This window comes from Nonomuraea sp. NPDC001699 (assembly GCF_053596455.1).
Genome location: NZ_JBSFGF010000025.1, coordinates 1 through 55384, shown reverse-complemented (window position 1 = coordinate 55384; position 55384 = coordinate 1). Strand labels below are relative to the sequence as shown.

56 protein-coding genes (1 of these 56 cut by a window edge) are annotated in these 55384 nt (G+C 74.2%); 37 read left to right on the top strand and 19 right to left on the bottom strand.

From position 1 onward, the window contains the following. A protein-coding gene (locus tag ACWCSU_RS43490; RefSeq protein ID WP_449942394.1) for a DinB family protein crosses the window boundary here: on the bottom strand, positions 1 to 467 show its 5' portion. It extends 22 nt beyond the left edge of the window; only the first 467 of its 489 coding nucleotides appear in the window; it begins with the start codon at positions 465 to 467; its stop codon lies beyond the left edge, outside the window. A gap of 67 nt (positions 468 to 534) precedes the next feature. Between ACWCSU_RS43490 and ACWCSU_RS43485 the strand changes: the two genes are divergently transcribed. The 8 genes from ACWCSU_RS43485 (at position 535) to egtE (ending at position 7573) form a co-directional block, all read left to right on the top strand. After that, entirely contained in the window at positions 535 to 933 is a 399-nt protein-coding gene (locus tag ACWCSU_RS43485; RefSeq protein ID WP_449942393.1) for a VOC family protein, read from the top strand. Positions 934 to 1162: 229 nt separating this feature from the next. Next, positions 1163 to 1756, top strand: a complete 594-nt coding sequence (locus ACWCSU_RS43480) for an RNA polymerase sigma factor (RefSeq protein ID WP_357705487.1) — start codon at positions 1163 to 1165, stop codon at positions 1754 to 1756. Between the two features lie 40 nt (positions 1757 to 1796). Next, positions 1797 to 2042 (top strand): anti-sigma factor family protein, encoded by a 246-nt coding sequence (locus ACWCSU_RS43475; RefSeq protein WP_357705486.1) that lies wholly within the window; start codon positions 1797 to 1799, stop codon positions 2040 to 2042. Positions 2043 to 2132: 90 nt separating this feature from the next. Then, positions 2133 to 3398, top strand: coding sequence for an ergothioneine biosynthesis glutamate--cysteine ligase EgtA (gene egtA, locus ACWCSU_RS43470; protein WP_449942392.1), 1266 nt, complete (start codon positions 2133 to 2135; stop codon positions 3396 to 3398). Beyond that, positions 3395 to 4690, top strand: coding sequence for an ergothioneine biosynthesis protein EgtB (gene egtB / locus ACWCSU_RS43465; protein ID WP_357705484.1), 1296 nt, complete (start codon positions 3395 to 3397; stop codon positions 4688 to 4690). The genes egtA and egtB overlap by 4 nt, the downstream gene beginning before the upstream one ends. Further along, positions 4691 to 5401 carry an ergothioneine biosynthesis protein EgtC gene (gene egtC / locus ACWCSU_RS43460; protein ID WP_357705483.1) on the top strand — a complete coding sequence of 237 codons (711 nt, stop codon included), beginning with the start codon at positions 4691 to 4693 and terminating at the stop codon, positions 5399 to 5401. 19 nt (positions 5402 to 5420) lie between these two features. After that, the gene (gene egtD / locus ACWCSU_RS43455; RefSeq protein ID WP_449942391.1) at positions 5421 to 6401 is read left to right on the top strand and encodes an L-histidine N(alpha)-methyltransferase; all 981 of its coding nucleotides are present in this window, start codon (positions 5421 to 5423) and stop codon (positions 6399 to 6401) included. After that, positions 6401 to 7573, top strand: coding sequence for an ergothioneine biosynthesis PLP-dependent enzyme EgtE (gene egtE, locus ACWCSU_RS43450; protein WP_449942390.1), 1173 nt, complete (start codon positions 6401 to 6403; stop codon positions 7571 to 7573). Before egtD ends, egtE begins: the two co-directional genes overlap by 1 nt. Here egtE and ACWCSU_RS43445 read toward each other — a convergent pair. Genes ACWCSU_RS43445 through ACWCSU_RS43435 form a run of 3 tightly spaced genes read right to left on the bottom strand, consistent with a single transcriptional unit; the run spans position 7570 to position 10412 of the window. Next, the gene (locus ACWCSU_RS43445; protein WP_449942389.1) at positions 7570 to 8826 is read right to left on the bottom strand and encodes a cytochrome P450; all 1257 of its coding nucleotides are present in this window, start codon (positions 8824 to 8826) and stop codon (positions 7570 to 7572) included. The two genes, egtE and ACWCSU_RS43445, sit on opposite strands and share 4 nt — an antisense overlap. Before the next feature lie 16 nt (positions 8827 to 8842). Beyond that, positions 8843 to 10219, bottom strand: a complete 1377-nt coding sequence (locus ACWCSU_RS43440) for an NAD(P)/FAD-dependent oxidoreductase (protein WP_449942388.1) — start codon at positions 10217 to 10219, stop codon at positions 8843 to 8845. After that, positions 10212 to 10412, bottom strand: coding sequence for a ferredoxin (locus ACWCSU_RS43435; protein ID WP_357705478.1), 201 nt, complete (start codon positions 10410 to 10412; stop codon positions 10212 to 10214). Before ACWCSU_RS43435 ends, ACWCSU_RS43440 begins: the two co-directional genes overlap by 8 nt. 131 nt (positions 10413 to 10543) lie before the next feature. Between ACWCSU_RS43435 and ACWCSU_RS43430 the strand changes: the two genes are divergently transcribed. The 10 genes from ACWCSU_RS43430 (at position 10544) to ACWCSU_RS43385 (ending at position 18658) form a co-directional block, all read left to right on the top strand. Beyond that, positions 10544 to 11116, top strand: a complete 573-nt coding sequence (locus ACWCSU_RS43430) for a TetR/AcrR family transcriptional regulator (protein ID WP_449942448.1) — start codon at positions 10544 to 10546, stop codon at positions 11114 to 11116. Next, on the top strand, positions 11113 to 12492 hold the full coding sequence (locus tag ACWCSU_RS43425; RefSeq protein ID WP_449942387.1) for a DHA2 family efflux MFS transporter permease subunit: 1380 nt from the start codon (positions 11113 to 11115) through the stop codon (positions 12490 to 12492). Before ACWCSU_RS43430 ends, ACWCSU_RS43425 begins: the two co-directional genes overlap by 4 nt. Beyond that, complete coding sequence (locus ACWCSU_RS43420; RefSeq protein ID WP_357705476.1) at positions 12489 to 12995, top strand: FBP domain-containing protein; 507 nt, start codon at positions 12489 to 12491, stop codon at positions 12993 to 12995. The genes ACWCSU_RS43425 and ACWCSU_RS43420 overlap by 4 nt, the downstream gene beginning before the upstream one ends. Before the next feature lie 232 nt (positions 12996 to 13227). Next, the gene (locus tag ACWCSU_RS43415; RefSeq protein ID WP_364098076.1) at positions 13228 to 13617 is read left to right on the top strand and encodes a YunG family protein; all 390 of its coding nucleotides are present in this window, start codon (positions 13228 to 13230) and stop codon (positions 13615 to 13617) included. 67 nt (positions 13618 to 13684) lie between these two features. Next, a complete protein-coding gene (locus ACWCSU_RS43410; protein WP_449942386.1) occupies positions 13685 to 14251 on the top strand; it encodes a toxin-antitoxin system HicB family antitoxin in 567 nt (188 codons plus the stop codon). After that, positions 14251 to 15189 (top strand): DUF4097 family beta strand repeat-containing protein, encoded by a 939-nt coding sequence (locus tag ACWCSU_RS43405; RefSeq protein ID WP_449942385.1) that lies wholly within the window; start codon positions 14251 to 14253, stop codon positions 15187 to 15189. Before ACWCSU_RS43410 ends, ACWCSU_RS43405 begins: the two co-directional genes overlap by 1 nt. A gap of 17 nt (positions 15190 to 15206) precedes the next feature. After that, positions 15207 to 16172, top strand: a complete 966-nt coding sequence (locus ACWCSU_RS43400; RefSeq protein WP_449942384.1) for an ATP-binding cassette domain-containing protein — start codon at positions 15207 to 15209, stop codon at positions 16170 to 16172. After that, complete coding sequence (locus tag ACWCSU_RS43395) at positions 16169 to 16972, top strand: ABC transporter permease (RefSeq protein ID WP_357705471.1); 804 nt, start codon at positions 16169 to 16171, stop codon at positions 16970 to 16972. Before ACWCSU_RS43400 ends, ACWCSU_RS43395 begins: the two co-directional genes overlap by 4 nt. Beyond that, complete coding sequence (locus ACWCSU_RS43390) at positions 16969 to 17475, top strand: DUF1707 SHOCT-like domain-containing protein (protein WP_449942383.1); 507 nt, start codon at positions 16969 to 16971, stop codon at positions 17473 to 17475. The genes ACWCSU_RS43395 and ACWCSU_RS43390 overlap by 4 nt, the downstream gene beginning before the upstream one ends. Before the next feature lie 184 nt (positions 17476 to 17659). Continuing rightward, positions 17660 to 18658: an ArsR/SmtB family transcription factor gene (locus ACWCSU_RS43385; RefSeq protein ID WP_449942382.1), complete on the top strand. Its 999-nt coding sequence runs from the start codon at positions 17660 to 17662 to the stop codon at positions 18656 to 18658. A gap of 37 nt (positions 18659 to 18695) precedes the next feature. Here ACWCSU_RS43385 and ACWCSU_RS43380 read toward each other — a convergent pair whose 3' ends face one another. After that, on the bottom strand, positions 18696 to 20771 hold the full coding sequence (locus ACWCSU_RS43380; protein WP_449942381.1) for a prolyl oligopeptidase family serine peptidase: 2076 nt from the start codon (positions 20769 to 20771) through the stop codon (positions 18696 to 18698). Between the two features lie 427 nt (positions 20772 to 21198). Between ACWCSU_RS43380 and ACWCSU_RS43375 the strand changes: the two genes are divergently transcribed. Beyond that, on the top strand, positions 21199 to 21966 hold the full coding sequence (locus ACWCSU_RS43375) for a putative protein N(5)-glutamine methyltransferase (protein ID WP_449942380.1): 768 nt from the start codon (positions 21199 to 21201) through the stop codon (positions 21964 to 21966). Between the two features lie 131 nt (positions 21967 to 22097). Here ACWCSU_RS43375 and ACWCSU_RS43370 read toward each other — a convergent pair whose 3' ends face one another. The 3 genes from ACWCSU_RS43370 to ACWCSU_RS43360 form a co-directional block, all read right to left on the bottom strand. Further along, positions 22098 to 22445 (bottom strand): WGxxGxxG family protein, encoded by a 348-nt coding sequence (locus ACWCSU_RS43370; RefSeq protein WP_357705467.1) that lies wholly within the window; start codon positions 22443 to 22445, stop codon positions 22098 to 22100. A 184-nt stretch (positions 22446 to 22629) separates the two neighbouring features. Next, positions 22630 to 24000, bottom strand: coding sequence for a diaminopimelate decarboxylase (locus ACWCSU_RS43365; RefSeq protein WP_449942379.1), 1371 nt, complete (start codon positions 23998 to 24000; stop codon positions 22630 to 22632). A 151-nt stretch (positions 24001 to 24151) separates the two neighbouring features. Continuing rightward, positions 24152 to 25756, bottom strand: a complete 1605-nt coding sequence (locus ACWCSU_RS43360; RefSeq protein WP_449942378.1) for a PucR family transcriptional regulator — start codon at positions 25754 to 25756, stop codon at positions 24152 to 24154. A 45-nt stretch (positions 25757 to 25801) separates the two neighbouring features. On the opposite strand from ACWCSU_RS43360, the gene ACWCSU_RS43355 reads away from it, so the two are divergent. Then, a complete protein-coding gene (locus ACWCSU_RS43355; protein WP_449942377.1) occupies positions 25802 to 26335 on the top strand; it encodes a hypothetical protein in 534 nt (177 codons plus the stop codon). A gap of 61 nt (positions 26336 to 26396) precedes the next feature. Here the strand turns inward: ACWCSU_RS43355 and ACWCSU_RS43350 are convergent, their stop codons facing one another. Then, entirely contained in the window at positions 26397 to 27161 is a 765-nt protein-coding gene (locus ACWCSU_RS43350) for a PP2C family protein-serine/threonine phosphatase (RefSeq protein WP_449942376.1), read from the bottom strand. 284 nt (positions 27162 to 27445) lie between these two features. Between ACWCSU_RS43350 and ACWCSU_RS43345 the strand changes: the two genes are divergently transcribed. The 7 genes from ACWCSU_RS43345 to ACWCSU_RS43315 all read left to right on the top strand — a co-directional run bounded on the left by ACWCSU_RS43345 (position 27446) and on the right by ACWCSU_RS43315 (position 34360). Beyond that, the gene (locus ACWCSU_RS43345; protein WP_449942375.1) at positions 27446 to 28648 is read left to right on the top strand and encodes a sensor histidine kinase; all 1203 of its coding nucleotides are present in this window, start codon (positions 27446 to 27448) and stop codon (positions 28646 to 28648) included. Beyond that, positions 28645 to 29763 (top strand): hypothetical protein, encoded by a 1119-nt coding sequence (locus ACWCSU_RS43340; protein WP_449942374.1) that lies wholly within the window; start codon positions 28645 to 28647, stop codon positions 29761 to 29763. Before ACWCSU_RS43345 ends, ACWCSU_RS43340 begins: the two co-directional genes overlap by 4 nt. Then, positions 29733 to 30425, top strand: coding sequence for a sigma factor-like helix-turn-helix DNA-binding protein (locus ACWCSU_RS43335; RefSeq protein ID WP_357705460.1), 693 nt, complete (start codon positions 29733 to 29735; stop codon positions 30423 to 30425). Before ACWCSU_RS43340 ends, ACWCSU_RS43335 begins: the two co-directional genes overlap by 31 nt. A gap of 43 nt (positions 30426 to 30468) precedes the next feature. Next, entirely contained in the window at positions 30469 to 30897 is a 429-nt protein-coding gene (locus ACWCSU_RS43330) for a pyridoxamine 5'-phosphate oxidase family protein (protein ID WP_364098042.1), read from the top strand. Between the two features lie 111 nt (positions 30898 to 31008). Next, positions 31009 to 32319 carry a hemolysin family protein gene (locus ACWCSU_RS43325; RefSeq protein ID WP_449942373.1) on the top strand — a complete coding sequence of 437 codons (1311 nt, stop codon included), beginning with the start codon at positions 31009 to 31011 and terminating at the stop codon, positions 32317 to 32319. Continuing rightward, positions 32316 to 33317 (top strand): hemolysin family protein, encoded by a 1002-nt coding sequence (locus ACWCSU_RS43320; RefSeq protein WP_449942372.1) that lies wholly within the window; start codon positions 32316 to 32318, stop codon positions 33315 to 33317. The genes ACWCSU_RS43325 and ACWCSU_RS43320 overlap by 4 nt, the downstream gene beginning before the upstream one ends. A gap of 71 nt (positions 33318 to 33388) precedes the next feature. After that, entirely contained in the window at positions 33389 to 34360 is a 972-nt protein-coding gene (locus ACWCSU_RS43315) for a glycosyltransferase family 2 protein (RefSeq protein ID WP_449942371.1), read from the top strand. A gap of 3 nt (positions 34361 to 34363) precedes the next feature. On the opposite strand, the gene ACWCSU_RS43310 is transcribed toward ACWCSU_RS43315, so the two are convergent. From ACWCSU_RS43310 to ACWCSU_RS43270, 9 genes are all read right to left on the bottom strand, one after another. Beyond that, positions 34364 to 35602, bottom strand: a complete 1239-nt coding sequence (locus tag ACWCSU_RS43310; RefSeq protein ID WP_449942370.1) for a glycosyltransferase family 4 protein — start codon at positions 35600 to 35602, stop codon at positions 34364 to 34366. Continuing rightward, on the bottom strand, positions 35599 to 36852 hold the full coding sequence (locus ACWCSU_RS43305) for a lipopolysaccharide biosynthesis protein (protein ID WP_449942369.1): 1254 nt from the start codon (positions 36850 to 36852) through the stop codon (positions 35599 to 35601). The genes ACWCSU_RS43310 and ACWCSU_RS43305 overlap by 4 nt, the downstream gene beginning before the upstream one ends. Then, positions 36840 to 37586 (bottom strand): NTP transferase domain-containing protein, encoded by a 747-nt coding sequence (locus ACWCSU_RS43300; protein ID WP_449942368.1) that lies wholly within the window; start codon positions 37584 to 37586, stop codon positions 36840 to 36842. The genes ACWCSU_RS43305 and ACWCSU_RS43300 overlap by 13 nt, the downstream gene beginning before the upstream one ends. After that, a complete protein-coding gene (locus tag ACWCSU_RS43295) occupies positions 37583 to 38218 on the bottom strand; it encodes an HAD family hydrolase (RefSeq protein ID WP_449942367.1) in 636 nt (211 codons plus the stop codon). The genes ACWCSU_RS43300 and ACWCSU_RS43295 overlap by 4 nt, the downstream gene beginning before the upstream one ends. A 5-nt stretch (positions 38219 to 38223) precedes the next feature. After that, positions 38224 to 39387, bottom strand: coding sequence for a 2-phospho-L-lactate transferase CofD family protein (locus tag ACWCSU_RS43290; RefSeq protein WP_449942366.1), 1164 nt, complete (start codon positions 39385 to 39387; stop codon positions 38224 to 38226). Further along, on the bottom strand, positions 39384 to 40172 hold the full coding sequence (locus ACWCSU_RS43285; RefSeq protein WP_449942365.1) for a glycosyltransferase family 2 protein: 789 nt from the start codon (positions 40170 to 40172) through the stop codon (positions 39384 to 39386). The genes ACWCSU_RS43290 and ACWCSU_RS43285 overlap by 4 nt, the downstream gene beginning before the upstream one ends. 5 nt (positions 40173 to 40177) lie before the next feature. Further along, positions 40178 to 40861 (bottom strand): hypothetical protein, encoded by a 684-nt coding sequence (locus ACWCSU_RS43280; protein ID WP_449942364.1) that lies wholly within the window; start codon positions 40859 to 40861, stop codon positions 40178 to 40180. A gap of 403 nt (positions 40862 to 41264) precedes the next feature. Then, positions 41265 to 42470 carry a CoA transferase gene (locus ACWCSU_RS43275; protein WP_357705448.1) on the bottom strand — a complete coding sequence of 402 codons (1206 nt, stop codon included), beginning with the start codon at positions 42468 to 42470 and terminating at the stop codon, positions 41265 to 41267. 168 nt (positions 42471 to 42638) lie between these two features. Further along, a complete protein-coding gene (locus ACWCSU_RS43270) occupies positions 42639 to 42815 on the bottom strand; it encodes a hypothetical protein (protein WP_357705571.1) in 177 nt (58 codons plus the stop codon). Here ACWCSU_RS43270 and ACWCSU_RS43265 point away from each other — a divergent pair. The 8 genes from ACWCSU_RS43265 to ACWCSU_RS43230 all read left to right on the top strand — a co-directional run bounded on the left by ACWCSU_RS43265 (position 42735) and on the right by ACWCSU_RS43230 (position 51779). After that, the gene (locus ACWCSU_RS43265; RefSeq protein WP_449942447.1) at positions 42735 to 43514 is read left to right on the top strand and encodes an SAM-dependent methyltransferase; all 780 of its coding nucleotides are present in this window, start codon (positions 42735 to 42737) and stop codon (positions 43512 to 43514) included. The two genes, ACWCSU_RS43270 and ACWCSU_RS43265, sit on opposite strands and share 81 nt — an antisense overlap. A gap of 347 nt (positions 43515 to 43861) precedes the next feature. Continuing rightward, positions 43862 to 44278 (top strand): MarR family winged helix-turn-helix transcriptional regulator, encoded by a 417-nt coding sequence (locus tag ACWCSU_RS43260; protein WP_357705447.1) that lies wholly within the window; start codon positions 43862 to 43864, stop codon positions 44276 to 44278. Between the two features lie 274 nt (positions 44279 to 44552). Continuing rightward, entirely contained in the window at positions 44553 to 48230 is a 3678-nt protein-coding gene (locus ACWCSU_RS43255; protein WP_449942363.1) for a nitrate reductase subunit alpha, read from the top strand. Then, positions 48230 to 49810: a nitrate reductase subunit beta gene (gene narH, locus ACWCSU_RS43250; RefSeq protein WP_449942362.1), complete on the top strand. Its 1581-nt coding sequence runs from the start codon at positions 48230 to 48232 to the stop codon at positions 49808 to 49810. Before ACWCSU_RS43255 ends, narH begins: the two co-directional genes overlap by 1 nt. Continuing rightward, positions 49807 to 50421, top strand: coding sequence for a nitrate reductase molybdenum cofactor assembly chaperone (gene narJ / locus ACWCSU_RS43245; protein ID WP_449942361.1), 615 nt, complete (start codon positions 49807 to 49809; stop codon positions 50419 to 50421). The genes narH and narJ overlap by 4 nt, the downstream gene beginning before the upstream one ends. Further along, a complete protein-coding gene (narI, locus tag ACWCSU_RS43240) occupies positions 50421 to 51110 on the top strand; it encodes a respiratory nitrate reductase subunit gamma (RefSeq protein WP_449942360.1) in 690 nt (229 codons plus the stop codon). The genes narJ and narI overlap by 1 nt, the downstream gene beginning before the upstream one ends. Next, entirely contained in the window at positions 51107 to 51316 is a 210-nt protein-coding gene (locus ACWCSU_RS43235) for a hypothetical protein (protein WP_449942359.1), read from the top strand. Before narI ends, ACWCSU_RS43235 begins: the two co-directional genes overlap by 4 nt. Before the next feature lie 7 nt (positions 51317 to 51323). Further along, positions 51324 to 51779: a MarR family winged helix-turn-helix transcriptional regulator gene (locus tag ACWCSU_RS43230; protein ID WP_357705441.1), complete on the top strand. Its 456-nt coding sequence runs from the start codon at positions 51324 to 51326 to the stop codon at positions 51777 to 51779. A gap of 25 nt (positions 51780 to 51804) precedes the next feature. Here the strand turns inward: ACWCSU_RS43230 and ACWCSU_RS43225 are convergent, their stop codons facing one another. Beyond that, positions 51805 to 52881: a hypothetical protein gene (locus tag ACWCSU_RS43225; RefSeq protein WP_449942358.1), complete on the bottom strand. Its 1077-nt coding sequence runs from the start codon at positions 52879 to 52881 to the stop codon at positions 51805 to 51807. 309 nt (positions 52882 to 53190) lie between these two features. Here ACWCSU_RS43225 and ACWCSU_RS43220 point away from each other — a divergent pair, with 309 nt between their 5' ends. Next, positions 53191 to 54303 carry a methyltransferase gene (locus ACWCSU_RS43220; RefSeq protein ID WP_449942357.1) on the top strand — a complete coding sequence of 371 codons (1113 nt, stop codon included), beginning with the start codon at positions 53191 to 53193 and terminating at the stop codon, positions 54301 to 54303. 145 nt (positions 54304 to 54448) lie between these two features. Further along, positions 54449 to 55222, top strand: coding sequence for a methyltransferase domain-containing protein (locus ACWCSU_RS43215; protein WP_449942356.1), 774 nt, complete (start codon positions 54449 to 54451; stop codon positions 55220 to 55222). Positions 55223 to 55384: the final 162 nt, after the last annotated feature.

Here is a 55384-nt window from a genome sequence, read left to right as displayed (position 1 = left end):
GCGCCGTCGATCAGCTCCCGCAGGATGTCCATGTGGCCCGCGTGCCGCACGGTGTCCTCGATCATGTGGATGAGCACCCAGCGCAGCGTCACCGGCTCGCCCGCCCACGAGGTGCCGGGCGCGTCGAGGGGGAGGTCGGAGATCGCCTTGTCGGCGGCCGCGCGGGCCCGGCCGTAGAAGGCGGCGATCTGCTCGGTGGTCTCCCGCTCGCCGATCTCGAAGTCGTCCTCGGGGGCGAACCACAGCGGCTCGGCCTCGCGGCCGAACGTCGAGCAGAACCAGCCGTACTCGACGGCGGCCAGGTGTTTGACGATGCCGAGCAGCGACGTGCCGGACGGCGTCATCGGCCGCCTGACCTGCTCCTCGCCGAGCCCCTGGAGCTTCCACACGACGACGTCGCGGTGCCGGTCGAGGCTGGCGTGCAGGCTCTCCTTCTCGCCACCGGACGGAGGCACTCTTCTTCCCATGCCCGCGACCGTAACAGCGTGGTCCGACACGTTGCCGCCGCGGGCCGGGGGCCGCGATACTCCGTGCATGATCGGTCATATCGGCATCAACGTCCCCGACATGCGGGCGGCCAAGGAATACTACGACGCCCTCCTGCCCCTCCTCGGCTACAAGGAGTTCTTCGACAGCGAGGAGGAGATCGGCTACATGCCGGCGAACGACAAGCCGGGCACGTACCTGTTCCTCTACCCCTCGCAGGAGCCCGGCGGCTACTCGCGGCACCGCACCGGGCTGCAACATCTGGCGTTCATGGTGCCCAGCCGGTCAGCGGTGGCGGAGGCGCACGCCCGGGCCGTGGAGCTCGGCTCGGAGGTGCTGCACGAGCCCAAGGAGTTCCCGGAGTACCCGCCGCCCTACCACGCCGCGTTCTGGCTCGACCCGCACGGCGTCATGCTGGAGGCCGTCTGCCACCACGACCGCGACTGACCTGCGGCGATCCCGGTCCCGCGCGGCTGGACGGCCTCCGCCGGGGAAGGTTCCCTGTCGGTGCCGCCGTACGACGTGCGGGCGCGGACCGGTGTGCGATCTTCAGGTACGAGGGGGCGAGGGCTAGCCTGGAGCGTGAGTCCCGCACGTGCCCGGCGGCCGGCCGGGCGTGGACGACGCGCGGCCCGATGTCATGATGTCCCCGACGCTCGACCGGGAGGAAACGATCGTGGGGCCTTTCGCGGGCGGTGGGCTGCCCCCGGACGACGTCGTCGTGGCGGCGTTGCGCGCCGGGGACGAGTCGATGTTCGCCGCGCTCCTCGACACCTGGTCACGGGGGATGTTGCGGGCGGCCAGGTCCTACGTGTCCACCGACGACTCGGCCGAGGAGGTCGTGCAGGACACGTGGCTGGCGGTCATCGGCGCCATCGACGGGTTCGAGGGGCGCTCCTCGGTCAAGACGTGGGTCTACCGCATCCTGGTCAACACCGCCAAGAAGCGCGGCCTGCGGGAGAGCCGCACGCTGCCGTGGAGCGCGTTCGAGCCGCCGGCCGGGCCGGCCCAGAAGGAGCACGGCCCCACGCCGGAGGGCGCGGTGCTGGCCTCGGAGGCCCGCGGCCTCATCGGGGAGGCGCTGGCCGGGCTGCCGCCCCGGCAGCGGGTCGTGATCACGCTGCGTGACCTGGAGGGATGCACGTCCGAGGAGGTTTGCGAGATCCTGGAGATCTCGGCCGCCAACCAACGAGTGCTCCTGCACCGGGCAAGGGCCACGGTCCGGGACCGGCTCGAAGGCTACTACCAGTCCGTGAAGCGGTCAGAATAGGTTAAACGGTTCAACGTTCAGAGGTGAGGCGGTCAACGTCGTGAAGCGGTTCACGTGCGACGAGCTGGTGGAACTCATCACCGCCTATCTTGACGACGCTCTTGACCGGCCCGAACGTGAGGGGTTCGAGGCGCATGCGGCGTCCTGCGCCGACTGCGGGCGGCAGCTCGACCAGTTCCGCGAGACCATCCGGGCCCTCGGCCAGTTCCCGCCGGAGCGCAAGCTGTCCGACGGCACCCGCGACCGCCTGATGTCCGCCTTCAGGGCCCGCCGCCATCGAGGGTGACGCTCCCTCGCGAAGGGTGCGAAAGGGGCAAATTTAGGCGGATCATCAGATTTCGCGTAACGCTGGCGGGCCTCGCGGGTCTGTATCCACATGCGCCACGCGATGACCGGCCCGGTGGCCGGCGGGTCCGGCGCCTCGGAAGCGGCCGGCCGGCCGCTGCGGGGCGTGCCGGAGGTCGAGGAGTTCGCACGCAGGTGCTTCGCCCCCGCCCCGGGCGACCGGGTGGGGGCCGAGCTGGAGTTCCTGGTCTTCGACCGGGCGGACCCGGCGCGGCAGGTGCCGATGGGCCGGGTCGAGCGGGCCGTCCCGGCACTGGCCGGCGGGAGCCGGGTGACGTACGAGCCGGGCGGCCAGATCGAGCTGTCGGGCCCGGCCGGGCCGCTCGCCGAGGCCGTCGGGCGGCTGGCCGCCGACGTCGCCACCGTACGCGCGGCGCTCGGGCGGGAGGGGCTGGTGCTGGCCGGGGTGGGGCTCGACCCGCTGCGCCCGGCCCGGCGGCAGCTCCGCCAGCCGCGCTACGACGCCATGGCCGAGTTCCTGGGCCGCCCGTACGGGCCGCTGATGATGTGCTCGACCGCGTCCGTCCAGGTCAACGTGGACCTGGGGGAACGGCCGGCGGCCCGGTGGGAGCGCGCCCGGCTGCTCGCGCCCGTCCTGACCGCGGCCTTCGCCAACTCGCCGCTGAGCCACGGACGCCCCTGCGGCTGGATGTCGGGCCGCCAGGCCGTTTGGGAGAACCTGGACCCGACCCGCACCGCCCCCGTCGACGGCTCCGGCGACCCGGCGGCGGCCTGGGCGGCGTACCTGCTCGACGCCCGGCTCATGCTCGTCCGCGAGGACGAGCGCCGCTACCGCGCGGTCGGTGACGGCTCGACCTTCCGCGACTGGCTCGACGGTGCGGGCGAGCGCCCGCCCACCCCCGACGACCTGGCCTACCACGCCACCACGCTCTTCCCGCCGGTCCGGCCGCGCGGCTGGCTGGAGATCCGCTACCTCGACGCCCAGCACCCCGACGACTGGCCGGTGTGCGTCGCGGTCACCCACGCGCTGATCACCGACGACCGCGCCGCCGACGCCGCCCTGGCGGCCGCCGAGCCCGTCGCGGACCTGGCGGAGGTGGCCGCCAGGTGCGGCCTGACCGACCCGCGGCTCGCCCGCGCCGCCGAGGCCGCCTTCCGCGCCGCCGTCGAGGCGCTGCCCCGGCTCGGCGTGCCCCCCGGCCTGGCCGCCGAGGTGTCCGGCTTCGCCGCCCGGTACGTGAGCGCGGGCCGCTCCCCGGCGGCCGACCTGATGGACCTGATGACGGACCCGGTACGGCGGCTGCCGGCCTGGCTGAGCGGAGAAGGACGGGCATGAACGACATCAAGCAGCGCATCGCCGCCGAGCTGACCGCGGTACGCGACCGTTCGCTGACCTACACCGAGGCCGAGGACGACCTGCTGCTGCGCCAGCACTCCCCGCTGATGTCGCCGCTGGTGTGGGACCTCGCGCACGTCGGCAACTACGAGGAGCTGTGGGTGCTGCGCGAGGCCGCCGGGATCACGCCGCTGCGCCCCGAGATCGACGACATCTACGACGCCTTCAAACACCCCCGCAAGGACCGTCCCACCCTGCCGATCCTCGGCCCGGAGGAGGCCAGGAAGTACATCGGCGGCGTACGCGGCCGGGTGCTCGACGTCCTGGACGCGATCGACCTGGAGTCCGCCGCGCCGCTGCACCGCGACGGGTTCGTGTTCGGCCTGGTCATCCAGCACGAGCACCAGCACGACGAGACGATGCTGGCCACCTGGCAGCTGTCCGGGCAGCCCGGCCTGATCCGCGACGGCGACCTGCCGCCGGGCCGCGCCGCCGGCTCCGACGAGGTGCACGTCCCCGCCGGACCCTTCCAGATGGGCACCGGCACCCTGCCCTGGGCCTACGACAACGAACGCCCCGCCCACCAGGTCGACCTGCCCGCCTACTGGATCGACCGGCTGCCGGTCGGCAACGCCGCCTACGCCGCGTTCGTCGACTCCGGCGGCTACGACGACCCGCGCTGGTGGCACCCGGACGGCTGGCGCTGGCGGCAGCGGAGCGGAGTGGCCGCGCCGCTGTTCTGGACCCGCGACGGCGGCACCTGGTGGCGCACCCGATTCGGCCGCGCCGAGCCGGTCCCGATGGACGAGCCGGTCCAGCACGTGAGCTGGTACGAGGCCGACGCCTACGCCCGGTGGGCGGGCCGGCGGCTGCCGACCGAGGCCGAGTGGGAGAAGGCCTGCGGCTGGGACCCGGCGGCCGGACGGGCCCGCAAGTACCCGTGGGGCGACGAGGATCCCCGTCCGGACCTGGCCAACCTCGGTCACCGCGCGGCCCGGCCGGCCCCGCTGGGCGCCTATCCGGCCGGGGCGAGCGCGTACGGGGCCGAGCAGATGGTCGGCGACGTGTGGGAGTGGACGGGGTCGTGGTTCCAGCCCTATCCCGGATTCCGCAGCTTCCCGTACAAGGAGTACAGCGAGGTCTTCTTCGGGCAGGAGTACCGGGTGCTGCGCGGCGGCTCGTGGGCGGCCGACCCGGCGGCGGTGCGGACGACGTTCCGGAACTGGGACTACCCGATCAGGCGGCAGATCTTCACCGGTTTCCGCTGCGCCCGTGACGCCGAGCGGGCCTAGATGTGCCGGCACGCCGCCTGGCTGGGCGCCCCGCGCGCGCTGACCACGCTGATCCACGAGCCGGAGCACGGCCTGCTCGCCCAGTCGTACGCGCCCCGGCGGCAGCGCCACGGCACGGTCAACGCCGACGGCTACGGCATGGCCTGGTACGACCCGGCCAGGACCGAGCCCGTGCGCTACCGCCGCGCGATCCCCATCTGGGCCGACGCCAACCTGCCCGCGCTCGCCGAGATCGCCCGCTCCCACTGCCTGCTGGCGGCCGTGCGGTGCGCCACGACCGGCATGCCGGTCGAGGAGAGCGCCACCGCGCCGTTCGCCGGGGGCGGCTGGCTGCTCAGCCACAACGGCCGGGTCGAGCGCGACGCGGTCATGGACCTGGCCGACGACCTGCCCGAGAGCCCCTGCGACTCGGCCTGGCTGGCCGCCGCCGTGTTCGCCCGCGGGAGCGCGGGGCTCGGCCTGGCCGCGGCGCTGGCCGACGTCGTCGTGCGCGCGGGGGAGAAGGACCCCGCCGCCCGCCTGAACCTGCTCGCCTGCGACGGCACCGCGCTCGCCGCGACCGTCTGGGGCGACACCCTCTTCTTCCATGCCGACCAGGACGGCGTGTACGTGGCCAGCGAGCCGCTGGACGACCGGCCGGGCTGGCAGGCGGTGCCCGATCGCAGCCTGTTGACCGCCACGCCGGGCGACGTACGCGTCCAGCCGTTGTGACCTTCTGAAGGAGGATCTCGTGCCCGTCACCCAGCCGACCGTCCGTGTGATCAACCATCTTGACCCCGGCTACCTGCGCCAGGCGCTCGAACACGACGTCAGGACCGGGCTGACGGCCACGCCGAAGTGGCTGCCGCCCAAGTGGTTCTACGACGAGGCGGGCAGCGACCTGTTCTCGCGCATCACCCGGTTGCCCGAGTACTACCCGACCCGCCGCGAACTGACGATCCTGCGCGCGCGGGCGGGCGAGATCGCCGCGGCGAGCGGCGCCGACACGCTGGTCGAGCTGGGGTCGGGCACGAGCGAGAAGACCGTGATCCTGCTGGACGCGCTCACCGCGGCGGGCACGCTGCGCGCCTACACGCCGGTGGACGTGGACGCCGTCACGCTGGAGGCGGCCGCGCGCCGGCTGGGCGGCCGTTACTCCGGGCTGGAGGTGCGGCCGGTGTGCGCCGACTTCGAGCGGCACCTGCGGCTGCTGCCGCGCTCGGGCAGGCGCATGGTGGCCTTCCTCGGCGGCACGATCGGCAACCTCGAACCGGCCGCCCGCCAGGTGTTCCTCAAGGAACTGCGCGCCACCCTGCGGTCCGGCGACACGTTCCTGCTCGGCGCCGACCTGGTCAAGGACACCGCGCGGCTGGTCGCCGCCTACGACGACGCCGCCGGGGTGACGGCCGCGTTCAACAGGAACGTCCTGCGCGTGGTGAACCGGGAGCTGGCGGCCGGGTTCGAGCCGGAGGCGTTCGAGCACGTCGCCCTGTACGACGAGCGCAACGAGTGGATCGAGATGCGGCTGCGGGCCACCCGGGACATGCGGGTGCCGGTCGGCGCGCTCGGGCTGACGGTGGACTTCACCGCGGGGGAGGAGATGCGGACCGAGATCAGCGCCAAGTTCCGGCTGGAGCCGCTGGGGGAGGAGCTGGCCGCGGCCGGGTTCACCGTCCTGCGCTCGTGGACCGACCCCGACGGCGACTTCGGGCTGCTGCTGGCCGGTACGTGATGGCCGAACACCGGCGGGCCGCTGCCGGCCGGTACGTGATCGCCGAACGCTGGCGGGCCGCGCGCTCGGCCGGGCCGCCCGGCCACCTCGACGCGGCCGGCTGCAACGTGCCCAGCGACCGCGTGCTGGCCGCGACGGTCGAGCACCTGGAACGGGAACGCGAGCGCGGCGGGTACGCCGCCGTGCCCGGCCTCACCGCGCCCAGGTCCGCGCTGGCCGCCCTGACCGGCGCGGCCGCCGCCGACGTCGCCTTCCTGGAGAGCGGCACGGCCGCGATGGCGGCGCTGCTCGGCGGCTGGCGCCTGCCGCCGGGCGCCCGGGTCGGCTTCACCCGCTCGGAGTACGGCAGCACGCTCATGCTGTTGCGCCGCCTGGCCGCCGAGCGCGGCTGGACCCTCGCCGAGCTGCCCGCCGACGACGACGCCCGCCTCGACCTCGACGCCCTGTCCGCCGCCCTGCGCCGCGGCCTGGACCTGGTCACCCTTCCGCACCTGCCCTCCCACCGGGGGACCGCGCAGCCGGTCAGGGAGATCGGCCGCCTGTGCCGGGAGGCCGGCGTGCCCCTCGTCCTGGACGTGTGCCAGTCGCTCGGCCACCTGGACGTCACCGGCGCGCGGGCCACCGCCTACGTCGGCACCTCCCGCAAGTGGCTGGCCGGGCCGCGCGGCGTCGGCTTCCTCATCGTGCCCGGCCTCACCGAGGAGATGGACGCGGCGGCCCCCACGCTCGGCGGTCACGTATGGCTGGACGACCCGCCGCGCACCGGGCCGCTGCCCGGGGCCGCGCGCTACGAGAGCGCCGAGTCGGCGGTCGCGGCGCGGGTCGGCCTCGGCGTCGCCGTCCTGGAGCACCACGACCTGGGGCCGGACGCGGTCCGCGGCCACCTCGCCGACCTGGGCGCGACGGCCCGGCACACGCTCGACGGCCGGGGCGGCTGGCGGGTGGTGGAGCCGTACGACGAGCCGACGGCCGTCGTCACCCTGCGCCCGCCCGACGGCGGCGACGCCGCCAGGACCGCGGCGGCGGCGGCCGGGGCGGGCCTGCTGGTGGGCGTCGCGCCGGTCGCCCGCGCCCCGCTCGACCTGCGCGAGCCGGTACTGCGCGTCTCCCCGCCCCCGGGCACCCGGCAGGAGACGTTGGACGCCCTGGCCCGCCTCCTTGAGGGGCACTAGAGCAGGCGGGCGAAGCCCACCGTCAGGTGCGCGGGGCCGCGCAGTGACGCGCTGTGCCGGTACGGCGGCGGGTCGGCGGCCAGTTCCGGCCCGACCAGCCGGGTCACCAGCGCCCCCAGCGCGGCCCGCGCCTCGATCCGGGCCAGCGGCGCCCCCACGCAGTAGTGGACGCCTCCGCCGAACCCCAGGTGCTGGTTGTCCCGGCGCGCCGGGTCGAAGCGGTCGGCGCCGGGGAAGCGGGCCTGGTCCCGGCTGCCCGAGGCCAGCAGCAGCGCCACGTCCGCGCCCTGGGGGATGGTGACCCCGGCGATCTCGATGTCGGCCAGCGTCGTGCGGGTGCGGAACTGCACCGGCGGGTCGTAGCGCAGCACCTCCTCGACGGCCGGCACGATCAGCGCGGGGTCGGCGCGCAGCCGCGCCAGCGCCTCCGGGTTGCGCAGGAACGTCAGCATGCCGTTGGTGATCAGGTTGACGGTCGTCTCGTGACCGGCGATGAGCAGCAGGGCCATCGTCGCGATGATCTCCTGAGGATCCATCCGCTCGGCCTCGCCGTCGGTGAGCAGCGCCGACAGCAGGTCGTCCGACGGGCGGGCGTGCCGCTCGCCGGCCAGGCCGACCAGGTACGCGCGCAGCTCCGGCGCGGCAGCCTCCGCCTGCCGCACCTCCTCCTCCGACAGCCCCTCGGGCGGGTCCAGCGTACGGGCCAGCGCCGAGGCCCAGCCATGGAAGCGCGGCTCGTCCTCCTTGGGCACGCCGAGCAGCTCGCAGATCACCGTGACCGGCAGCGGGTAGGCCAAATCGTCCACCACGTCCATGGAGTCGGAGCCGGCGCGGCGGTCGAGCAGTTCGGCCACCAGCGACACCACGTCCTCACCGAGCCGGTTGATCCGCTCGGGGGTGAAGTGCCGCATGACGATCCGCCGCAGCCGGTCGTGGTCGGGTGGGTCGAGGAAGATGAACGCCGGTTTCCGCGAGTCCTGCCCGTCCTGCCCGTCCTCGGCGTTCCGGGCGGCCATGAGCCTGCCGGAGGCGCCGAACGAGCCGGAGCCGCTCCTGCTCTTGCGCTCGTCGGAGCTGATCCGCGGGTCGTGCAGCAGCGAGACGATCTCGGCGTACGTGCTCACCGCGTACAGGTCGTCCCCCTGGCGGGCGACGGGCGTCTCGCGCAGCCGGGCGTACAGCGGGTACGGGTCCGGGCGGCTCGCCTCGTCCAGGACCTGCGCGAACAGGCTCTGCGTCACCTGGTGGGCCATGGTCGTCCTCCGGCTCTCATTCCAGCGGCGGCGCGGTCAGCGGCGAGCGGGGGTCGCGCTCGCGCGGCACCTCGCGCGCGGTCGGGCCGGGCCCGGTCACCGCGGCCGTCGGGCTGTGGGTGGACTGGCCGTCCACGGCGAGGCCGGCGGGCACCGGGAGCAGCGTGCGCGGCCCGTCGGCGGCCCGCAGGTCGGGCGGGAAGGGCGCGGCCGCCTCGATGAGGTCGGCGTAGGCGGGCAGCGCGCGTGGCGCGTCCACCGCGACCGCCGCCACGCACCGGCCCTGGCGGCCGAAACAGGCCACGAAGCGGCGCTCGGCCACCGAACCCTGCGTGACCACCACCTCGTCGGCGATCGTCGGCAGCCCGACGGACTTGATGCTGACGCCGAACTGGTAGGACCAGAACGCGGGCAGCCCCCGGTGCGGGCGCGGCCGGTCGGCGACCATGTTGTGCGCGGCCGTGGACGCCTGGCGCACCGCGTTGTCCCAGTGCTCCACGGCCAGCAGCAGGCCGTCGTAGTGCGGGTGCGGCCAGCGGGCCACGTCCCCGGCCACGAAGACGTCGGACGTGACGATCGCGTCGGCGTCGAAGGCCCGGCAGGCGGCGTCGCACACCACCCCGCGCGGGTCGGCCGCCAGGCCCGATCCGGCCAGCCACTCGGTGTTGCGGACGGCCCCGAGCGCCACCACCGCGACCTCGACCGGCAGCACGTCGCCGTCGGACAGGTGGGCGGCGCGCAGCCGGCCGTCCGCGTCGCCCTCCAGGGCCATGACCGTGGTGTTCACCCGCAGGTCCACGCCGTGCTCGCGGTGCAGCCGGGCGGCCACGCTCCCGGCCGCCGCGCCCAGGGCGCCGGCCAGCGGGGCCGGGCCGCGTTCCGCGACCGTCACGGCCAGGCCCATCTCGCGGCAGACGGAGGCGATCTCCGAGCCGGTGAACCCGCCGCCGATGACCAGCACCCGGCTCGGCCCGGCGGCGAGCGCGGCCTGAAGGCTCGCCGCGTCGTCGCGTCCGCGCAGCGTGAAGACGCCGTCCAGGGCCGCCTCGGCGGGGTCCGGCCAGGGCCGCGCCCGGGTGCCGGTGGCGATCAGCACCCGGTCGAAGCCGATCTCCCGCCCGCCGGACAGGCGTACCTGGCGGGTGCGCAGGTCCAGGCCGGTGGCGGGCTCGCCGAGCAGCCAGCGCGCCCGCAGGTCCTCGGCCATGACGAGCGCGGTGTGCGCGGGCGAGGCCCGTCCGGCCAGCACCTGCTTGGACAGCGGCGGCCGGTCGTAGGGCTCGTACGGCTCGTCGCCGATCAGGGTGAGCTCCCCGGTGAAGCCCTTGGCGCGCAGCGTCTCGGCGGCCCGCAGCCCGGCCAGCGAGGCGCCGACGATCACCGCGCTACGCACGGTCGTCCGGCGAGTAGCTGATCGCCTGCACCGGGCAGGCCGCGGCGGCCTCCCGTACCTGCTCGCGCATCGCGTCGGCGGGGGCGTAGTCGTACTCGAGTGACTCGGCGCCGTGGAAGCGGAAGACCGCCGGCGCCGCGAACACGCACTGCCCGTAGCTCAGGCAGCGGTTCAGATCGACGAGCACTCTCATGTCCGCCACGTTACGAACGGCTGCTCCAGCCACGTTCCAACCTGATCCCAAGTTTTCCTGATTTGCGAAACCTAGGATCCCTAGGGTAAAACCTAGGAAGGTTAGGTTTGCTGCTGCGGAGGTGGAACATGATGGCTCGGGCGGGTCTGACGGCGGACCGCGTGACGGAGGCGGCCGGGGAACTGGCCGACGAGGCCGGGTTCGACAACCTGACGCTCTCGGCGCTGGCGCGCCGCTTCGGCGTCGCGGACGCGAGCCTCTACTCCCACGTCAGGAACCTCCAGGACCTGCGCGTACGCGTGGCGCTGCGGGCCGCCCGCATCCAGGCCGACGCCCTGACCGCGGCGGTCGCCGGCAAGGCGGGCAAGGACGCGCTGGCCGCCTTCGCCGCCGCCTACCGCGACTTCGCCCTGGCCCACCCGGGCCTGTACGAGGCCACCCAGCTCCGGCTCGACCCCGAGATCGTCGCCGCGTGCGCCGACGTGCAGCGCATCTTCACCACCACCAACGCCGTCGTGGCCGCGTACGGGCTGCCCGAACCGGCCCACACCGACGCCATCCGGCTGCTCCGCAGCACCTTCCACGGCTTCACCAACCTGGAGGCCCGCGGCGGCTTCCAGGCCTCCCGCGACGTCCGGCAGTCGTGGGACGCGATCATCGACGCGCTCGACAGCGCCCTCAGGCATTGGCAGGTGTCCCCATGACCGGCACAGGCGCGCACGCGCACACCGCAGGGCCTCCGCCCGGCCTCGACCGGCGGCTGGTGACGGTCGCCGGGGTGCTCACCCTCGGCGCGTTCACCGCGCTGCTCGACGGCACCGTCGTCGGAGTCGCCACGCACACCCTGGCCCGCACGTTCTCCGCCGACCTGGCGGCCACCCAATGGGTGACCACCGCCTACCTGCTCGCCCTGGCCGCGGTCATCCCGGCGACCGGGTGGGCCGCCCGGCGGTTCGGCGCGGGAACGGCCTGGACCGTCTCGCTCGGCGTGTTCCTGGCCGGCTCGATCCTGTGCGGGTCGGCCTGGTCGCTCGGCAGCCTCGTCGCCTTCCGCGTCGTGCAGGGGGCGGGGGCGGGCATGTTGTTCCCGCTCAGCCGGATCATCGTCGTCGAGCTGGCCGGGCGCGACCGGCTCGGGCGGATGATGGCGCTGATGGCCGTACCCGCCGTGTTCGCGCCCGTCCTCGGGCCGGTCGTCGGCGGCGTGCTGCTGGAGGCGTTGTCGTGGCGGTGGGTGTTCCTGGTCAACGTCCCGTTCGTGGCGGCCGGCGTCGTCCTCTCCGCCCTGTACGTCCGCACCGCCCGGCCTGACGGCCCGGCCGAACGCCTCGACCTGGCCGGCCTGCTCGGCGTGAGCGGCGGCCTGACCCTGCTGCTCCACGGGCTGAGCGGGGCCGGTGAGCCCGTCGCCGCGCTGACCGCGGCGGCCGGCGCGCTGCTGCTGGCCGGCTGCCTGTGGCGGGCCGCCCGCACCTCCGGGCCGCGGATCATCGAGCCCGGCCTGTTCCGCGACCGGGCCTTCGCCGCCTCCGCCGCGCTGGCCTTCCTGGCGAACTTCTCCCTGTTCGCCGCCGTGTTCCTGGTGCCGCTGTTCTTCCAGACGGCCGAAGGCTCCGGGGCGCTCGGCGCCGGGCTGGTCCTCGCGCCGCAGGGGCTCGGCATGCTCGTCGCGGTGCTCGCCGCCGGCCGGCTCATCGACCTCAACGGCAACCCGCGCCGGATCGTCGTCACGGGCCTGGTCCTGCTGGCGGCCGGGACGCTGCCGTTCGCGCTGGCCGACCCGGGCACGGGCACGGCGCTGCTGCCGGTGGCGCTGTTCGTGCGCGGGGTGGGGGCGGCTCTCGCCGTCTCACCCACCATGATCACCCTCTACCACTCGCTGCCGCCGGCCAAGGTGCCCGCCGCGACCACCGCCAACGCCATCGGCCAGCAGGTCGGCGCGGCGGCCGGCACCGCCTGTGTGGCCGTGCTGCTCCAGCACGGCGGCTACCGGCCCGCCTTCTGGGTCGCGCTGGCCGCCGTCGCGCTCTGCCTCCTGCCCGCCCTGTTCCTCCCGTCCTCGAAAGCAGGCACGTCATGAACCCCGTCACCGAGAACGAGATCCGCTCGTCCTTCGTCAACTGCTCCAAGGGCGAGGCCCGCAGGCTCGCCGTCCCCCGGGGGCTGTCCGAGCTGCCCTGGCCCGACCTCGACTTCCTGGGCTGGCGCGATCCGGGGGCGCCCGAGCGCGCGTACCTGGTGGCTGAGCGCGGCGGCGCGGCGGTCGGCGTCGCGCTGCGGCTCGGCCAGGAGGTGCGCAGGAGCTTCACCAAGAGCACGCTGTGCTCGATCTGCGTGACCCCGCACGCCGGGACCGGGGTCGCGCTGTTCACCGCGCCCCGGGTCGGCGCGGCGGGACGGCAGGGCAACACGGTGGGCGCGTACATGTGCTCCGACCTGGCCTGCTCCCTGTACGTGCGGGAGCTGAAGCAGACCGAGCTGGGCGTCCGGTTCGAGTCGCTGACCGTGCCCGAACGCGTCGCCCGCGCCGCGGTCAACCTGGACGCCTTCCTCGACAAGGTGCTCGACGGCGCCCTCGCCTGAAGGGGGAGCTGGAGGGGCGGCGTCCAGCTCGCGTCGCAGGGCGGGAAGGGCCACCCGCGGCGTCGGCCGACACGTCTGCGCCCTCAGGCGCCCGACGCCGGCGCGGAACGCCGCCCTCGACTTGGACCCCTGCGACGGCCGCCCGGTTCCCCGGTTCCGGAACCGGTGTCCTTCCCGATCGGCGCCCGCCGGAGAACGGTGGACTGTCGGACCCGCCTGCGACACTGCCCCGATGTTGATACTGGAATTGTTGCGTCCGGTGATACGGGCCGCGTGGGGGCCCGACACCTGCGACACCGCCGCGCGGGAGGAATGGCGGCCCGCCAACCCCGCCAGAGGGCAGTGCGGCACGACCGCCCTGGTGGTCCATGACCTGCTCGGGGGAGACCTGATCCTGGCCGAGGTGCAAGCCGATGGCGTCAAGGTCGGTCACCACTACTGGAACCGCCTGCCCGACGGCACCGAGATCGACTTCGCCGGGGACCAGTTCCACCCGGGTGAGGTCGTCGTGAACCCCCAGGTCCAGCAGCGTCCCCCCGACGCGCCGCGCCGCTGCCGGGAGGAGTACGAGCTGCTGCGTCACCGCGTCGTCACCGCGCTGTCCCCGTCCCTGCCCGGCTGAGGTGTGACGCCATAGTGACGTCATAGCGCGGTTGCGATGGCGTCACTCTGCATGTCATGATGGCGTCATGGACCTTGCGCCGTATGTGGACCAACTCCGGCGCGAGCTCATGCTCGCCGCCGGCACGGGCGGCGAGGAAGCTCGTGCGCTGGCCGAACACTTCTCCGCGACGCTGGCGTCGGCCGCCCGCCTCGCCCTGCTGGAGGCCCTGTCGGCCGCCGCGGACGAGATCACCCAGGACCTCGCGCCCGGGTCGGTCGAGGTGCGCCTGCGCGGGCGCGACCCCGCCTTCGTCGTGACGCCACCGCCCGCCGCCCATCCGTTCGCGGAGGAGGGCGAAGCCGCCACGGGTGGTGCCATGGGTGCGGCAGGGCCGGGCGCGCACCCGCCACCGCAACCGCCCGCGCCGCCGCCCTCCGACGCCGACGAGGGTGGTACGTCCCGGATCTCGCTCCGGGTCCCCGAGGCGCTCAAGCCGCGCATCGAGGAGGCCGCCGCGCGCGAAGGGCTGTCGGTCAACGCCTGGCTGGTCCGCGCCGTCTCGGCGGCCCTCGACCCCGGCGACGCCGCCCGCCGCACCCCCCGCGGCCCCGCCCGGCAGACCGGCAACCGCTACAGCGGCTGGGTGCGCTGATGACCATGCCGACCGACGAGAAGGAGTCCGGAATGCCGGTCTTCGACACGCCCCGACCCATCGTCGTCCTCCTCGACCTGGGGACCGCCGCCGTCCGCGTCGTCGCGGGCGACCGTGCCGACACCGTGGTCGAGGTCCGCCCGAGCGACGAGCACAACGACGCCGACGTGCAGGCGGCCCGGCACGTCCAGGTCCATCACGCCGACGGCAGGCTCACGGTGGCCGCCGACAAGGAGCAGGGAGCGCCGGTCCTCGGCTGGGGGCTCTCGCTCGGAAAGCTCGTCGAGTCGCCCGCCGACTGGGCGCGTTCGCTGCTGCTCGGCACGGGCTCGGTGGACGTCACGATCGAGCTGCCGGCCGGATCCCGCCTCGACGCCAAGACGCCCGGCGGCGTCTCCTGCCGCGGCCTGCTCGGCGAGGTGACCGTCACCACCACGTACGGCGACATCCGCGTCGAGGAGGCGGGCCGGCTGCGCCTGAAGAGCGCCCACGGCAACATCTCCGTCACCCGCGCCCGCGGGCACGCCGAGATCACCACGAACCACGGCGACATCCGGGTCGGCGAGATCGACGGCGCCGCCGCGGTCAAGACCGCCCACGGCGAGGTGCGCCTCGGCGTGGTGACCGGCGAGCTGCGGCTCAACAGCGCCCACGGCGACATCACCGTCGACCGCCCGCTGGCCGGCGTCGTCGCCAAGACCGCCTACGCCGGCGTGCAGATCCACGAGATGTCCTCCGGCGCGGTCGTCATGGAGACCACCGGTGGCGGCCTCGACCTCGGCGTCCGGGCGGGCACCGCCGCCTGGCTGGACGTCAGCTCCAGGTACGGCACGGTCGACGTCACCCTAGACCCGGGCGACGACCCCGGCGACGGGGCGGCGATCGTCGAGGTCCGCGCCCACACCACCCATGGGGACATCGTCATCCACCGTTCCTGACGAGCTAGGAGACCGACATGCCTGACGCGATCGTGGCCGAAGGACTGACCAAGAGATACGGCGACGTGGCCGCCCTCGACGGGATGGACCTGACCGTCCCCGAAGGGACGGTGCTGGGCCTGCTGGGCCCCAACGGCGCCGGCAAGACCACCACGGTGAGGATCCTCACCACGCTCCTGCGGCCGGACGCCGGCCACGCCACCGTGGCCGGGCTCGACGTCGTGCGCGACGCCCACCGGCTGCGCGCCCGCATCGGCGCCTCCGGCCAGTACGCCGCCGTCGACGACCACTTGACCGGCGCCGAGAACCTGGAGATGGTCGGCCGCCTCTACCACCTGGGCACCAGGCCCAGCCGCGAGCGCGCCCGCGAGCTGCTGGAGCGCTTCGACCTCGCCGACGCCGCCGACCGCCCGGTGCGCGGCTACTCCGGCGGCATGCGCCGCCGCCTCGACCTGGCCGGCGCGCTGGTCGCCAACCCGCCCGTGCTCTTCCTGGACGAGCCCACCACCGGCCTCGACCCGCGCGCCCGGATCAGCCTGTGGGACGTCATCGCCGAGCTCGTCCGGGAGGGCACCACCGTCCTGCTGACCACCCAGTACCTGGAGGAGGCCGACCGGCTGGCCGACCGCATCGCGGTGGTCGACCAGGGGCGGGTGATCGCGCGAGGCACGGCCGAGGAGCTGAAGGACCAGGTCGGCGGCGACCGCATCCAGGTCTCGGTGACCAGCGCGGCGAACCTGGAGACCGCCGCCCGCGCCCTGGCGCCGCTGGCCCTGGGGGACGTGCAGATCGACGCCGCCGCGCTGCGGATGACGATCCCGGTGACCGGCGGCGCGGCCGCGCTGACCCAGGCGCTCGGCCACCTGGCCGCCGAGCGGATCGCCGTCCGCGACGCCGGGCTGCGCCGGCCCACCCTCGACGACGTGTTCCTCACCCTCACGGGACGCCAGGCCGACGAGAAGACCAAGGAGACCGTCCGATGAACGCCCTCCAGCTGGCCGCCGCCGACGGCCTGACCATCGCCAAGCGCAACGCGCTGAAGATCCGCAGAGCCCCCGACCTGCTGGGTGGCGTGATCATGCTGCCCATCGTGTTCGTGGTGCTGTTCACCTACGTCTTCGGCAGCATGATCGAGCTGCCCGGCATGTCCTACGGCGAGTACCTGCTCCCCGGGATCTTCGTCATGACGATCGTCACCAGCGCGCAGATCACCGGCTACACGCTGACCCAGGACCTGCAGAAGGGCATCTTCGACCGGTTCCGCACCCTGCCGATGTCCCCGACGGCGGTGCTCACCGGCCAGACCCTCAGCGACGTCATCATGAACGTCACCAGCATCGCCACCATGGCGCTCGTCGGCCTGCTGGTCGGCTGGCGCGTCCACAGCTCACCGGCGCAGGCGGCCCTCGGGTTCGCGATGCTGCTGCTGTTCGCCTACGCCTTCTCCTGGGTGACGGCCACGGTCGCGCTGGCCCTGCGCACGCCCGAGGTGTTCAACAACATCGCCACGCTGACGTCGTTGCCGCTGGTCTTCCTGTCCAACGCGTTCGCCGACAGCTCGCGCCTGCCCGGCCCGCTGCGGCCGATCGCCGAATGGAACCCGGTCTCCACGCTCGTCCAGGCCGCGCGTGAGCTGTTCGGCAACACCAGCGCCGCCCTGCCCCAGCCCGGCGCCTGGCCGCTGCGGCACGCCGTGCCGGTGTCGCTGCTGTGGTCGGTCCTGCTCCTGGTCGTGTTCGTGCCGCTGGCGACGCGGCTGTACAAGAGGGCCGTCAGCCGATGAACACAGTCTCGGGCGCTGACCGCGAGCGGGCGGTCGAGCTGGTCCAACAGGCGTACGCGGACGGCCGGCTCGACCCCGCCGAGCTGGAACGCCGGCTCGAACTGGCGCTCACCGCCACCTCCTCCCACGAGCTGGCGCCGATCGTCGGCGACCTGCCGGACGAGGCGGTCCATCTGTCCTCCACCGGCGGCAGCGTCACACGCACCGGCGACTGGGAGGTCCCGCGACGGCTGCGCGTCGACTCCAAGTACGGCAAGGTGCGGCTCGACCTGTCGCGGGCCCACGTCCCGTACGCGCGGATCGACCTCGAACTCCAGCTGGCCTACGGCAGCGCCACGATCATCCTGCCGGTGGGCGCCACGGCGAACACCGACGGGGTGCGTTCCGAATGGGGGCGCGTGACCTGCAAGGTCCCCGGCCGCCCGAACCCCGGTCATCCGCACGTCCAGGTGACCGGCGACCTTCCCCACGGCCGCCTCGTCATCCGCCCCGCCCGCCGATGACCCAGGCCGGGCGTCCGCCATGCCCGTCGCGGTGAGCATGGCGGACCGGCCGTGCCCGCCTCGGCCGTGGAAGCCGGCCGGGCCGGTCCGCCCGCCAGGGATGGGGCCGGGCCGGAACACGCGGGTCGTGGCCCGTCAATCGGATGGTGATCGTGCTGCCAGCCGGTCGGGTGAGGATGCCGGCATGACCAGGGGAACGTTGAAGATCATCTTCACCGGGGAGGACCTGGCCCGGGTGCGCATCGCCTCCCGCGTCGACGAGCTGTGGGAGATGGCCATGAGCCTGCACGTGCTGCAGCGGCCCGGCGGCGGCCAGGACATGGCGGCCTGGCGGCGGCGGGCGCGTGCCGACCTGTCCGGATCGGGGCTGCTGCGGCCGGTGCGCGAGACGCTGGTCCCGCTGATGCCGATCAAGGCCTACTTCCCCGACTTCCTGACCCCGTACGAGGCCCAGGCGGGGTTGCGGAACGGCGTCGAGGTGCTGGCCGACACCCCGGCCGTCCGGGTGCGCCACGAGATCGACCGGTTGCGCCGGCACGTCAGCCTGCCCGCCGCCCTCGACGGCCTGGCCCGCGGCCACCGGCGTGCGCTCCGCCACCTGGCCCACCTGGCCGGCCGCTACTGCGAGGTCGCCTTCGACCCCCACCGCGCCACGATGGAACGCGCGCTCGGCCGCGAACGCGCCAGGCTCACCCGGCTGCTCACCGACCAGGGCGTGGACGCCATGCTCTCCGCCCTCACGCCGAGCACCCGCTGGCGGCCGCCCGTCCTGGAGACCGACTACGCCCCCGGACGCTACGAGATCCACCTCGGCGGCCGGGGACTGACCCTGATCCCGTCCTACTTCTGCCGTTGCACCCCGGTCGCGCTGGCCGACCCCAGCCTGCCTCCCGTCCTGATCTTCCCGGCCCCGCGCCGCGCCCCCGAACCCGGCCCCGGCGACCCGCTGCCCGACCTCCTCGGGGCCAACCGGGCCCGCATCCTGCGCTGCGTCGCCGCCACCACCGGCTGCACCACCAGCGAGCTGGCCCGCCGTACCGGCACCTCGCTGTCGTCGGCCAGCGCCCACGCCCAGGTGCTGCACCGCGCGGGCCTGATCGCCAGCACCCGGCATGCCAACATGGTCATCCACCAGCTCACCCACCTGGGCGCGGGCCTGCTCACCGGCCGAACCCCCTTCTGACGGCACAGCCGGCCCGCGCAAAGCGGGGCTCGGCGGGCTACGGGGTCAGGTGCCGGCGCAGGAAGTCGAGCTGGAGGAGGAGCAGGCCCTCGAACACGTCCTCGTCGGAGGTCGGGGCGTGGGAGGCGCCGGACAGCGGAAGCACCTCGTGCGGGCGTCCCGCGGCCAGCAGTGCGGACGACAGGCGCAGCGTGCCCGCCGGGAACACGTTGTCGTCGGACAGGCCGTGGGCGAGTTGCAGGGGCCGGGACAGGGTGTGCGCCTCGACCAGCGTCGAGCAGGCGTCGTAGCGCTCGGGGTGGCGGTCGGGGTGGCCGAGGAAGCGTTCGCGCCAGTGGGTGTCGTACAGGCGCTGCTCGCTCGGGGCGGCCCCGGCGACGGCGGCGTGGAAGACGTCGGGACGGCGCAGCACCGCCATGACGGCCAGCGTGCCCGCGTACGACCAGCCGCGTATGGCGACCCGGCGCAGGTCCAGCCCGGGGTGGCGCTCGGCGACCGCGTGCAGGGCGGCCACCTGGTCCTCCAGCACGGGGCCGAACATGTCGCCGTGCACCTCGCGCTCCCAGTCGGGGCCGCGGCCCGGCGTGCCGGCCCCGTCGGTGACCAGGACGGCGAACCCCTGCTCGGCGAACCACTGCGAGACGAACATCATCGGCGCCTGCTCGTCGGTGACGCGGCGCGCGGCCGGCCCCGCGTACGGGTCCAGCAGGACGGGCAGCGCCGGGTCGCCGGGGCGGTGCCAGGAGGGCAGGTGCAGGTGGCTGCGCAGTTCGCGCCGGGTGGTGACGAGCGACAGGCGGCGCAGCGTCAACACGGGCCGCTGCGCCACGGACACCACCTCGATCCCAGCCTGTCCGGCCTGCGACGCCGCGGCGGGCGGGTCCTGGCGGATCACGTGGGTGCGTTCGCCCGGGTGCTCGGCGGTGCGGGTGACGTGGACGAGGGTGCCCGCTCGCCGCGTCCCGCCGTGCACGCCCGGTGCGACGCTGAGCCGCCGGACGCCCGTCGCCGGGGTGTGCAGCCACAGGTGCGTCTGGACGGGGTCGTCGGAGGCGGTGAAGAGCACGTCGTCGCCGTCCACGCCGAGGACCGCCTCCAGCTGCAGACCGGGCGGCGTGACCGGGACGCCGCCGACGGTGAGCCGCCGGGTGCCGTCCAGGTCGGCGTGGGCGACCAGGCGGCCGGAGCCCGTACGGGCGGGCGTGCCCGGGACGAGCTGGACCCAGCGCGCATCGTGCTGCTCGGCCAGCAGCCGGGTCCGGCCGGAGTCCGGGTCGGCGGCCAGCACCCGGACCGTCCGCTGGTCCCGGCTCTGCACCGACAGGTAGGGGCCGTGGGCGTCCCAGCCGGCCGCCGTCACGTACTCGAAGGCGGTCCGGTCCCAGGAGACCTCCACGCGTTCCCCGTCCGGGCGGGCCATCCAGAGGGTGACGTCGGCGTTGGCGGTGCCGGCCGCCGGGTACCGCACGGCACGGGGCGGGCGCGCGGGTTCGGCGGGGTCGCCCACGTGCCAGAGCGCGACGCGGGACTCGTCCACCCGGGTCGTCAGCAGGCGGGCGCCGTCGGGGGACCACCAGTGGCCCCGGGAGCGTCCCATGGAGCCGGACGCGGCGTACTCGGCGACGCCGAACCGCACGTCCGGCCCGTCGGGCTCGGCCACGGCGCGGTCGTCCGCGCCGTCGGCGCCGATCACCCGCAGCGCGCCGCCGGAGAGGTAGGCGACCAGCCGCCCGGACGGGTCGGGGCGCGGGTCGCGGGCCCCGGTGGGCACCGGCAGCGCGCGGGCGACGCCGGTGGCGACGTCCACCGCCCACAGCCCGCCCGCCAGGGTGAACACCGCCAGGGACGCCGCGTCGTCCGTGGCGTAGGAGGCGATCCCGTGGGCACGGCCGCCGGTCAGCGGGGCGGGGTCGGCGAGCAGCCGCTCCCGGCCGGAGGTGGCGTCCAGGGCCCACAGGCAGGTGACCGGGTCGTCGCCGGCGCGGCTGCGCAGGAACAGCACGAAGGAGCCGTCCGCGGAGACGGTGAAGGCCGAGGGGGCGCCCAGGGTGAACCGCCGGGTGCGGGCGAACTGCCGGGGCAGGCTGATCTTGTCGTCGTCGTGGTGCTGCATGTGTGCCTGGTTTCCTCTCACTGCGGTCCGGTTTTCGGGCACAGCAAAAAGCGCACACCATGGCGGTGTGCGCTTCGTCTGTGTCAGATGATCGGCGGGATGCTGTCGTGCGACTCCCGCTGCCGCTTCCCGCTCGCCGGGACGATGCCTGCGGTCGAGCTCAGAAGCATTCTACTGCATGATCATCGAGCGGGTGGATCCCCGGGAGGCCCCCACGTTTCCGCGAAATCGGCTCTGGTACTGTGACGGTCTCTGGCCGAGATCGTCCTTGGGAGGTGAGACCCATTACCGCTTCGTCAGGCTGGGGCTCCCTTCCGGCACACGTGCGGCCCGCCGGGGCCAGGTGACCGCGGGGAGCGCCCATCGGCATCCCGAAAGGCTCCCCATGCATCCCTCCCCGATCCCCATGCACTCCTCCCCGATTCCCATGTCCGCCGTCGTCTCCCGGCTGCGCGCCGCCGGCTGCGTCTTCGCCGAGGACGAGGCCGAACTGCTGGTCTCCACCGCGCGTACCGCCGCCGAGCTGGCGGAGATGGTCGAGCGCCGGGCCGGCGGGCTGCCGCTTGAGCACGTCCTGGGCTGGGCGCGGTTCTGCGGGCTGCGCGTCGCCGTCGAGCCCGGCGTGTTCGTGCCGCGTCCGCGCACCGAGTTCCTCATCCGTCAGGCCGTCGCGCTGGCCCGCCGGATCGGCCGTCCGCCCGTCGTCCTCGACCTGTGCTGCGGCACGGGCGCGATGGCGGCCGCGGTCGCGGCCGCGCTGGGGGAGGCCGAGGTGCACGCGGCCGACCTCGATCCCGCCGCCGTGCGCTGCGCCCGGCGCAACCTGCCCGGCGGCCACGTCCACCAGGGCGACCTGTACGACGCCCTGCCCGCCTCGCTGCGCGGCCGCGTCGGCATCCTGATCGCCAGCCCGCCCTACGTGCCCACCGAGTCGGTCGGCCTGCTGCCGCCCGAGGCCCGTCTGCACGAGCCGCTGATGGCGCTCGACGGCGGCGACGACGGGCTCGACGTCGTGCGCCGGGTGATCGCGGGGGCGTCCGGCTGGCTCGCGCCGGGCGGTCACCTGCTGGTGGAGACCAGCGAACGGCAGGCCGCGGCCACCGTCGAGGCCGCCGTGGCCGCCGGGCTCTCGGCGCGCGCCACGGTCTCGGAGGAGCTGGACGCCACCGCCGTCGTCGGCACCCGTCCCGCTTGAAGGGTCCTGGCGGAAGTCGTCGGTACCCGTCCCGCCTGAAGGGCTCTGGCGGGTGCCGGCGGGGAGACGTCGTCGCGGGCAGCGCGGTGCCCGGCGCGCCGGAGCGTGCCGGGCACCGCCCGCGTCCTTCCTTACGGACGCTGCGGGCGAGTGGGGTTGGCGGTGGTCCCCGTCGTGCCGGTGGTGCCGGTCGTGCCGGTGGTCCCCGTCGTGCCGGTGGTGCGGGTGGTGGTGGACATGTGCTCAGCCGTCCCCACCGGGTTGCGGCCCTTGCGCAGGCCGGCCAGCCCCAGCAGGCCGAGCAGCCCCAGCAGGCCCCACAGACCGCCGTTGCCGCCGCCCTCTTCGTGTCTGGTCTCGGTCGGTTGCGGGCTCGGCGTCGCCTGGCTCTGGACGACGGGCGTGTCCGCCACAGCGGTGGCGGCCGGGGCCAGCGCCAAGCAGAATGCCATCCCCAGGCCGGTGAGCGTCTTGCGCATGTGGGTTCCCCCGGATCCGGCGGCTCTCAAGGCGGAGAGGCCGCCTGTCGCGCCTCCCGGGCGACGGCCCGGAAGGTTCCCCCGAAATGGAGCGAGAACTCCATACTCGCCGGTAGACATACCCTCACCCGCGAAAACAATCCCCTTAAACCGGGGCATACCGCCGCATTCGGGACGCGAGGCGTCAGCCGATGGCCGCCAGGAGGCCGGTGAGCGCGTCGGCCTGCGCGAGCCCGCTGGAGGCCGCGATCTCGTCCAGGGTCTGCGCCGGGCGGACCTCGCTCAGCCGCACGTCGCCGTCCGCCGTGACGGTGAAGCCGTGCACGGCCGGATAGGGCAGGCTGTTGTAGGCCCACGGGGTGGAGAAGTAGTAGGCGCCGGTGTCGTACAGCACGACGATGTCGCCCTCGGCCAGCTCCGGCAGCTCCCTGGCGTGCGCGACCACGTCGCCGGCGAAGCAGCACGGGCCCGCGACGTCCTGGGCGAGGAGGGGGCCGTCCTTGGGGTCGCCCGCCGGGCCGTGCGCGCCGACCCGCAGCGGCCAGGCGTCCGGCATGAGCACCGTGCGGGTGGCCACCTGCGCGCCCGCGTGGGTGATCGCCACCCGCCGCCCGCCCGCGTCCTTGGTGTACTCCACCAGCGCCGCGACGAAGCCGTTCTTGGCCAGCAGCGACCGGCCGAACTCGGTGACCAGCGCGTACCGGCCGTCGAACAGCCCGGGGACGGCCGCGCGCAGCGTGGCGACGTAGTCGGCGTAGGTGGGGGTCACCTCGTCGTCGTCGAAGTTCACCGGAAGGCCGCCGCCGATGTCGATGCTGGTGATCTGCCGCGCGCCGATCGTCGCGTTGATCTCCTCGGCCAGCCGGTACGTCTCGGCGATGCCCGCCGCGATCAGCTCCAGCGGGCACCCCTGGGAGCCGACGTGCGCGTGCAGGCGGGTCAGCCAGGGCCGTTCGGCGAAGGCGCGGACGACGGCCTCGCGCGCCCCGGGGTCGCGCAGCGCGACGCCGAACTTGGAGGTGGCGGTCGCGGTGCTCATCGCGCCGATCGTCCCGGTGCCGACCTGCGGGTTCACCCGAAGGCCCAGCACCGAGGAGGAGTCCGGCGCGCGCAGCTCGTCGATGCGGCGCAGCTCGTCGAGGCTGTCGGCGTTGACCGCGACGCCCAGCGAGAGGGCCTGGCGCAGCTCCTCGCGGGTCTTGGCGGGGGAGTCGAAGACGATCGTGCCCGGCGCGAACCCGGCGTCCAGCGCGATCCGCAGCTCGCCGGGGCTGGCGACCTCGCACCCCATGCCCGACGCGGCCAGCAGCCGCAGGACGGGGATCAGCGACGCGGCCTTGGCGGCGAAGGTGTGCAGCACGTCCGGAACCTCGCCGAACGCCTCGTGCAGGGCCCTGACCGAGTCCCGCACGCCGGCGGTGTCGAGGAACCCGGCGACGGGCTCGCCGGGGCCGAGCGCGCCGGCGCGCACGGCGTGGCGCAGCACGTGGGCGGCGCGTTCGGCGGTGGTGCCGCGGGCAGGGGCGGGCGCGAGCGTGGCACTGCTCTGGATCACGTCCAAGGCTCCTGGGTGCATCGGGAAAGAGAGAGTTTCGGAGGGGGGCCAGACGAGATTCGGGCATGACCGCAGGCTGCGTCTTCATCCGGTGGGCCAAAGCCCGCCTCCGGCTTTGTCCGTCCGGCCAAGGTAAAGCCGGAACCCCAGGTCAGCCCGCCAGGCGGACGGCGAGGGTCAGCAGGAGGCGGGTGTCGGGATCGTCGAGGTCCACGCCGAAGCGCTCGCGGACGCGGCGCAGCCGGTAGCGCAGGGTGTTCGGGTGCAGGACCAGCCGGCGGGCGGCCCGGCCGACGTCCCCGGCGGCGTCGAGGTAGGCGGCGATCGAGCGGACCAGCTCGCCGCCCGCGGCCAGGTCGCTGCGCACCAGGTCGTACACCGGGCCGCTGCCGCGCTCCCACACCGGGCGGACGGCGTCCAGCACGCGCAGCACGTCCAGGGCGGGGCCGAGGTCGGCGGCCAGGGCGTGGCGCGGGCCGGCGGCGCGGGCGCGCAGGACCCGGACGACCAGGTCGGCCTCCTCCCGTGAGCCCGACGCGACCAGCGGCGAGGCGGCCACCGAGCCCGCCCCCGCCCACACCGGGGCGGCACCCGGCGTCGAGGCGGCCAGCCCGTCCAGCTCGCGGGCCAGTCCGGGCACGTCCCGCTCGTCGCCGCCGCGCACCGGCACCAGCGCCAGCACCCGCCCGGTCTCCCGCAGCACCCGCACTCCCGGGCGGTAGGAGGCGGCGTGCAGCGCGAGCACCTCCAGCACCCGCTCACCGGCCGCCCCCCGGGCCGCCGCGCCCTCGCCGTCGGGGCCGGCCTCGGCGATCACGACGGCGCAGCGCTGGTCGGGCGGCAGGCCGAGGGTCCAGGCGTGGGTGCTCATGTCGCCCTCGCCGGTCAGCAGGCCGCGCAGCGCGTGCTCCTCGCGCAGCCGCGCGCCGCTCTCCCGCAGCCGGTGCTGCACCAGGTACGGCACCGCCACCTCCGCTGCCCGGCTCAGCGCGCTGGCCGCGTTGGGCGACAGGCTGCGGCCGTCGGCGGCGGCCCAGATCGAGCCCAGCATCTCCCGGCCGCTCCGGATGGCGATGATCAGCCGCTCGGGGGTGCCGCCGTCGGCGGGCCGGTGGATCACCTCGCCGGAGGACCACAGGGTGCGCAGCAGGCCGCTGCGCCGCAGCTCGTCCACCCGCCAGTCGGGCACCCGGCCGCCCAGGATGGTGGAGCGGCGCAGTTCGTCGGCCTCCGGCCCGGTGGCCGAGTGCGCCAGCACGCGGAACTGGGTGTCCTCGATGGTGATCGAGCCGCCGGTGAACTCGGCGACCACCGACGCCAGCGCGGCCAGCCCGCCGCCCGCCGTGGCCTCGGCCATGCGGTCGCCGCGTCCCGCCTCGCCGTAGGCGGCGGCCGAGCGCAGCAGGGTCGCCACGTCGTCCCAGTCGGCCCACTCGGCGCGGGCCAGCAGGGCGATGCCGACCTGCTCGGCCGCGGCGAGCGCGTCGTCGGCCAGGTCCTCGCCGGCGCGCACGACCACCGCCGCGGCGCCGCGCCGGGCCGCCTCGCGGATGGAGGCCGTGGCCGCGCCAGTGGAGTGGAACAGCCCGGCGGCCAGCACGATCCGGCCCGCGTACGAGCGGGCGGGCCCCTCGTCGCCGATGATCATCCCGGACACGTGGACGTCCTGGCCCGAGGGCGCGAGCAGCAGCCGCAGGACGCCGCCCTCGTCGAAGGCGAGCAGCTCGCGGAGGGTGATTTGCCCCCGTTTGTTCATGACGGGGAGCATACGCAGGTGCCGCCACCTGGCAGGCTGGGGGCCATGCGATTCGGCGTACGCCAGTTCGAGCTGGCCCTGATGCACCGCATGCGCGACCTCAACCCGCAGCGCGTGGAACAGGCGCTGGCCGACCTGGACGCCTCCCGCGCCGAGCTGCGCGCCGCCCACACCCACTGGACCCGGCTGGCCCACTCCGCGACCGCGCCCAAGGGCCGGGCCGCGCTGCGGATGGCCCTCGGCCCGCCCGCGTACGCCGGCACGACCCCGTTCGGCAGCCTGACCTGCGACGTGACCCGCTGGCGGCTGCCGTCCTGGCCGGAGCTGGAGTTCGAGGCGCTGACCGGTCCCGGCGGCGAGGTGTGGAACCTGTGGTTCGTGCGGCCCGGCGGTGACCGGCGGCTGTCGTTCGCGGACCTGACCCCGTGGGAGTGCGTCGTGGCCGACGTCGGCGCGAGCTTCCCGGTGAGCGCCCAGGGCGAGGGGGCGGCCCCCCACCACTGGGCGGTCGACTTCACCTGCGCGGGGACGTCCCGCCGCGCCCTGTTCGTGTACGGCCTCTACCAGCGCCTGGCCTGACCTCCGTGCCACCCGGCCCCCGCCTTTGTGCCGGGTGGCACGTTCCAGGGACGGCCGGAGGTCAGGCGGTGACGAAGTCCGCGACGACGAGCGTGGCGTCGTCCTTCGGGGCCGCGGCTGCCACCTCGTCGTACAGCCGGTCCAGGCACGCGGCGGGGGACGGGCCGACGGCCAGCAATTCGGTCAGGCGGTGCTCGCCCAACGCCTTGAGCACGCCGTCGGTGACGACGGCCACGCGGTCTCCCGGCCGCAGCGGCACGGTGCCGAGCTCGGGGTTCAGCGTGGAGGCCAGGCCGATCCCGCGCAGCAGCGGGCCGTCGTCGAAGGAGTGCGACGTGGTGAGCCGGCGCGGCTTGCCGCCCTTGGCGCAGTGCCAGATCGCGCCGTTGCCGACGTGGGCGAAGCGCAGGCACGGCGTCTCGCCGGGGACGAGCACCAGCAGGTCCATCGTCGTGACCAGCGCCGGCCTGGACGGCGTGCGCACCGCCGCCCGCCGCACGGCCCGGTGGGCGGCCTGGGCGCACTCGTCCATGTCCTCGTCCCGCCGGACGGTGTGCTGCGGGCGGGCGGCGACCACGGCGCCCAGGGCCAGGGCCGCCGCCGTGTGCGCGACCTCCGTGCCGCCCTGGCCGTCGGCCAGCGCGATCAGCCGCTCCTGGACGACGTAGGCGTCGGAGGGGTGGCCGTGCGAGCCGTCGTACGTGCCGCCCGCGGTCACCAGGCGGGGCCGCGCCGCGGGCATGCCGGGCGGCCAGCCCCCGCGACGACCGCGTACCGCCATCACGGAGAGGCAGCCGAGCAGAATCGAGATCGAGAAAACAGTCATGATCGTCCCTCCGGTCGCGCGCGACGACACCTGTCCAGTACATCCCTTGTGCGGCGGATGCGACTGACGGCTGATCGGCCGTCGTGGCGGCACGACGGCCGATCAGCCGTCATGTCCGCCGCGGGCCGCGCGGCCCACAGTGAGGCAGGCGGCGAACGTGCCCGGAGAGCCGCCGGCCCCCGAGGAAGAGCCATGGAAACAGCTGACCGTCATAACGGGAACAAGCCTGTTCAAAGTCGATATTGTGAGATCCGTCCTGTGCTCTCTTCGCGGGCGGATCGCACATGGCTCACCCCGGTTCCACGAGTCTGCTCAAGTGGCTCCCCAAGTGGCCGCTCAAGAGGCTCGACACGAGATACGACTCCGCGACCCGGCAGCTGGACAAGGCCGTCGCGCGTACCGCCGCGGGCGCGCGCGGCGCCGTCGGCCTGGTGTCGGTGGTCTCGGCCGCGCTCGGCGCGGTCCCGCCGGTCTCGGCCGCGTGGCTGGCGCCCGTCCTGGCGGCCGGCCTGGTGTGGACCGGGCTGTACCTGCGCCGGTTGCGCCGCGAGGAGCCGCTGCCGCACTGGCTGGTGGCCGGGGACGCGGCAACCACCGTGGCGGCCTGCCTGGCCCAAGGGCACCTCGTGCCCGTCCAGGCGTTCGACGCCGGGTCGAGCTGGATCGCGGGGATGGTCACCATGACGATCATCGTCACCGGGGTCACCTGGCGGCCCCGGGTCGCCGTGCCCGCCGGGCTGGCCGTGGCGGGGGCGTACCTGGCCGGGGTGCGGCTCGCGGCGCCGTCCCAGGACGTGGCCGGCACGCTGGGCATCCACCTCGTCCAGCTCCTGGCCATCGTGATGCTGATGACGCTGTTGCGCCGCTCGGCCGCCTCCGCCGACGCGTTCCTGCGCGGGAGCGCGCGGGCCGAGATCGCCCTCATGGTCGAACGCCTGCGCCGCGAGGACGAGCTGCGCCAGGTCGCCAGCATCCACGAGACCGCCCTGCACACCCTGACCATGGTCGGCCTCGGCACCTACGACGAGCCCTCGTCCACCCTGCGCGCCCAGGTGCGCACCGACCTCGCCGCCCTGGAGAAGCTGCGCGACCGGCCGCGCCCCGAGGCCGCCCCCATCGCCCTGGACAGCCTGCTCGACGAGGTGGCCGGCCGCGTGCCCGGCCTGGACGTACGCCGCCGGCTGACCCCGCAGACCGTCCCCGGCGACGTCGCCGAGCACTTCGCCCGCGCCGTCACCGAGGCCCTGGCCAACGTGGCGCGGCACGCCGGCGTGGCCGAGGCCGTCCTGGTCTCCAGCGGGCACGACGGCGAGGTCCGGGTGGAGGTGGCCGACGCGGGCCACGGGTTCGACCAGGACCGCCTGCCGCCCGACCGGTTCGGCGTGCGCGGCTCGATCCTCGACACGATGAACGCGCTGCGCGGCGGCGGCGCCCGGATCTCCTCCGGCGACACCGGCACGCGGGTGAGCATGTGGTGGCGGCCGTGACCGACGACATCGAGCAGGTCGCCCAGCGCTACGCCCGCTACACCGCGCTCGGCGCGGCCGTCATCGCCGGGTTCTGGCACACCGGCTACGACCTCACCGTCACCGTCACCGGCTGGAGCTCCTTCCGCTGGCCGCCGCTCGCCGGGGCCGCCTGGGGCGTCTACACGGTGGTCGGCGTGATCGCGGGGCTGTCGCTCGCGCGCACCTCGCGCGGCCCGGACCGCATCCTCGGCCTGGCCGTCGCGGCGCTGGCCGCCGACGTCGCGGTGATCGTGGCCTGCCGCCCGCAGGACCTGCTCGGCATCAGCGACTGGGGATGGGGGTCGGTCGGCTGGCTGGGCGTCATGCTGGCCTGGAACCGGCCGCGCTGGCGGGCGGAGCTGGGCGCGTTCCTCGCCGTCAACGCCGCCGTCATGCTGGCCGCGATGGCCGTGGCCGGGACGCTCGACCGGGTCTCGGTCGCCAAGTACCTGGTGGTCATCGTCGGCGGCGTCACCATGCAGCTCGGCTACACCGCCGGCTGCGCCCTGCTGCGCGCCCGCGCCGAGGACGCCGTGCTGCTGGCCCGCAGGCTCGCCGCCGACGACGCCTGGCGGGAGTCGGCCAGGAGCATCCACGCCGACCGCATCCGCAGGTACGCCGCCATCAGGGACGTGGCCGAGTCGCTGCTCCAGCGGCTCGCCGACGGCGCCGACCCCGGCGACCCCCGGGTCCGCGAGGACTGCACGGCCGGCGCCATGCGGCTGCGCCGCCTGATCACCGAACGCGAGGACGTGCCCGACGCGCTGGTGGCCGCCCTGCGCGAGCGCATCGACGCGGCCGAGCGACGCCAGGTGCTGGTGACCGCGCCGCCGTTCGGCGAGAATCTGCCCGCGCTGCCCGAGGGCGTGCGGGAGGATCTGCTCAGGGCGCCCGTCCTGGCGCTGGACGGCGCCCGCTCGCGGGCCAGGGTCACCGTGTCGGCGATGTCGGCCATGGTGAGCGTGGCCGTCGTCGCCGACAACGACGACCTGCCGGTCAGCCCCACCCCGGTGCGCGAGCCCAGCGGGGTCGTGGTCACCTACCAGCGCCAGGGAGGGGAGGTATGGGTCAACAGCATCTGGCAGCGCCCGTGACGGTCGCCCTGGTCGAGGACCACCAGGTCGTGGTGGACGGCGTGCGCTCCTGGTTCGGGCCGGGCAGCGGCGTGGAGCTGGTCGCCCAGGGGCCCACGATCGAGTCGGTCCGCGGCGTGCCCGCCGACGTGCTGCTGCTCGACCTCAACCTCAACGGCACGATGGTCGCCGACCGGGTGGGCGGGCTGTGCGCGGACGGCCAGCGCGTGATCGTCTTCTCCGAGCACGAGGAGCCCGAGATCGTCCGCGCGGTGCTGGACGCGGGCGCGTCGGCGTTCATCGGCAAGGGACGTGCCACCCGTGAGTCCTGCCTGGAGACGATCATGGAGGTGGCCGCCGACCGGCCGTCCGTGACGTTGCCCATGGCCCAGGCCATCGCCACGGACGAGGGCCCGCACCGCCCCCAGCTCTCGGACAAGGAGCGGGCGGCGCTGCTGTTCTGGTTCCAGTCGATGTCGAAGGCGTCGGTCGCGGCCCGCATGGGCATCAAGGAACGCACCGTGCGTCAGTACATCGACCGGGCCAGGGTCAAGTACGCGGCGGCCGGCCGGCCCGCGCCGACGAAGGAGAAACTGCTCATCTGCGCCATCCAGGACGGCCTGATCCGCCCCGACGAGGTCGGGATCTACACCTCCCACGCCCGCCAGGGCCCGCCCTCCTGACGCTCGGTCCCCTTCACCGGTCCCCTTCCTCGGGCGCTGTACGATGTCGCTCGCCCGGAACCCCGAGGAGTCCCTGAGGAGGATCGTGGACCTGGCCGAGCTGGGCGAGGCGTTCGCCGCGTTCTGGCGGGAGCGGCACCTGTGCACGCTCGCCACCGCCCGCGACGGAGGCCCACCGCACGTGGTGCCCGTGGGCGTGACGCTCGACCTGGACACCGCGACCGCCCGCGTGATCACCTCCGGGTCCTCCCACAAGGCCCGGCTGATCGGCACGGACGGCGCGCCGGTGTCGCTGTGCCAGGTCGACGGCCGCCGCTGGTCCACCCTGGAAGGACGGGCCGTCGTGCGCACGGCGCCCGAGCAGGTCGCCGACGCCGAACGCCGTTACGCCGCCCGCTACAAGCCGCCCCGGCCCAACCCGTCCAGGGTGGTGCTGGAGATCCAGGTGACGCGCGTGCTGGGCAACGTCTGATCAACGGCGGTTCGTCATGACTTCCGCGCGCCCGAGGCGGATGCTAGCTTTCGCCCGTGGAGTCTGAGTACGACCGGCCGCCCGCGGCGTTACCCGAGGGCCCGGGCTGACGTGCTCCTCGACGCCGTCTACCTGCTCGCGGCCCTCGCCCTGATCCTGGCCAACGGCGTCTTCGTCGCGGCCGAGTTCTCCCTCGTCACCGTCGAACGCGGCCAGGTCCGCCAGCTCGCCGAGGACGGCGACCGGGGCGCCCAGGGCGTCGAGGCCGCGTTGCGACGGCTGTCGTTCCACCTGTCGGGCGCCCAGCTCGGCATCACCGTCACCTCCCTGCTGCTCGGCGTCGTGGCCGAGCCCGCCATCGCCGACCTGCTCGACCCGCTGCTCGGCGGCGTCCCGGTCGTGCCGGTCGTGCTGGCGATCGCGCTGTCCACGGTGGCGCAGATGGTGCTGGGCGAGCTGGTGCCCAAGAACGCCGCCCTGTCCAGGCCGCTCGCGGTGGCCCGGCTGGCGACGCCGCCGCAGCGGGCGTTCTCGGCGGCGTGCGGGCCGCTGATCCGGCTGTGCAACGCGGTGGCCGACGCGATCGTCCGCCGGCTCGGCGCCGAGCCGCAGGAGGAGCTGGCCTCCGCCCGCTCGCCCGAGGAACTGGGCCTGCTGGTACGCCTGTCCGCCGAGGCCGGCGTGCTCCAGCCCGGCACCGCCGCCATGCTCCAGCGGGCCCTGCGCTTCGGCGGCAAGACCGCCGGCGAGGCCATGACCCCCCGTACGGACTGCGTGACCGTGCCGGGCACCACCAGCGTCACCGAGTTCCTCAAGCTGGCCAGGAGCCGCCGCCACCTGCGCATCCCCGTCTGCGGCGCGGAACGCGACGACATCCTCGGCATCGCCAGCGTCCCCGGCGCCTGCGCGGTGCCGCCGTCCGAACGCGACACCACCCAGGTGGCCGCGATCGCCAGGCCCGCCCTCCAGGTGCCCGAGACGCTGCGGCTGGAGGTCGTCCAGGAGCGCCTGGCCACGGCCCGCGCCGAGATGGCCGTCGTGATCGACGAGTACGGCGGCCTGGCCGGCGTCGTCACCGTCGAGGACCTGGCCGAGGAGCTGATCGGCGACATCGCCGACGAGTACGACCTGCCCGAGGAGCAGTCCGACGAGCCCTCGCCGGTGCTGCTCCCGCCGGGCGCCTCGGTGGGCCTGCCCGCGCTGCTGCGCGCCGACGAGGTCGAGGAACGCACGGGCTTCCGCATGCCGCAGGGCCCGTACGAGACGCTCGCCGGGCTGGTGATGGCCGCGCTCGGCCGCATCCCCGACCCGGGGGACGAGGTGGCGGTGCGCGACTGGGTCCTGCGGGTGGAGGCCATGCGGGGCCGCCGGATCGAGCAGGTCACGCTGACCGCGCCGCGCCAGGCGGGGGAGCGGCCGTGAGCCTCGCCCAAGGGCTGGTCATCGTGGTGCTGCTGGCCGTCAACGGCTTCTTCGTGGGCGCGGAGTTCGCGCTCATCTCCGCCCGCCGCACCCTGATCGAGCCGCGGGCGCGCGAAGGCTCGCGGCGGGCGCAGGCCGTGCTCGCCGCCATGAACGCCGTCCCCACCATGTTGGCGGCGGCGCAGCTCGGCGTGACGCTGGCCTCGCTCGTGCTCGGCGCGGTGGGGGAGCCGGTGGTGGCCGAGGCCGTACGGCCGCCGCTGGCCGCCCTGGGGCTGCCCGAGCGCCTGGTCCATCCGGTCGCCTTCGCGCTGGCGCTGCTGCTGGTGGTCGCCGCGCACGTGATCATCGGCGAGATGGTGCCGAAGAACCTGGCGCTGTCGGCGCCCGACGTGGCCGCGCTGTGGCTGGTGCCGCCGTTGTTCGTGCTGGCCAGGGCGACGCGGCCGGTGCTGACGCTGGTCAAGGCGATGGCGGGGGTGGTGCTGCGGCTGCTGCGCGTCCCGTCCGCCGAGGAGGTCCGTACGGTCTACACCTCCGGCGAGCTGCCCGTGCTCATCGAGGAGTCGCGCCGCCACCGCCTGCTCCGCCAGGACGAACGCGACCGCCTGATCGCCACCCTCGCCCTGCACGCCCGCCCGGTCGGCTCGGTGATGGTGCCGATGAGCGAGGTCGTCAGCGTGCCGGAGACCATCGACAGCGCCGGCCTGCAACGGTACGCCGGCCGCCACGGCCACTCCCGCTTCCCCGTGCACGGCGACGACCCCGCCGAGCTGCGCGGCTACCTTCATGTCCTGGACGCCCTGAACGGCCACGGGGCCCGCGAGCCGCTGCCCCTGCGCGCCCTGCCGCAGGTGCCCGCCACCGCCACCCTGGCCCAGGTGCTGGCCGTCATGCGCGCCCGGCGCGCCCAGCTCGCCGCCGTCGCCGACGACTCCGGCCAGGTGCTCGGCGTCGTCACCCTGGACGACGTGCTCGGCGGCATCCTGACTGGCTGACGACGGGGTCTCTGCGAGATCATGGAGGAGGGCCGCCGCGCGGCCGGGGAACTCGCCGAAGGGCAACGCTCGTGACGAGGATTTCGCTGATCGTGCCGTGCTACAACGCGGCCAGGACCCTGCGCCTGTGCCTGGAGTCGGTGCTGGCCCAGACCCGGCTGCCCGACGAGGTCGTGGTCGTGGACGACGCCGGCTCCGACGGCTCGGCGGCCATCGCCGAGGAGCTGGGCTGCCGGGTCGTCCGCCTGCCGGAGAACCGCGGCGTGTCGGCGGCCAGGAACGCCGGCGTCGAGCACACGACCGGCGACGTGATCTTCTTCCTGGACAGCGACGTGGCGCTGCGGCCCGACGCGGTCGCCAACGCCGTCGCCGTCCTGGAGGCCGATCCGGGCGTCGGCTGCGTGCACGGCGTCTACGACACCGAGCCGCTCATCGACGACGGCCCGGTGGAGTGGTACCGGCTGCTGCACCAGGTCCACTGGCGGCGCCGGCACCTCGGCGAGGTCAACAGCGTCGTGTTCGCCCTGGCCGCCATCCGCCGCGAGGTGCTGACCGGGGCCGGGCGGCTCGACGAGAGCCTGCGCGACTGCGAGGACGTCGAGTACAGCAGCCGCCTGGCCGTCCGCACCCGGATCGTGCTGACCGACACCGTGGTCGGCCGGCACGACGAGGGCCATCGGTTCCTGCCCGTGCTGTCGGAGCAGTGGCGGCGGGCGCTGCCGCTGATCCCGCTCGCGCTGGCCACGGCCAGGCGGGGCGCGGCCAAGCCGGAGAACGCCAACAGCCGCGCCGGCATCCTCGCCTGCGCGCTGGCGCTGGCCTGCCTGCCGCTCGGCCTGTTCGCGCCGGTGCTGTTCGCGGTGCCCGCCGTGCTGGTCGGGTGGTTCGTGGTGGCCGACCCGGAGCTGCTGCGGTTCGTCCACCGGCAGCGCGGCACCGCCTTCACCGCCTACTTCATGGCCGTGCACCTGGCCGTGCACGTGGTGCTGGTCACCGGGCTCGCCGTCGGCTCGCTGCGCGTCCTGCGGGGCAGCCCGGCCTGACGCTCAGGAGGCGGGCGGATTGAGAGCCGCCCGGTAGACCCCCGCCGTCGCCTCCGCCGCCCGTTCCCAGCTCAGGCCCTCCCGGACGAACCGCTCGCCGCGCTCGCCCAGCGACCGCCGCAGCCCCTCGTCCGACATGACCTCGATCACCCCGCGGGCGATGTCGGACGGCTCCGCGGCCCGCACGAACCGCACGGCGGGCCGTCCGGGCTCGTCCCCGAGGAAGATCCGGGAGAAGCCGTCGCCCAGGACGGTCGCCCGTCCCAGCGCCATCGCCTCGGTCGCCACCAGCCCGAACGGCTCGAACAACGAGGGGAACACGCACGCGTCGGCCAGCTCGTAGTACTCCAGCAACTCGCGGCCCGTGACGAAGCGGCCCGAGGTCAGCACCCGTCCCCGCAGCCCGGCCGCCTCCACGATGCGCCGGACGCCCGCCTCGTCGCCCTCCCCGACGATCAGCAGCCGCAGCCCCGGGACGGCGGCCGACGCCGCGCGCATCGCCTCCAGGAGCTGGTAGACGCCCTTCTGGCGTTCGATCCGGCCCACGAACAGCAGCACCCGGTCGCGCTCGGACAGGCCCAGCCGCTCCCGCAGCGCCGCCGCGCCCCTCCGCAGCGCGTCCCGGTCGAAGGCCGGATCGGCGACGACCCGCTCGTACGTCCCGCCGAGCGGCACCACGTCGATCGGCGTGTGCCGCCACCCGGCGGCGAGCAGCTGCGCGCGCACCTCCGGCGTGGCCACCACCACCCGCCGGGAGATCCGGGCCAGCCGGCGTTCCAGCGCCGCGAACAGGTTCAGCGGGTCGCGGATGGTGCGCTGCGCGGCCACGCCGTACTCGGTGGTGTGCACGTGCAGGACCACGGGCAGGCGCAGCAGGTAGTGGCAGAGCAGGCCGGCCAGGAAGTTCGTCGAGTCGTGCACGGCGACCAGGTCCGGACGCCCGCCGCGGCGCAGCCGCCGCACGTACCGCCAGTTGCTGGCCACGACCTGCGCCGTCAGCAGCAGGAACTCGGCCCGGCGGGTGCGGTTGAGCCGCCGCCCGCGGGTCCCGGGCAGCCGGACGCGCGGCCGGTGCACGGTGACGCCGTCCACCCGCTCGTCCACGGGCAGGCCGCCGACGTTGAGGGTGTGGACGGTCACCTCGTGGTCGCGGGCCAGGTACGGGGTGATCAGCTCGACGTACCGGCCGAGCCCCGCCGTGACGTTGGGCGGGAACTGGTTGACGACGCAGGCGATTCTCATGACAGGTCCTTGAGGTAGACCCGCGCGGCCGACACGGCCACGACGGCCAGCAGGAGAAGGTTGGCCAGCGCGAACCCGGCCAGGCCCCCGGCCAGCCCGTGCCACCGGATGCACCAGGCCGGCACGGCCAGCGCCACCGGCGTGCCCGCGAGCAGGCAGCCGATCAGCACGCGGGCGCCGCGCACCCCGTCCATGGACAGCGCCACCGAGTACAGGTTGAACGCCGTGTGCGCCCCGATGCCCAGCGCCGACAGCGCGGTCAGCCCCGTCGAGTACGGGTACTCGCCGCCCATGAGCAGGAAGAACACGGTGCTCGCGGCGAAGGAGAAGACCGCCGTCACCCCCGCCACGGCCGGGACCAGCCGGGCGATCCGCCGCATCAGCACCGGTTTGTCGGCGGTGGCCATCCTGGGCAGCAGCACCAGCAGCACCCCGTCGGTGAACACCATGCCGAGCAGCCGCTTGGGGAAGCCGTTGTAGACCGAGTACACGCCGACGTCGGCCGGGGCCGCCCAGTGGTTGAGGAAGATCACGTCCACGCCGAACAGCAGGCCGGTCAGCGCGGCGACGGCCGTCACGTACGCGCCGTGCCGGTAGAGCGAGCGGGCCAGCCGCGCCGAGAACGCCCGCGGGCGCACCCCCGCCCCCGCCGTCGCCACCACCGCGAACGCCGCGTTCGTCACGATCAGCGCGACCAGGTACGGCTCGGCGTCCCTGATCCCCAGCACCAGCAGGCAGAAGCAGGCCGCGCCCAGGTAGGCGACCGCGACCGCCAGCTTGAGCCGGGCCACCAGCGCGAACCTGCCCAGCCCCCGCAGGAAGCCGTCCGCGAGCTGGTTGACCGTCATCGACACCGCCAGCGCCAGCCCGTAGGCCAGCGTCGGGACGTCCACGTTCAGCGCCGACGTCAGCAGGGGAGCGGCCGCCAGGCCCAGCGCGGCCAGCCCGGCGCTCACCGCCAGCGTCGCCGCCAGCGCCGTGGTGACCAGCGCCGGACGCTCGCCCGGCACGGCCCTCGGCAGCTCCTGGAGCATGACGTAGTGCAGGCTCGTCAGCATGGCCACGGTGACGATCAGCGCGATCGACAACACCACCGTGAAGTGCCCGAACGCGCTCGCCCCCGCCCCACGCGCGACGACCAGCGTGGTGGCCGCCGCGATGCCGCTGGCCGCCGTGCTCACCAGCGTCGGCCCGGCCGCCCACCGGTGGCCCCGGACGAGGCCCGCCGCGCGCCCCCTCAGCCCGAGCACCGCGCGTACGCCCGCCGGGCGAACTCCAGGTCGTCGGCCGTGTTGACGCCGCGCGCCTCGGCCGGGTCCTCCACCGGCACGACCGTCACCGGCCAGCCCTCGGCCCGCGACAGATGCGTCAGGAACGGGAGGAAGTTCACCTCGCCGGTGGCCGCGCCGCGCGCCGCGCCCGCCGCGTACCGCTCCCACGCCTCCCGCAGGCCCGCGGTGGCCAGGCAGAACACGCCGATGTCGCTGAGCCCGCCCGGACGGCACTCCTCGCCCTCGCGCGACTGCCGCACCCGGACGAGCTCCCCGCCGGCCAGCTCGTACTCCACGTAGGGTTCGTCCATCGGCACCAGCGGCAGGGTCAGCCCCTCGCCCGGATGGGCGGCGACGACCCGGCGCACGGTCCGCGCCGACAGGTTCGCCTGGTCGCCCCAGACCACGAGGATCGTCTCGTACCCGGCCCAGTGGCCGGCCGCGCCGAAGATCGCCTCGCCCATCCCGGTCGGCCGCTCCTGCACGCTCACCGACACCCCGGGCGTCCCCGCCACCAGCTCGCCGAACGGGCCCGCGCCCGCCGGGGACACCACGACGTGCACGTGCCCGGCCGGCGGGCGCAGCCGCCGGTGCAGCACGTCCCACACGGTGACGCCGTCGGCCAGGCCGATCATGATCTTCGGCAGGTCGTGGCCGAGCCGCGTCCCGCGCCCCGCGGCCGGGATCACCGCGCACAGCCGCCGTTCGCTCACCTCGCCGACCACCTCTCCAGCAGGGACACGATGTGATCCAGGTCCGGCGCCGCGACCGCGCCGGGCGCGGGCTCGGCGGTGTGCAGGTGCAGCGTCGCCAGGCCCGCGCCGACGGCCGAGGCCACGCCGTGCGCGGAGTCCTCCAGCGCGACGGCCGCGGCCGGACGCACCCCCCAGCGGCGGCAGGCCGCACGGTAGAACCCCGGGTCGGGCTTGCTCACCGGCACGTCGTCGGCGGTCAGCACGTCGCGCACCGGCAGCGGGCACGCGGACAGCACCCGCTCCACCGAGGCCCGGCTGCCGCCGGTGACCAGGTAGGCCGCCCGGTCCGCCGCGCCCAGCGCGTCCAGCAGGCGGTGCGCGCCCGGGAACGGCCGGACCAGGCCCGCCTCGACGTAGGCGCGGTAGAGCCGCTGCTTGTGCCGCGCCAGCCGGGCGGCCGCCGCCGGGCCGCCGGTCAGCCGGGCGGCCACCGCGGCGGTGCTCGCGCCCGCGTGGTCGGCGTAGCGGAAGGTCTCCAGCGCGGCGGGCGCGTGCTCGGCCAGGGCGTGGCGGAAGGCGGCCTCGTGCGCGGGGGCCGAGTCCACCAGCGTGCCGTCGAGGTCGCACAGCCAGACCGTCCAGGGAAGCATCCGGCTCACCCGGCCCGCGCCAGCGACGCCTCGCCGAGCACCGCGAGCAGCGCCTCGGCCGTACGCGGGCCGCGGTGGGCGCCGGGCCTGGCCGGGTCCTCCAGGTCGGCGCTGATCCAGCGCGCCCCCGCCCACGAGCCCCGGTCCAGCACGCAGGCCGGTACGGCGGGCCCGGCCGTGCCCCGGCCGCTCAGCACATGCGTGATCGTGGCCCGCTCGTTGCCCGGGTCACCCAGGTAGGCCAGCGTGCGGTCCACCAGGTCGGTGGCCGTCAGCCCCTGGACGTCGTGGTCGCCGCCGACGTTCACGACGAACACCCGGGCCGCGGCCCGACTCCCGGACACGGCCTCGGCCAGGCCCGGGGTCAGGTAGCTGGGCAGCAGCGAGGAGTGGGGGGTGCCGGGGCCGAACACGACGAGGTCGGCCTCGGCCAGGGCCCGCAGCGCCTCGGGGTTGGGCGTGACGTCCGCGGACCGGCGGGCCAGCAGCTCGCGCACCCGCTCGGCGGGACGGCCCGCCAGCGCGGCGCGGTCGGCGGCGGTCAGCGGCTCGCGCAGCAGGAACAGCCCGGTGATGGCCCCGCCGTCCTGCGGCGCGACGATGTCGGCCTCGTCGGCCAGCACCCGGCCGTCCTGCTTGAGCGCGACGAGGAAGGCGTTCTCGCCGCCGGTCACGTTCAGCAGCCGCACCGGCGAGCCGAACGTGCGCGCGCACGCCATTACCGCCGCGTTGAAGTCCTCGCCCAGCCGCAGGTACGCCCCGGCGAACACGAGGTTGCCCAGCGCGCAGTCGGCCAGGTCGAGCCCGCCGGGCCGGGCGGCCAGGCGTTCGGCGACCACCCGCAGGTCCCGTGCCGCCGCCGCGAGGCCCGCCGCGGCGATGTCGTCGGTCAGCGCGTCCAGGGCGGCCGGGGTGGTGCCAGGGGGGAGCCGGCGTTCCAGCAGGGTGTGGCGCGGGTCGCCGGGGTCGAGGTGCAGCAGGAGGTTCTTGCGGAAGTCCGACGGGCCCAGCATGCCCGGCAGCCAGCGGCGCAGCGCACCCGTGGACAGCCCGTTGTCGTACCCGTTCACCAGCAGGGACAGGCTCGTCCCGGAGGTGCGCAGCAGCGTGCGGGCGATGCCGGCCGCGCCGCGCCCGCCGCCGAACAGGGCCACCGACACCGGGCTCATCGCACCTCCTTCAGAGAGGAGCGGCCCAGCGGGAACGGCGCGAGCGGCGCCCGCAGCACGCCCCGGCGCAGCAGCCAGCGGCGCAGCCCGAGATAGCCGACGAACAACGCCCGGTCGCGCGCGCCGCGCCAGAACCGCCAGCCCCGGCTGCCGCCGCCGCGCTCGCGGTGCTCGATCGGCAGCTCCTCCCACGCGTGCCCCAGCTCGGCGACGCGGGCGGTGATCTCGGTCGAGCAGTTCATGCCCGCCGACTCCAGCGGCAGTGCCCTGAACAGCGGGCCGCGCACCACCTTGAAGATCGAGTCGAAGTCGCGGTAGCGGGTGTGGTGCAGCAGGTTGCTGACCGCGCCGCTGGCCGCCGACCCCCACCGGTACGGCAGGCTGTCGGCCTTCCTGACCCGCGCGCCCGAGAAGGCGGGCCCGCCGCCGTCCCGGATGCGGTCCAGGAACGCGTCGAGGTTGGCGATCGGGAACTGGCCGTCGGAGTCGAGCAGCACCACCCAGTCCAGCCGGGTGCGCGCGACGGCCGCGGCGATGGCGGCCCCGGCCCCCCGGTTGCGCCCGAAGGTGACGACGACGAGCTGCGGGCAGCCCTCCCGCAGCTCCCGCAGGATCTGCCCGGTCGCGTCGGAGCTGCCGTCGTCGCACACGACGATCTCCCACGCGCCCACCCCCGGGTGGCGCTCCAGGTACTCCCGCCATTCCGTCACCGCCGCCGCGATGTTGTCCGCCTCGTTGTACGCGGGTGCCGCCACGGAGACGTCGACGGCCGGCCTGTTCGGCAAGGGGGTCACCTCCTCGGGGTGGCGTCCGCGCCGGTGCCGGCCCCGGTCAGGCGTGCGATCCAGCGATCCAGCGGAAGCAGGTTGATCCCGGCGATCACCGGGACGTGCGCCAGCGTGAACACGATCGCCCCCCAGAACGGGATCGGCCCGCCGGTGAACAGGTTGATGTGCGGGGCGTCGATCCGGTCGGGGAGCTCGACCGGGTTGACCACCTGCCACATCACGTCGAGGAAGCCGGAGAACACGATCAGCACCCCGGTGGCCATGATCTTCAGGCACCGGCCCGGCGAGCCGCCCCCGATCCGGTACGCGGCGGCGACCGTCAGCACGATCCCCGGGTAGAGCAGCAGGTACAGGTGCGTGTAGAAGTTGTCGCCCTGGGCCCGCGCGCCGTCGCCGTAGTAGAACCAGCTGATCCTCGGGATGAGGTAGCCGGTCAGGAACACGAACGGCACGTACAGCAGCCAGTGCAGGCGCGGCGACACCCAGGGGAAGAACGCGATCGCGCAGCACAGGCAGGCGAAGGCGAGCAGCTTGGCGGCGAGCTGCCAGGCCGCGTCGATCTCGCGGGCGTGCGGGGTGGCCAGCCAGACGAAGGCGAAGCCGGCCGCGCCGACGGCCAGGGCGATCCACCAGATGTGGGCGGCCCAGGGGCGCGGGGCGTCGAGCAGGGGGTCGGGATGGTTCACTACCGGTCCTCGTGGGCTCATCGAAGGGTCACGGGAGCGCTCCCAACGCAGTATGTCACCTGTCCCCGTGACGGCCACCGCAATATCAGATAACGGACGCACCGGAACTTGCGGACCGGCTGACTGGTTGTAGTGCGTGCCTGAAAGACCAGCTCAGTGCCCATATGGCAGATGGTGGAACGATTCACGGCCGGAGTGACCACAAAGGGCCTGCCTGCGATGTCAAGGCCGGGCGTCGGAATCGCCTGAGCGGTGTTTTGTCCGGCTCCTTTTGTGTGAAACTTGAACTGTATTCGGAAAGCAGCAGTTCAGAGGACTGTTCGAGGCTGTGGGAGCGCTCCCGCGACTTGTCATCTTTCGGGCCCGTAATTCGGTTTTCGGGCCTGTTGAAACGGCCCAAGGGTTAGGCGACCACGCCCCGCGCGCGCAGTTCCGCCACCTCCGACGCCGACATCGACAGCAGCTCGCCCAGCACCTCGTCGGTGTGCTCGCCCAGCTCGGGAGCGGGCGACGGCGGGACCTGGCGGCCGTCCACGAGGAGGGGGCCGCCGGGGGCCAGGTGGGGGCCGACGCCCGGCTGGTCGAGCGGGGACATCAGCGGCTCGGCGCGCAACGCCGCCGCCCCGCCCGCGGCCAGCTCCTCGAACGTCCGGTACCGCGACCACAACACCGACGTGCCCGTCAGCGCCTCCTCGGCCTCGGCCGCCGTACGCGCGGCGAACCACGGCGCGAGCAGCCCGCCCAGCGCCTCCCGGTGGGCGTACCGGTCGGACTCGGAGCCGAAGTCGGCGGGCAGCGCCTCCTCCAGCGCCGACACCACGCGTCCCAGCCCGGTCGCGACGACCAGGTCGCGCCAGTGGCGTCCGGTGAGGACCAGGACCATGAGCCGCCGCCCGTCGGCGGTGACGAAGTCGCGGCCGAAGTCGCCGTAGAGGTCGTTGCCGATGCGTGGACGGCCGGCGCCGCGGAGCTGGGCCTCGGCCAGGAGGCCCAGGTTGCCCATGGTCGCCAGGGCGACGTCGTGCAGGGCCACGTCGATGCGGCGTCCCCGGCCGGTCGCGGCCCGCCGGCGGTCGGCCGCGAGCAGGCCCACGGCCAGGTAGAGGCCGCAGGCGACGTCCCAGGCGGGCAGCACGTGGTTGACCGGGCCGTCGTGGTGGGCGGGACCCGTCACGTACGGCAGGCCGAGCCCGGCGTTGACCGTGTAGTCCACGGCGGGACGGCCGTCGCGGTGGCCGAGCAGCCGCGCGTACACCAGGTCGGGGCGGCGCGCGGCCAGCTCCTCGTACGACAGCCCGGCTCGCGGCGGCGCGTTGGTGAGCACCGTGCCCGCCGCGACGGCCAGGTCGGCGACCAGCTCCCGCCCGCGGTCCGAACGCAGGTCCACGGTGACCGAGCGCTTGCCCTTGTTCAGGCCCGCCCAGTAGAGGCTGCGGCCGGAGGGCGCGAGCGGCCAGCGCCGCGCGTCGGGCCCGCCGCCGACCGGATCGACGCGGACGACCTCCGCCCCGAGCTGGGCCAGCGTCATCCCGCCGAGCGGCGCGGCGACGAAGCTGGACAACTCGACGATCCGCATCCCGGCCAGCGGCGCTGCATGATCCTCCGGCACGGCCACCTCCACCTCGACCCCGCCGATCCTACGCGCGGACGCCGTCCAAATGATCTCGCCGGAAGTTCTGGTAACAAACATTTCCCGAAATAACCGGTCTGCCCCATTGTCATTAACTGGAATTGTTGGAACATATGGTCTGAGTCACGAGTGAAGTCCAAAGATCGCCTACCGCAAGAAGGTGGCGGCGAGGGGAAAGGGGCAACGCTCATGCGCCAGCGTGCTGTCCGTAATTTGGCCAGGCTTGGCACGGCGCACGCCAGGATCACCCGGATCCTGGATGCCGCCGCCGGTGGGAAGAACAACTTCCTCGCCGACAGAGACCTGGTTCGGCATTTCGATCAAGTGGCTCCTGTCGCCACCACCGCGGCCCGTGCTGTCCTTGAATACCTGTCGCGGGTGATCCGTCATTTGGCCGCTGTCGAAGGCGTGGACCAGTTCATGATCGTGGGAAGCGGGGTGCCGAACGGCCCGTCGGCCGGCACTCGCCTGCACGACGTGGCCCGCCTGACCTCCGCCGGCCCGGACGTCCGCGTGGTGTACGTCGAGAGCGACCCGATGGCCCTGACGCTGGCCCAGGCCACCATCGAGCCCTTCTGCGACCTGGTGCGCGTGGTCGACGGTGACGTGCGGGAGATGGACGAGATGCTCGGCGACCCGGTGGTGCAGACGTTCCTCGACTGGGACAGGCCGATCGCGGTGCTGCTGCTGTCGGCCCACAGCCTGGACGACGAGTGCGCCCGTACCGTCATCAAGCGCCTGCGGCACGCCGCCCCCGAGGGCAGCTTCCTCGGCCTGCTGCACATCACCTTCGACGGCGTGCCCGGAGAGCTGGCCCCGGCCGTGCGGGGCATGCTCGCCATGACGTTGCCCGGCCTGACCGTGCGCACCCGGGACGAGGTCGCGGACCTGCTGGACGGTCTCGACCTGCTGGAGCCCGGCCTGGTCTGGGTCCCCGAGTGGCGTCCGGACGGGGACGAGCCCACCTGCGCCGACGCGCCCGGCTCGTCCGGCAACTACGGAGCCGTGGCCCGCATCCCCTGACCCTCCCTGCGCGACCTCCGCTCCCCGTCGTCCCGCGTGTCCCCTGTGACGGGCGGGGCCGATCGGTGTCACTGAGGCTTGAGGGGCCATCCGCAATTCATCACCATTTGAAAACCTCCGGGGAAAACCTCTGTAATGGGTAGTGAACACCGTCGCTCAGCCGGGCGGGCGGTGTCGTCCACGCTCGTACCGGTCGGGGGGTGCGTCACGGGCCGGCCCGCTGCTAGGAATTTCCTTTTCCGGTCGTCGGCGCAGTGATGAACAGGTGGCCCGTTATGTGGAAAAATGTCGGACGAGCGGCTTCAGTTATCCCGGGCCGCTCCACGACACCGCGTGAAGGTGCGGTCATGGACGACTCGGCCTGGCACATCGAGGAGGCGTCCCTGGTGCTGGTGGAGGCGACGCTCGACGCCATGGCCGCGCTGGGCGACCTGTCGGTGCCCCGCCTGCGGGTGCTGCTGGCGGTCGACCGGCACGGCCCGATGAACCTCCGCTCCCTGGCCGAACGCCTGGACATGTCGTTGTCGGCGGCCGGCCGGGTCGTCGACCGCCTGGACACCGCCGGCCTGCTGAGCAGGGCCCCGGCCGCCCACAGCCGCCGGGAGATCCGCATCAGCGCGACCCCGGCCGGCCGGGAGGTGCTGGAGCGGCTGCGCGCCGCGCGGCGGCAGCGCATCGGCCAGGCGTTGGAGAAGCTGGCCCCGGACGACCGTACGACGCTCGTCCACGTGCTGCGGCGGCTGACCGAGGCGGCCGACTCCTGAACGCCTGATCGGTCGACATTTTCCCTTTTTCGCGTTATTTCGGTCGATAGACCTAATGGTGTTTTCGGGGGCGGCGAAACGTTCTCGGGGAACTAACACATTCCATATGGACACTGTCGCATGCTAGAAACAGTCGTCTGACTGCACGCATCACTTTCAGTCGATTCGCTGGTTTCCGGGGTTACGGGAAGCGCCGTCCCCGCCGCACCGGCGCGGATACCCACAGCGTCATCTCCACGTAAGGGGGTCATGTGTCGTGCCTGGCGGAGTACGCATGCATCTGACACGAGCCGAACGCGCCGCCGACACGGCGGCCGCGCGATTGCTGGCGGCGGGCACCCAGTTGCTGCGCGCCGACACCACGCCCGACCGGCGGGCGGTGTTCCGCGGCGAGGACAAGGTCAACGACTCCCCGTACCGGCGCCGATGGGCGCACGACAAGGTGGTGCGCTCCACCCACGGGGTCAACTGCACCGGCTCGTGCTCCTGGAAGGTCTACGTCAAGGACGGCCTGATCACCTGGGAGACCCAGCAGACCGACTACCCCAGCGTCGGCCCCGACCGCCCCGAGTACGAACCGCGCGGCTGCCCCCGCGGCGCCGCCTTCTCCTGGTACACCTACTCGCCCACCCGGGTGCGCTACCCGCACGCCCGCGGCGTCCTGGTCGAGCTGTACCGCGAGGCCAGGGCGCGCCTGGGCGACCCGGTCGCGGCCTGGGCCGAGATCACCACCGATCCCCGCAAACGACACCGGTACCAGTCGGCCCGCGGCCAGGGCGGCCTGGTCAGGATCGAATGGGACGAGGCGCTGGAGATCGCGGCGGCGGCCCACGTCCACACGCTCATGACGTACGGGCCCGACCGGGTCGCCGGGTTCTCGCCGATCCCGGCCATGTCGATGGCCTCGCACGCGGTGGGCGCCCGGTTCATGTCGCTGATCGGCGCGCCGATGTTGTCCTTCTACGACTGGTACGCCGACCTGCCCGTCGCCTCGCCGCAGGTGTTCGGCGACCAGACCGACGTGCCGGAGTCGGGCGACTGGTGGGACGCGGCCTACCTCATGCTGTGGGGGTCCAACGTCCCGGTCACCCGCACCCCCGACGCCCACTGGGTCACCGAGGCCCGCTACCGGGGCCAGAAGGTGATCGTGGTCTCGCCCGACTACTCCGACGCCACCAAGTTCGCCGACGAGTGGCTGCACCCGCATCCCGGCACCGACGGCGCGCTCGCCGTCGCGATGGGGCACGTCATCCTGCGCGAGTTCTTCGCCGACCGGCAGACCCCGCACTTCACCGGCTACGTCAGGCGCTTCACCGACCTGCCCTTCCTGGTGGGCCTGGAGGAGCACGACGACGGCGGGCTGCGTCCGGGCAAGTTCCTGACCTCGGCCGACCTGGGCGGACAGGAAGAGGAGGACCGGTGGCGGCCGATGATCCTCGACGCCGCCTCCGGCCGCCCGGTCGCGCCCAACGGCACGCTCGGCGACCGCTGGAGCGCCGAGCAGGGACGCTGGAACCTCGACCTGGGCGACCTCGACCCGCTGCTCACCCTGCACGTGCCCGGCTGCGACAGCGCCGAGGTGGTCCTGCCGCGCTTCGACGAGCCCGGGGTCGTCCGCAGGGGCGTGCCGGTCCGGCGCGTCGGCGACCGGCTCGTCACCACCGTCTTCGACCTGCTCATGGCCCAGTACGGCGTCGCCCGCCCCGGTCTGCCGGGCCACTGGCCCACCGGCTACGACGACCCCGACGCCCCCGGCACCCCCGCCTGGCAGGAGCGCATCACCTCCACCCCGGCCGCGCAGGCGATCAGGATCGCCAGGGAGTTCGCCGCCACCGCCGAACGCACCGGCGGCCGGGCGATGATCGTGATGGGCGCGGGCACCAACCACTGGTTCCACTCCGACACCATCTACCGCTCCTTCCTGACGCTGCTGCTGCTCACCGGCTGCCAGGGCGTCAACGGCGGCGGCTGGGCCCATTACGTGGGGCAGGAGAAGGTCCGGCCGCTGGCGGGCTGGCAGCAGCTGTCCACCGCGGCCGACTGGGTGCGCCCCTCCCGCCAGATGGCCGGCACGCCGTACTGGTACGTCCACACCGGCCAATGGCGCTACGAACGGTTCTCGGCGGGAACGTTGTCCAGCCCGGCCGGGCCCCGCCGGTTCGCCGGGCGGCACACCGCCGACCTGGTGGCGCAGTCGGCCCGGCTGGGCTGGATGCCGAGCTACCCCACCTTCGCGGCCAACCCCCTCGACCTGGGCCGCCGCCTCCACGACGGCGGCGAGGACCCGGCCCGCTGGATCGCCGGCGAGGTCGGGGCCGGACGGCTGGCGTTCGCCTGCGAGGACCCCGACGCGCCGGAGAACTGGCCGCGGGTGCTCACCGTCTGGCGGGCCAACCTGATCGGCTCCTCGGCCAAGGGCAACGAGTACTTCCTGCGCCACCTGCTGGGCGCGCCCGACAACGCCACCGCCGAGGAGGCGCCGCCGCGCGACCGTCCCCGGGAGGTCACCTGGCGGGAGGGGCCGCGCGGCAAGCTCGACCTGCTGCTCGCCCTCGACTTCCGGATGACCTCCACGACGCTCTTCGCCGATCTGGTGCTGCCCGCCGCCACCTGGTACGAGAAGCACGACCTGTCCAGCACCGACCTGCACCCGTTCGTGCACGCCTTCACCCCGGCGATCAACCCGCCCTGGCAGGCCCGCACCGACTTCGACATCTTCCACTCCCTGGCCCGCAAGCTGAGCGAGCTGGCCGCCGGCCGCCTCGACGTCGCCCACGACCTGGTGAGCACCGCCCTCCAGCACGACACGCCCGGCGAGATCGCCCAGCCCGGCGGCGGCGTCCCCGACTGGCGCGAGAGCGGCGTCGCGCCCGTACCCGGCCGCACCATGCCCGCCGTGACGCTGGTCGAGCGGGACTACACCGCGATCGCCGACAAGCTGGCCGCCTTCGGCCCGCTGGCCGAGCGTCAGGGCATGACCGTCAAGGGCGTCACCGTGCGGCCCGTCCCCGAGTCGGCCTGGCTCGCCGCGCGCTGCGGCACGGCCGCCGGAGGCCCGGCCGAGGGCCGTCCGCTGCTGGACAGCGACGTCAAGCTGTGCGAGGCGGTGCTGGCGCTGTCGGGCACCACCAACGGCAGGATCGCCGCCGAGGGCTTCGACCGGCTCGCCGAACGCTGCGGCCCCGGCTCGGGGCTGTCGGAGCTGGGCGCGTCGGTCGCCGGGCACCGCACGGTGTTCTCCGACACCCAGGTCCGGCCGGTGCCCGCCGGGGCCAGCTTCGAGTGGTCGGGCGCGGAGGGGCACGACCGCCGGTACGCGCCGTTCACCATCAACACCGAGCACCGCAAGCCCTGGCACACGCTCACCGGCCGCCAGCACTTCTACCTCGACCACGACTGGATGGCCGAGCTGGGCGAGCAGCTCCCCGTCTACCGGCCGCCGCTGGACCTCGACGCGCTGGGCGAGAGCCTGCCCGCCGCGCCCGACGGCGGCAAGGCGGTGAACGTCCGCTACCTCACGCCGCACTCCAAATGGTCGATCCACTCCGAGTACCAGGAGAACCTGCTCATGCAGACCCTGGCCAGAGGCGGCCCGGTCATCTGGATCAGCGTCGAGGACGCCGCCGCCATCGGCGTGGCCGACAACGACTGGATCGAGGCGCTCAACGTCAACGGCGTCGTGGTGGCCCGCGCCGTCGTCTCCCACCGCATGCCGGCCGGCACCGTGTTCATGTACCACGTCCAGGAACGCCTGGTGAACGTGCCCAAGTCGCAGGCCACCGGCCGGCGTGGCGGCGTGCACAACGCGCTCACCAAGCTCCTGGTCAAGCCGACCCACCTGATCGGCGGGTACGGCCAGCTCTCCTTCGCCCCCAACTACTACGGCCCCACCGGCAACCAGCGCGACGCGGTGACCGTCATCCGCCGCAGGGATCAGGAGGTGCGTTACTGATGCGACCTATGGCCCAGATCGCCATGGTGATGAACCTGGACAAGTGCATCGGCTGCCACACCTGCTCGGTGACCTGCAAGCAGACGTGGACCAACCGGCCGGGCACCGAGTACGTCTGGTTCAACAACGTCGAGACCCGCCCCGGCCAGGGCTATCCCCGGGGCTGGCAGGACCAGGACAGGTGGCGCGGCGGCTGGCGGCTGCGCCACGGCCGCCTGGTGCCCCGCGCCGGCGGCCGGCTGCGCCGCCTGACCACGCTCTTCGCCAACCCCGACTTCCCCGGCCTCGACGACTACTACGAGCCGTGGACCTACGACTACGACAACCTCATCAGCGCGCCGCTCGGCGACGACGTGCCGACCGCGCCGCCCCGCTCGCTGATCGACGGACGGCCCACCGCCGTCACCTGGGGCCCGAACTGGGACGACGACCTGGGCGGCGGCCCGGAGCAGCTCGCCGCCGACGTCGTCCTGCGCAAGGTGAGCGACACCGTGCGCCTGGACTACGAGCGGGCGTTCATGTTCCACCTGCCGCGCATCTGCGAGCACTGCCTCAACCCCTCCTGCGTGGCCGCCTGCCCGTCGGGGGCGATGTACAAGCGCATGGAGGACGGCATCGTCCTGGTCGACCAGGACCGGTGCCGGGGGTGGCGGATGTGTGTGTCCGGCTGCCCGTACAAGAAGGTGTACTTCAACCACCAGACCGGCAAGGCCGAGAAGTGCACGTTCTGCTACCCGCGCATCGAGGCGGGTGAGCCGACGGTCTGCTCCGAGACGTGCGTCGGCCGCCTGCGCTACCTCGGGGTCATGCTCTACGACGCCGACCGCGTCGGGGAGGCCGCGGCCGTGCCCGAGGAACGTGACCTGTACCAGGCGCAGCTCGACTGCTTCCTCGACCCCGCCGACCCCGGGGTGGTCGCCGCCGCCGAGGCGGCGGGCATCCCGCACGACTGGCTGGAGGCCGCCCGCCGCTCGCCCGTGCACCGGCTCATCACCGAGTTCCGGATCGCGCTGCCCCTGCACCCGGAGTACCGCACGATGCCCATGGTCTGGTACGTCCCGCCGCTGTCGCCCATCGTCGACGCGCTGGCCGAGACCGGCCACGACGGCGAGGACGCGGGCAACCTGTTCGGCGCCATCGGCTCGCTGCGCATCCCGGTCGGCTACCTGGCCGAGCTGTTCACCGCGGGCGACCCGGCCCCGGTGGAGGCCGCGCTGTGCCGCCTGGCCGCGATGCGCTCCCACATGCGGGCCCGCAACCTCGGCGACGAGCCGGACCCCGGCATCGCCGCCGGGACCGGCCTGGAGGCCGCCGACCTGGAACGCATGTACCGCCTGCTCGCCCTCGCCAAGTACGACGAGCGGTACGTCATCCCCACCGCCTACGTCACCTCCGACCACGCCGGGGAGGCGGGATGCAGCCTGGACGCCCCCGGCGGCCCCGGCATGCTCGCCGAGGGCTTCCACAGCCCGCCGGTCACCAAGGACGAACGGCTGCGCGGCCGGGTCAACCTCCTCAACTGGGACGGCAAGGGCACACCCGACGGCCTGTTCCCGTCCAAGGGCGAGGCGGGCGAGTGAACCGGTACGGGTCCCGCCTGATCCACCAGGCCGCCTCCCTCCTGCTGAGCTATCCGGGGGACGACTGGGCCGCCCGCCTCGACCTGGTGCGCACCGCGCTGGACACGGGGGGCGGCGCCGCCACCGAGCGCCTGCGCGGCTTCTGCGCCGAGGCCATGGCCCAGCCCGCGCTCGACGCCGGCGCCGCGTACGTGGCCACCTTCGACCGCAGCGGCCGCCGCACGCTCCACATGACCTACTACGGCGACGGCGACACCCGCAGGCGCGGCGAGTCCCTCCTGGAGCTCAAGACGCTCTACCGCGACCACGGCTGGCAGCCCGGCGCCGGGGAGCTGCCCGACTTCCTGCCGGTGATGCTGGAGTTCGCCGCCCGCGTGCCCGGCCCCGGCGGCCGGCTGCTGCGGGCCCACCGGCCCGGCCTCGACCTGCTGCGCACCGGCCTGACCGCGCGCCGCAGCCACTACGCCGCCGTCGTGGAGGCCGTGCTGATGACGTTGCCCCGCGCCACGTCCGCCGACCGCCGGACCGTGCGGGAGCGGGTGGCGCTCGGCCCGCCCGCCGAGCGGGTCGGCCGTACCGTTCTGCCCGAGGTTCCCGGAGGGGTCCGCTGATGAGACATCTGGAGATCGCCCTGTGGGGCGTGCTGCCGTACGTCGTCCTGGTGCTGTTCGCGGCGGGGGTGGCCTGGCGTCACCGCTACGACCGGTTCGGGCTGACCACCCGTTCGAGCCAGCTCCACGAGAGCCGCCTGCTGCGGGTGGGCGGGCCGCTGTTCCACTTCGGGCTGCTGTTCGTGATCGCCGGGCACCTGGTCGGCCTGCTCGTCCCCGAGCGGTTCACCGAGGCCGTGCACGTGACCGAGCCCATGTACCGGCTCAACGCCCTGGTCGTCGGCGGGCTGGCCGGGCTGGCCACGGTGGCCGGGCTCGGCGTGCTGCTGTGGCGGCGGCTGCGCGTGCGGGCCGTGCGGCGGGCGTCCGGGCGCTCCGACCGCGTCCTGTACCCGGTGCTGGCCACCGTGCTGCTCGCCGGGCTGATCGCCACCCTGCTCGGGCCGTTCGGCCACTACGACTACCGGCTCGGCGTGTCGGTGTGGTTCCGCAGCCTGCTCGAACTGGAGCCGGACGTGGACGCCATGGCGTCGGCGCCGTTCGTCTTCCAGGCGCACACGCTGCTCGGGCTGGCGCTGTTCGCGCTGTGGCCGTTCAGCCGCCTGGTGCACGCCTTCGCGGCCCCCGTCGCGTACCTGGCCAGGCCGTACATCGTCTATCGCTCGCGCGGTGGCGCCCTGCCCCGATGAGCGCCGAAGCCGCCGCGACCACGCTGATCGTGGCGCTGGGCTTCCTGCGCACCCCGCTGCACCTGGCCGTCCTGCTGACCGCCGTGGTGCTCACGACCCTCGTCCTGCTCGCGCTGGGACGGCTGCGCGCCTCCCACGTGGTAACTTCACAGAAGAAGTTACTTCTTGGAGGATTTATCTTCTCCAGGAGGGAGAACAGGAAGTGAGGATCGTGTGCCGAACACCCCGGACCCGTCCGACGCCGGCCGGCTCTACCGCCGTTACCTGAGCGCGGTGATGCTGCACGGCCACGCCGGCGCCAAAGCCTGCGGCCTGGGCGCCACCGACCTGTACGCACTGAACGTCCTCGAACTCGCCGGCCCGATGACCCCCGGCGAGCTCGGCACCCGCACCGGCCTGACCACCGGCCCGACCACCCGGCTGATCGACCGGCTGGAACAGGCCGGGTACGTCCGCCGCGTCCCCGCCCCCGACGACCGCCGCAAGGTGATCGTCGAGCCGGTCGGCAAGCCCGCCGAGCTCGACGAGGTCATGGCCCCCGTCCGGCGGAAGATCGGCGACATCCTCGCGGAGTACCCGGCCGAGCACCGCGACGTGCTCTTCGACTACTTCGACCGGGCCGCCCGCGCCTACCAGGAGGCCGCCGAGCAACTGCGCTCCGGCTCCTGACCCGGCTCCTGACCCGGCTTCGCGGTCAGCGGAAGTCGGAGATGCGCAGCACCGCCAGCATGTCCGTCGCCCGCGAGCCGGTCGAGAAGGACGCCTCCACCCCGACCCAGCCGCGGAAGGCCCCCGTGTCGTCGATGATCTGCATCAGCGGCTTGACGTGGGAGTTGCCCGTGTAGCAGAACTCGCCGCGCTCCATCGCCAGGCACGTGCACCAGTGCCACAGCGTGTCGCGGCGGTCGGACTTGGAGATCGTCGTCAGGTAGTACTGGATCGAGCTGACGTTGGGCCGCGTCCCGCCGCCGAACTTGGGGCAGCCGCCCGACTTCTGGCACGCTCCCCGCGAGGACGGCTGCAGGTAGGTCAGGCACGAGGTGGTCGACTTGCAGGCGCGGAAGGAGGAGAGGCCGAACGGCTGGTCGCCGGCCTTGACCAGCGTGCCGCTCGCCCAGCTCGTCAGGTCCTGCCGGAGCGAGCCGGGGAAGGCCCGCACCGAGCTCATCGCGCGCCGGGTGCCGACCGCGGCGTTGCTGCCGTACCCGTAGCCGTGCGTGGCCAGGCTGCTGGCCTTGAGGTCGAGGCGGGCCAGCTTGCCGTCGGGCGAAGTGCGGACGTCCCACTGCTCGGTCCAGGTCTGGGCGATCTTCCACCGGATGGTGAGCACGTTGCCCGTCAGCGTGTACGTCCCCGTACGGGTCTCGCTCGGCCCGCCGGTGTAGCCGCCCGCGGTGAGCACCTCGCAGCCGCGCGGACGGGTGGCGACGCCGCCGGCCTTCGTCGTGCAGCTCGGGTCGGGCACGGTGCCGGTGCGCTGCCTGGCCTTGGGGAAGCGCTGCCACCACAGGTACAGGGCGGCGCTCACCGTGCCGTTCGCGGCGAAGCGGTAGGTGCCCAGACGCACCCAGTTCTGCCGGGAGGCGGCCTGGAGATGGCCCTGCGAGACGACGAAGGTGGACTTGCCGCCCGGCAGCGACGCCGCGGCGGCCGAGGAGGTCGCGGTGGACGTGGTGGACGTGGTGGACGCGCCGGTGACGGCGGTCACCGGCTGGACGGGCAGGAGGGCGAGGGCGAGCACGAAGGAGAGGACTGCCGCTGCGGTACGCATGGAGATGCTCCGTAGGCTTGCGGGCGTGGCCGATCGTCAACGGCCCACCGTATTCCGGCCTGACCGGATCTGTCCGGGAAAGCGGTCAAGAGGATCCTGACAACGCTCGACGCGCGCCCGTGAGGGCCACCCCCTAGGATGAGGGGGTTCCCGATCCCACGAGGAGGTTGATCATGTCGTTCCCACCGCCTGGCATGGTTCTCGGCGACGCCCCGGCGCGCACTTCCTCGCGGGAGGCCGCCACAGGCTGATCCACCGCGTCGAAGTGCTCTTCATGACCATCACTGGTTCGATCATGAGGAGCCCTGAGTGCTCGAGATCCGCTGGACCGAAGACGGCGAGGCCCGGTCGGCCCGCTGGCGTTCCGAGAACGGCTCGCCGCCGCCCGCGCGCGTGGTGATCGCCGACGACCGGCTGGCCGCCGCCACCGCGTACCGCCTGGCCTGCGAGGGCACGGCACTGCTGTGGCGCGGCGACTTCCACGCCGCCCGCCGGCTGCTGCGCGCCATGGCACGGCGCGCCGACCACCACCCACCCCCGCCCGCTCCCTCGCTCGCGCGTGCCTTCCACCAGCAGCGCCAGGCCCGTTCCCAGCGGGCCGTCGTGCTGGGCCGGCTGTTGGTGCCGCTCGACCCGGACCACGCCGTCCCCCTGCGGCGTGCCCCCGACGTGCGGCGCGCCTGCGCGGAGGTCTACGGCCCCGGGACGGAGGCGTCGGTGACCTCGCTGCGCGAGCTGCTGGGCATCGTCGGGGCCTACGAGTGGCGCAGGAGAGGCGTCGAGGTGCCCGCCCTGAACGACCGCGTCCATCCCCACTACGGCGTCTTCTCACCGGTACGCGGCGAGTACGTCGACCTGGTGGCCAGGGCGCCGCTGGTCTCGCGCGCCGGGGCGTTCGACATCGGCACCGGGACCGGCGTGCTCGCCGCCGTCCTGGCCCGCAGGGGCGTCCGGCGGCTCGTGGCCACCGACCGCGACCCGCGCGCCGTGGCCTGCGCCCGCGACAACCTGCGGCGGCTGGGCCTGGACGGCCGGGTCGACGTCCTGGACGCCGACCTCTTCCCGCCCGGACGCGCGCCGCTCGTCGTCTGCAACCCCCCGTGGTTGCCGGCCAAGCCGGCCTCGCCCCTCGACCACGCGGTCTACGACCCCGGAAGCCGCATGCTGCGCGGCTTCCTCGACGGCCTGGACGAGCACCTGGAACCGGCGGGCGAGGGCTGGCTGATCCTGTCGGACCTGGCCGAACGCCTGGGGCTGCGGACCCGAGCCGAGCTCCTGTCCGCCTTCGCGACGGCGGGCCTGCGAGTCGTGGGCCGCCTCCAGGCCAGGCCCCGGCACCCGCGCGCCTTCGACGCGTCCGACCCCTTGCACGCGGCCCGCGCGAGCGAGATCACCTCCCTGTGGCGCCTCCGCCGCACCTGACCCACTCTGCCCGGTCCGCACCGCGCCGAGCCGCAACCGGACCGACCCACCCGCTGCGCCCTGCCCACCCCTGGGCGGGCGGGGCTGCACGGAACCTTCACCTGGTGCGCCGGGGATCTGCGCACTCGTCTGGTTGGCTGGGTTCATGATCGACATTGACCCCGCCTCCCGCCCCGACCCGATCGCCTACCTCGACCACGTCGCCTCGACCGACGTCGGCAAGGGCTACAAGCGGCAGGTCCTGGACCTGCTGGATCTGCGGCCCGGCCAGACCGTGCTCGACCTCGGCTGCGGCCCGGGGGCGGACCTCGCGGCCATGGCCGCCGCCGTCGCCCCCGCCGGACGGGTGATCGGCCTCGACCGCGACCCGGTGATGGTCGCCGAGGCCCGCGCCCGCCTGGCCGGACGGCCGCTGGTCGAGGTGCGCCCCGGGGACGTGCACGCGCTGCCGGTCGCGGACGGGAGCATCGACCGGGCCCGTACCGACCGGGTGTTGCAGCACGTGGACGACCCGGCGCGGGTGCTGGCGGAGTTCCGCCGGGTGGCCCGTCCCGGGGCGCGGATCGTCATGGCCGAGCCCGACTGGGAGGGCCTGCTGATCGACTCGCCGCGCCCGGACGTGGGCCGCACGCTGACCCGGTTCATCGCCACCGAGATGATCCGCCACGGCACGCTCGGCCGGCGTCTGGCCCGGTTGTGCGCGGAGGCGGGCCTCGCGGTGCGGTCGGTAGTGACGGTCGCGCCGGTCTTCCGCGACCTGGCCACCGCCGACCAGGTCCTCGGCCTGCGCCGCAACCTGGTCAGGGCCGTCGGCGCCGGGTACCTCGAACCCGGCGCCGAGGAGTGGTTCGACGACCTCGCCTCCCGCCCCTTCCTGGCCTCGGCCCTGCTGTTCCTGGTCACGGCCGAGGTGGGTTGAGCGTCGGGCGGATCAGCCGATGCGCAGCGGCAGGGTGCGCGGGCCGCGTACCTGACCGGGTGCCCAGGTGACGGCGTCGGGGTCGGCGAGGGTGAAGGTGGGGATGCGTTGGAGCCAGACGTCGAGTGCGGTGCGGAGTTCCATGCGGGCCAGGTGGGAGCC

Excerpts from the sequence above, each read along its gene's own strand:
- ACWCSU_RS43485 (WP_449942393.1), top strand. The coding sequence starts at position 535 with ATGATCGGTCATATCGGCATCAACGTCCCCGACATGCGGGCGGCCAAG.
- egtA (WP_449942392.1), top strand. The coding sequence starts at position 2,133 with ATGCGCCACGCGATGACCGGCCCGGTGGCCGGCGGGTCCGGCGCCTCG.
- egtB (WP_357705484.1), top strand. The coding sequence starts at position 3,395 with ATGAACGACATCAAGCAGCGCATCGCCGCCGAGCTGACCGCGGTACGC.
- egtC (WP_357705483.1), top strand. The coding sequence starts at position 4,691 with ATGTGCCGGCACGCCGCCTGGCTGGGCGCCCCGCGCGCGCTGACCACG.
- egtE (WP_449942390.1), top strand. The coding sequence starts at position 6,401 with ATGGCCGAACACCGGCGGGCCGCTGCCGGCCGGTACGTGATCGCCGAA.
- ACWCSU_RS43445 (WP_449942389.1), bottom strand. The coding sequence starts at position 8,826 with ATGGCCCACCAGGTGACGCAGAGCCTGTTCGCGCAGGTCCTGGACGAG.
- ACWCSU_RS43435 (WP_357705478.1), bottom strand. The coding sequence starts at position 10,412 with ATGAGAGTGCTCGTCGATCTGAACCGCTGCCTGAGCTACGGGCAGTGC.
- ACWCSU_RS43430 (WP_449942448.1), top strand. The coding sequence starts at position 10,544 with ATGGCTCGGGCGGGTCTGACGGCGGACCGCGTGACGGAGGCGGCCGGG.
- ACWCSU_RS43425 (WP_449942387.1), top strand. The coding sequence starts at position 11,113 with ATGACCGGCACAGGCGCGCACGCGCACACCGCAGGGCCTCCGCCCGGC.
- ACWCSU_RS43420 (WP_357705476.1), top strand. The coding sequence starts at position 12,489 with ATGAACCCCGTCACCGAGAACGAGATCCGCTCGTCCTTCGTCAACTGC.
- ACWCSU_RS43415 (WP_364098076.1), top strand. The coding sequence starts at position 13,228 with ATGTTGATACTGGAATTGTTGCGTCCGGTGATACGGGCCGCGTGGGGG.
- ACWCSU_RS43410 (WP_449942386.1), top strand. The coding sequence starts at position 13,685 with ATGGACCTTGCGCCGTATGTGGACCAACTCCGGCGCGAGCTCATGCTC.
- ACWCSU_RS43405 (WP_449942385.1), top strand. The coding sequence starts at position 14,251 with ATGACCATGCCGACCGACGAGAAGGAGTCCGGAATGCCGGTCTTCGAC.
- ACWCSU_RS43400 (WP_449942384.1), top strand. The coding sequence starts at position 15,207 with ATGCCTGACGCGATCGTGGCCGAAGGACTGACCAAGAGATACGGCGAC.
- ACWCSU_RS43395 (WP_357705471.1), top strand. The coding sequence starts at position 16,169 with ATGAACGCCCTCCAGCTGGCCGCCGCCGACGGCCTGACCATCGCCAAG.
- ACWCSU_RS43390 (WP_449942383.1), top strand. The coding sequence starts at position 16,969 with ATGAACACAGTCTCGGGCGCTGACCGCGAGCGGGCGGTCGAGCTGGTC.
- ACWCSU_RS43385 (WP_449942382.1), top strand. The coding sequence starts at position 17,660 with ATGACCAGGGGAACGTTGAAGATCATCTTCACCGGGGAGGACCTGGCC.
- ACWCSU_RS43380 (WP_449942381.1), bottom strand. The coding sequence starts at position 20,771 with ATGCAGCACCACGACGACGACAAGATCAGCCTGCCCCGGCAGTTCGCC.
- ACWCSU_RS43375 (WP_449942380.1), top strand. The coding sequence starts at position 21,199 with ATGTCCGCCGTCGTCTCCCGGCTGCGCGCCGCCGGCTGCGTCTTCGCC.
- ACWCSU_RS43370 (WP_357705467.1), bottom strand. The coding sequence starts at position 22,445 with ATGCGCAAGACGCTCACCGGCCTGGGGATGGCATTCTGCTTGGCGCTG.
- ACWCSU_RS43360 (WP_449942378.1), bottom strand. The coding sequence starts at position 25,756 with ATGAACAAACGGGGGCAAATCACCCTCCGCGAGCTGCTCGCCTTCGAC.
- ACWCSU_RS43355 (WP_449942377.1), top strand. The coding sequence starts at position 25,802 with ATGCGATTCGGCGTACGCCAGTTCGAGCTGGCCCTGATGCACCGCATG.
- ACWCSU_RS43350 (WP_449942376.1), bottom strand. The coding sequence starts at position 27,161 with ATGACTGTTTTCTCGATCTCGATTCTGCTCGGCTGCCTCTCCGTGATG.
- ACWCSU_RS43345 (WP_449942375.1), top strand. The coding sequence starts at position 27,446 with ATGGCTCACCCCGGTTCCACGAGTCTGCTCAAGTGGCTCCCCAAGTGG.
- ACWCSU_RS43335 (WP_357705460.1), top strand. The coding sequence starts at position 29,733 with ATGGGTCAACAGCATCTGGCAGCGCCCGTGACGGTCGCCCTGGTCGAG.
- ACWCSU_RS43330 (WP_364098042.1), top strand. The coding sequence starts at position 30,469 with ATGTCGCTCGCCCGGAACCCCGAGGAGTCCCTGAGGAGGATCGTGGAC.
- ACWCSU_RS43310 (WP_449942370.1), bottom strand. The coding sequence starts at position 35,602 with ATGAGAATCGCCTGCGTCGTCAACCAGTTCCCGCCCAACGTCACGGCG.
- ACWCSU_RS43295 (WP_449942367.1), bottom strand. The coding sequence starts at position 38,218 with ATGCTTCCCTGGACGGTCTGGCTGTGCGACCTCGACGGCACGCTGGTG.
- ACWCSU_RS43290 (WP_449942366.1), bottom strand. The coding sequence starts at position 39,387 with ATGAGCCCGGTGTCGGTGGCCCTGTTCGGCGGCGGGCGCGGCGCGGCC.
- ACWCSU_RS43260 (WP_357705447.1), top strand. The coding sequence starts at position 43,862 with ATGGACGACTCGGCCTGGCACATCGAGGAGGCGTCCCTGGTGCTGGTG.
- ACWCSU_RS43255 (WP_449942363.1), top strand. The coding sequence starts at position 44,553 with ATGCATCTGACACGAGCCGAACGCGCCGCCGACACGGCGGCCGCGCGA.
- narH (WP_449942362.1), top strand. The coding sequence starts at position 48,230 with ATGCGACCTATGGCCCAGATCGCCATGGTGATGAACCTGGACAAGTGC.
- narI (WP_449942360.1), top strand. The coding sequence starts at position 50,421 with ATGAGACATCTGGAGATCGCCCTGTGGGGCGTGCTGCCGTACGTCGTC.
- ACWCSU_RS43235 (WP_449942359.1), top strand. The coding sequence starts at position 51,107 with ATGAGCGCCGAAGCCGCCGCGACCACGCTGATCGTGGCGCTGGGCTTC.
- ACWCSU_RS43225 (WP_449942358.1), bottom strand. The coding sequence starts at position 52,881 with ATGCGTACCGCAGCGGCAGTCCTCTCCTTCGTGCTCGCCCTCGCCCTC.
- ACWCSU_RS43215 (WP_449942356.1), top strand. The coding sequence starts at position 54,449 with ATGATCGACATTGACCCCGCCTCCCGCCCCGACCCGATCGCCTACCTC.